Source organism: Rhizobium sp. 01T417, from assembly GCF_056398905.1.
The window spans coordinates 1-54,278 of the sequence record NZ_JBFTQH010000032.1 but is presented as its reverse complement, the minus strand read 5'-3'; the positions used below and the strand labels follow the sequence as shown (position 1 = coordinate 54,278).

Here is a 54,278-nt window from a genome sequence, read left to right as displayed (position 1 = left end):
TCGTTCATCTCGGCCTCTTCTGGGGTAAGGTCGTCTCAGGTGCGGTATCACGACTGTTTTTACCACGGGCGGCAACATCACCGGAGCGCCGGTCTCAACTTTCTCACCGCAATCTTCTGGAACACGCCCAGAGACGGCTTCGAGCGTCATTTCTGCCCCGGTCGTAGAGTCCTCTCCTGTGATTGACGGAACGCGGCGGTTTGCTATCATCTCGCTCGGACGCCCATCCGAACCTGCTGCCGGGTTGAAGGGCAATCGTGGCATTGAAGGCGACCCCGTTCACAAGGTCGAAGAGTAATCGGCAGACTTCGCCAGAACAACGGATCGTCTTATGTTCCATGCAACGATTAGGCTTGCGCCCTCCAATATCGCTGTCCTGAAGAAGGCACTTCGAGAAAAGTACCCGAATATTCGGTCGTCGCACGCTGATGAAGCACTTGCGGCCTCGGTCGGATTCAAATCATATGCGGCCATGCTCACTGTCCTGAAGCAGGTCAGCGACTCCGCGCGGTTGGTGGTTCAGACCGATGCCTCGCTGCTTCAGATTCGTCTTGAACAGTTGGGTTACGCTGGACTCGTCCCTCGCGATTTGCAGCGGCTGGTTTGGGAGGCACCGTATCCTGATCGATGGGAGGCCGATGAGATCGAGCTGACTCTTCGAAAGCGCTTTGCCCCGACAGCTGCCAATTCTCAGTAGGCTTCAGGGGCAGTACGCTGATCGGACTCGTTCCCGCCATTTTGTGTCCGGCTTCCGAACGAGTATGCTAGAGAACCTCCCGGGCTCCTGTGCCGTCTAGCGGACTGCAACTGGGAACCTATCGGCGAAATTTGCGTTGACTGAGGGTCATCGGAATAGTATCCATGACACAGATCGTTGGTGATTGAGCGTGCGATAGCCAACGCCACCAGGTCCTTCGGGATTTGGTCCCTGCGAATGCGGGGAAGGGAGAAATCCCGAGAGCTTCGCTCCGAGACCAGTAATGGTCGAAACGGTCCCGAAAGGGGCCGTTTTCGTTTTCACGGCATGATCGGCTTCTTCCTGCCAGCGCTGTAGACGCGAGCAGGATGCTTGTTTTCAAGGCGCAGGCGAACGAGATGCTTGAACTTTACCTCTCCGAACGTGTCTGGTGCCTTCTCTCGGCAGAGATAAGCTGACCTGACCATCAAATGAAGGTGGAAGGGCAATCCCTTCACCTTGTCCAACGTGAAAATGATGGCGTAGAGGGCTTCCTCGTCTTCATGTGTCACCACCGGCACCTGGGCGTACCGGTCCGCTCCAGTGAGGTTCCATACTTTCGACGAGCAAATGTTCGGCAACAGCGTCGGCAATTGTAGCGACAGAGCGTGGCGCTCGGAACAGACAAATCCCACGCCCCGACTGCACCCCGGGAAAGCGTGTTCAATGACGTCGGACGTCAGTCGATCCCGAGTGAAAACATGATCGGTAAAGGTCGCAATGATCCTTCGCTCCTGACCGGCGGAATCGACCACCGTGAGGTATTGCTCCGCAAGATGCGCGAACGAGTACGTTGTTTCAGTTAGAGTAAAGTCCGGCCAGAGGTTTTTGGTCAGGTAAGGTGCGGGCATAAGGTCTTCGATCTATGGGTCCGTTCGCAGATGGTCTGAAAGGCGCGAACTGTCAATCGAAGTGGCCGTGAAAGGCTCATCCTGATGGTTCAGTTTGCATCAGGTCCGATTAGCAGGGCGGCCGAACGACCAAGAATGACCCCGAGTCGTTTCTCAATGATCGCCGCGTCAAAGCTCGTGCCGCCCACGTCCGTGTGGAGAATAGGGATTGAGAGACGGATCGCATTGGACTCGAGGATAGCGCGAACCTCGAAGATCTGAACGATTTCGGGTTCTGACCATGGGTGCTGGATTGCAGCGATTCATCTCGACGCGTCTGTCAGGCTCGACGCGACGCGATCGAAGCTGATGACATCGACATCACCCCGCAGCAAGTCATTCGCGATTTCGACAATCTTGCCCTCGTGCGTGAACAAGATCGGCTGGAACGCCCGTCCTCCGGACGCTAGAGTTTTCAACCCGGAAGCCTTGCGCTCGTCATCGAACGACTGAAATACATCGTCTGTTATGAAAGGAAGTGGCTCGTTGCGACTGCAGAAGTCCTCAATGAACGCTAGGCGGAAGGCTAGGTAAAGCTGATCTGCGGATCCTTCGCTGAGGGCTTTCGTCGGAAGCCGCTCGCCGTCGGATCGTTCTGCTTTTAGCCTTATCGCATCCTGATCGTCGAATTCCTGCACCAAGCGAACGAAGGATCCATTCGTCAATGTGGAGAAGTACTCGCTTGCCCGTGCGAGCAGCGGATCTGCCTGTGACTCCCTGTAGCGCTCCAAAGAGGTTGATAGCAGTTTCGAGGCGAGCCTCAGAACAGCCCATTGGCGGGCCAGATCCTGTGTCTCTTGTTCCGCAGATGCTTTGTCGAAAGCAGCCTGCTCCGCGCTCATTCCGGTCTCGAGCGCCTCTTTTGTCGATGCCAGCTCAGCAAGTCTTCCCTTGAGCTTGCCGAACATGTCGAACTGCTGGGTATCCTCGGCCGCAAGCGTCTCGATCTCCAAATCAGCGGCGACTCGATCGAAATCGTAAAGTTTTATCCGGATATCGTCTTCGCTGATGCCCCTGGAATGCAGCGACAGCCTCCGCCGACTGTCGTCAAGCTTCTCGACCACGGCACGACGCCTTCCGAGACGCTCGAGAAGTGTCCTGCCGTCTATCTGGACATTCAGACGAGCCAACTGAGCAGCCACATCCTGACTGATCGACTGGCTTTCTTCGGCTATCTGCTGAAGTTCAGCGGACACTCGTTCTCGGCTCGTAGCGAGATGTCGATTACGATCCTCGGCGGATTGTGCGTCGGTCATTCGTTTGTGCAAGGTATCGACGGCGAGTAACGGAGCGAGTTTGGAAAGATCATCACCGATCGATTTGCAGACGCCCGACAGCTTCTCCTCGAATTGATCTATGTTACGTGCCATGCCGTCGACACGGCGCTGTCTGTTCTGTCTTTCGGCGTAACAGCGTGGGATTTCTTTCCAGACTTGGATTGCAGCCTCAGCCATTTCCAAGGTTGGAGCATCATCAAGCCCGAAAGCAACGCATGTTTCAGCAAATTGCGACCGCCACTCATCAACTTCCGTAGCCAAGATAGCGATCTTGCGCTCACCGTCAGCGATGTCGCTCTCCAGCGCCTCCTGCCGGGCGCGGACGATACGCCGCTCATCCCAGGCCTTTGCCAGTTCGGCCAGCTTTGTCTCCACGAGCCTGACGTTCGAGGAAAGCGGACCGGCAAGCTTTGCTTCGAGCCCGATGGCTGCTGCAATGCTCGCAAGTTCAGATGTAACTTGGACATTCCGGCTTTGAACAATGCGAAGCTGATCTTCCAGGTCCCGGACGTTCTCGCGCCTCTTGGCGATGGCATTTATGCCGCGGAGCCATTTGCCCATTTGGTCTATATCGAGAACCGGAATTCCTGCATGATCGAAAAGTCCCGAGAATGCGGCCAATACACCTTCCTGGTGATCCCGTGCAGCCTCGAGTTCGATATCACAGGTGCCAATGTCACCATCAAGTCGAGCCAATCTCAGCGTCAGCGCCGAGTGGCGGGCGGTTCTTTCAGCTTGCGAAAGTGCACCGTCCGACAGTTTGTCCGCCTCGCGAACGAGCACTGGCAACGCGCCGTCCCAGAGATTACCACACTGAAGTCCTTGAATGGCCGCATCGCGAACAGCCCTCGCTTCTTCGATCATCGAACGGGTAATGAGTTGCCGATCATCTTCGAGGTCCGAAATCAGCTGCATGATGTCTTCACGCTCCAAGCGGCGCTCTGTCCGCTTTTCCTGGGCACGTTTCACACGGTCGGAAGCTGCTACAAGATTCGGGCGGTGTTTCTCCAATTCAACTTCGTCCGGAAGCGGGAGCTTCAGAAGCGCATCGAGATCCTGGACTGGAGGAGCCAAGCGAGCCTTCGCTTCGCCGATATCCTGGCGTGCCCTTGCTAGCGCGGTATCAATTTCGTCAATCCGTTCGAGCGATCGGATATCTGGCTGGAGGGCACCAAGACGTTCCTGTAGACGCCCGACATCTTGAAGCGTACCACCGCTTTCGGTTCGTTGGATACGGCTGAATTCCGAGGTCTGGTCTTCCAGGCGCTGCCGTAGGCTCGTCTCGGTGCGTTTCAGCTCGTTTCCATCGCGGATAAGACTATTGAGACGATTGATTTGAGCATCAGCTGGCTGAGTCTGGATGAGCGTCTCGACCGAACCCCGGTGCCCTGCCCTTCGACCAAGGCCAGCAAGCTCAAGATCGAAATCCGCTACCTCTGCCCGGACTCTCGAGAAATCGGCCTTCGCTTGAGAATACGCCACCTTCTCCGTGAGAAGCTCGTGGATCAGGTCTCGCTGGTTCAAAACAGCAGGGTCGAGCTGCAGTGCCTCAAACTCGTCCCGAATGCGCTCGCTCGTCGCAAGGGAAGCAGCTTCTCGCGCGGCGAGTTCATGGAGACGCTGCAGTTGGTTTTCGAGCTGCTGCTCGATCTCCTTCGGAACTGCGGCGATCTCGTCAAATTCCGCCAGTCCGGCCAACTCTACATCGACATCGGTCAGAAGCGGTTCGAGCGTGCGTAGGTTCTGTAGAAGATCAAGACGCGTTTTCGTTCGCAGGCGCGCGTGCCCTAGCTCTTCCAACTGGCGCTCGACCTCACGGATTTCATCGGAGAGGCGCTTCCAGTCGGGCGAACGGAGCTCATGAACTTTCTCGGACTGCCGCGCAGCCTCGTGACGGTCGAGCGCCTGATAGAAGACCCGGTCCTTGGACTTTCGCTGAGAGAAGATCGCGTCAGCCTCACCGTCCAAGCTCTTGCGCAGCTGGGTGAGCCCCGTCAGTCCGGAAGCGGCCGAGAACAGGAGGCGGCCGATCTCGCCATCTCCCGTCGCCATCTCCTCTCCCCCGTGGCGGAGCCTGGCAGAATCCATTCCGAAAGCCTTTTCAAAGACTGATCGGTTCACCCCGCCAATAAAGGGAGAAAGGATATCGTCCGCGAGAGGCACCTCTTGTTCCGAATTGGAGACCAATGTTGCCTTGCGACCCTTACGGCGCCGGAAATCGATCGATGCGCCGTCACGTCGCGTTAGGCTCGCGCCGACTCTGAGGATGGATGGCTCGAACTTGTGCAATCCGGCAACTTCGTTCTGAAAGCCGAACAAGAGATCAGACAGGGCACGGAGCAAGGTGGACTTGCCCGCCTCATTCGGCCCATAAACGATGTGCAATTTTGCATCCGGCCGAAATGGGATGGATCGGTCCGAAAGTGAGCCGTATCGGAGAAGATCAAGCCGATCGAAGCGCATGTTTCAGCCTGCCGTCGCCATTCGTGCCAGAAGCAGCTCACGTGCCTCCTTCACCAGTTCGACATTTGTCAGGCCAAGCGGGCTGTCGTTGGTAGCGAGACCACCGGGCATCTTCGGCAAGATCTCCATCAGGATCTCATCGACATGGATAGCATCGTCCCCATGATCCTCTAACGCCCTGAAAAGCTCAATTCCTGCAAAGGCGGTCGCCGCGACGGGCACCGAGGAGGAGAGCCGCAGCTCAAGTTTCTCGATCCAGATGTCACTGTACGCCCGCTGGCAGGCCGCGAGCACCTCATCCTGCCACTGCGCTCGATCACGCGCCAGGTCGTCGTGGAAGGCACAGGCCCCAGAAATCCGGATGCGTGCCGCGACTGGCCTGCCGTCGAATTCCGCCGACAACCGAATCGCTTCTTCCTCGATCCGCTTCAATACATCGACATCGAGATCGCCTTCGCTAACGTCGATACCGATTGAGATGAATCGGGCGCTGTCCACGATAAGGCGATCAACGGTCGCGATGCCATCATCGACAGTAACGAGTACTGCACCCTTTGCGCCTTGCTCACGGATGCTTCGACCCTGGAGATTGCCTGGGAAGACAACCAGAGGATCGGATGCGACTATTTCAAATTCATGAACATGGCCAAGCGCCCAATAATCGTAAGCACGCGATCGCAGATCGTCGACCGAGCACGGCGCATAGGCCTCATGCCCCTCGCGCCCAGTCATTGAGGTGTGCAGAACTCCTATGTTGTACCAGCCTGCAATTGCCGAAGGATACCCGATTGCTAGATTTTCGTATGCCGCCCGGTCCGTAAAACCCTGTCCATGGAGGGCGACCTTCTTCTCGTCGATGAGGAAGGTGGAAGGCTTGCTCGTTGCAAATTCGTGCACGTTGTCGGGTAGTGTGATCGTCTTGGTGATCACGCTCGCAGCATCGTGGTTTCCACGTATCAGGTAGACTGGAATGCCCGCCCGCTGCAGCCGACCCATTTCACGATTGAAGAACAGACCGACCTTGTTGTCCTTCCAGTCCCCGTCATAGATGTCTCCAGCAATGACGACGAAGTCGACGGCGAGTTCGACCGCACGGCTGACCAGCAGCGTTACCGCCTGTCTGGTCGCCCTCGAAAAGAGCGCGGCGAGCTGCTCATCCTTTACCGACAGCCCCTTGAAAGGACTGCCCAAATGCAGGTCGGCGGCATGAATGAATCTGAACGATGTCATGGCACGTCTTCGTTCTGTTGCTTAAAGGTTCACTTTAACGCCCCCACTTTCAGCGGGTAGCCAGCTCCGGTCTTTGTCCACCGGTTTCGATTAACCGTGTTGCGATGCAGGTGGCTCTGAACTCAGAAGACGCGTAGAGAATGCCTGCGCCTAATAAGAAACGGAGCAACGTGTGCTCGTCGCGTAGTAGATCACTTCCATAGCGTAGCTTGGCGTTAAACCACTCATCCAGTTTGCGCCCTCCCCTGTCGCGCCGATCGAACGGCTCGCCGCCAAATTCCTGCATGAAACGCTCCGCGTGCGGCTTTGCAGCGAAGCAAAAGACATTGTAATTCCGATCCTCGCATTCGACCGGATGTCCGCGCGGGCAGATGAGCAGGTGGTTTCCGTGGCAGAACGCCGCCTGCTCGAGTTTACCGCGGAACAGCTCGGCAAACAGCGCTATCTGGTGTGGATACGTCCGGTCGATTTCTGCCGGAGTGAACTCGCCTTTGCGCCTGGACATGAAGGCGTATGTTCTTCATATGTTCTAAATAGTCAATAGGTTTCTGGCCGGGAACGAGAAGGGCTGAGCGAGTGCGCGTCCATCGCGCCTCGTGCTCGAGGTATCATCATGGCCGTAGAACGCAAATGACAGTTTTGATTTACGGTCAAATTCGGTTTCAGCCGAGAGCTTGAGGATTGCATGTGGCGCGCGGAACGCTGCGAAGCTGGATGGTCGATGCCGGGCTTTTCGCCCCGGTCGCGGCGACGGCGCGCCCTCAATGTGCTTGCAGAGATGGCCGGCATAAGTCCGACGGACGTCAACGAAGAGCCAGGCAACTTTCTCGGCTATAACACGCCAGCCGAGGGAACGATGGATCACGCCGACAGGTCGGCCGCCGAAAAGGCGCTCGAAATCAGACCGCGCAAGTCCGGATGGGCAACCTCATTCGCCGCAATCGATGCGGGTAGCCAACGTAGGATGCGTTGACCCTTTTCGGGAAAATCGTCGAAGGTCGTGGTAACGCGAATGCGATACAAGCGAACACGAAAGATCGAAGAGGTTCCGGATTTTTGGTAACTGAAGGATCCAACCGGATCCCTCGTCACGATGCCACGAACGCCTGCCTCCTCAAAAGCCTCGCGCACGGCACCCTCGGATGCAGTCTCCCCAGATTCCATGTGCCCTTTGGGAATACCCCAGCCTCCGGTACGACGGCTGGAAATGAGCAAGACCTCCGGCTCGCCACCAGGCTCAACCTGGCGAAAGCACAGTGCGCCTGCCTGTTCGACCGTATCTTCAGGGGAGCTGCCAGTTGTCGTCAATATGTTGCGTCCTGACAAAAAGAGCGCCCAGTGACCTAGGTCATGTCGAATCAGTTCGTGCCCTTTATGACCGTTCCATGACGAACTGTCTGCCAGCCACGATCTCAAAAGCCATTGAGGCGCGTCTTCGAAGACATAGTTTTTCTACCGACAATCACGCGAAGAACTGTTTTCTCCTGGGATCACAAGCGCGCTATTAAAGGATAGAGCGAGCATGAGCCCCCAAGGTCCTGGCAGGAGCCAATAATTTGGATATCGAAGAAGAAGCAAGCCTGCTCGAGGTGGAAGCATCGGCGTGGAGCGAACTTGAGAAGGGTGCCCTGAGTCCAGAGTCAGGCTTCAGGCAGGTGAGCCTGTGTTCGGTCGATGCATCGTTGCGCCCGCAAGCACGCATGGTCGTGCTGCGAGAGGCAGACAGACGTGGGCGCCTCTTGGAGTTCCATACCGATATTCGAAGCCGAAAGTGGAGCGAGATAAAATCAAATGCCTGTGTCACGGTTCTTGGATTCTGCAGCCAAACCAGGTTGCAGCTTCGTTTAAAGGGGACGGCGACGCTTCATGGACCTTTCAGTGAGCAGGCAGAGGAGGCTTGGACAAAGCTATCGGAGTGGACCCGTAGAACCTATACCGGTGGACCGCCCGGAGACGCATCGGGCAATGACACCCAAGTGCCCATGGCTGCATCAGGCGACACCACCGGGAAAGCGGTTTTTGGAATACTGACCTTCCAGGTCGAAACATTGGATTGGTTTATGTTGGAGCGGGACAATAACCGAAGGGCCGAGTTTATCTACGATGACATGGGCGTACTCGTGTCCTCTCGCTCGATCAATCCTTGAGTAACCGGTCGAGAATTTGCTTGAAGAAACGGCAATATGCGGCTGTAAACATGTCGACAGATCAAAGATCATAAGCGGTCATGACAGGGTGACGACCTTGCCCCCCACAAGGATCCCCGGTTCAATCATCTTGCATCAGGTGACCAGAGCGGAGTGGGGTGACGAGAAGCCAGTTGGCGGTCTCGCGATTGTCTCTGAAATGCAACGAGCCGACCTGCATCCCTCAATCGGCACCTCCGGTGCTCCATCCGGGAACCGCCCGGACAGGTGATGCTGCGTTGACTTGATTCACACCGTATTCCCGCAGCAGGCGCCCTGATCGCCTTCTCACGGAAATCCAATCTGACGACGTTTTTTACACTCTTTCAGGCGAAATGCTCGACGTGACGTACCAAACCAGCCACAGACACCGCTCAGCCGGACCCGCCACGACCGTTGGTCGAGATGGTCGCATTCAAATACCGCTTGGCCAGACTGTCGCTGCGAAATTCACTTGACCGCATTGCCGCGCCAGATACGTGTCAGCAGGAGCGAAAGGACAGCATGCAGGACCACAGCTGGCCAAAGCAGAATACCGGTCATTCCGTGAGCTAGACCGAGATAGGCGAGATAGAAGGTCACAAGGATACTGTAAGAGAGCATGCCCTCAAGGGGGCTGCTCCGCCAACAGGCGACACCCAGTCCGATCAACGCGATGCCGGCGACACGCGCGGCGGCCGCCGCCACGCCGACCAGGGCCTCCCCAAGCAAGAGTTCACCGACGAGCGCGGGAATGGCGACCAGCGCCAGGCCAGTCACAATTTCACCGATGGCCGCGACAGCCAGCGCCCTGTTCATCACGCCGATCCTCCTCTCGGACAGCTGGGTCACGAGGACGTGGCAACACTAGCACGGTGGCAGCGGATAATAGCCGCAGGCTGGCGGCGGGTAGTAGGGCCGGTAGTAGGGACGGTCGTAGGCAGCCGCGGCCGCACCAGCGGCAGCCGCTCCGTACCATGCTCCCCGATAAGCGGTTCGTCGTGCCACACCGGCAAAGGATCGCGGGGTCCTCGGCATGCCAATAATGTCGATGAAAATCGATGCCGGGCCATCTGCCTTGGCGAGACTGCCCTCCAATATATCCACCTTGAACGTCAGGTTCGCGCCCTCGAGCTTTGGCTCCTTCAAAACGACGACGGCGTCCTCAACGCTCGACGCGTCCTTGTTCAGCACCGAGACGGTGGCGTTTGGCGGATCCTTCTCGAAGCTTCCGCCCTGAGCCCACTCTTCCAGCAAGTGGGTGGTCAGCGCATGTCCGGCGGAGCGCACCGGCCGGTCGGCGAACAGGATCGAGTTGTTGGAAATACTCGTCAGCGTCAGCGTGTCGCCCTTTAAGGTCGCACCATCGGAGTTCATTACGATAAGCGACGGAACCAGTTCCGTCTTCTGCATGCTTGAGGTGCCAATGGACTTCGTCGCGGGCGCGGTGATGGCATCCTCGGCCATCGACGTAGACGACGTCAGAATGCCGAGGTTCGCGGCTACGCCAAGGGTGATGCCAAGCGTGATGATGGTGTGCTTGAGGCTCATTGATTGCTCCTCCCGAGCTCAAAGGTCAGCTTGTCGATCTTGCCGGTGAACTTGAATGGCGTGTCGTAGCGATATTCGACGAGCGCCACGCCTGTGCGCGTATCAAGGCCGACGTCGAAGGTCTCGTCCTCGGGAAACGTCACCGGAATGCCATGTTCAAGGGAGTTGCGGGCTACCTCCTTTCCGTCGACCGAGAGGACGCCAATGCCGCCTGTACCGAGATTGGTGCCGTCCGCCTTGTAGTCAAAGGTGACCCGGTGTTTGCCTACTTCCAGTTCGGGGCCTTCCCATAAGGTCCGCTTGAGGTCGAGCAAGTTGTAGAGGAAGACCACCCTGCCCCGGCCAACGCCGAAATCGCCTTTGCTCAGGAACAGGCCGTAGCCGCCGAAGCGCCCGCCTTCCGTGACGATCATGCCCTCCGCACCGCCCTCGGGAATATCGACATCGGCGGTGATTGTGTAGGATTTGTTCATGATGTCGGGGGCCGCACTCGCTGGCACGCCGCTCAGTTCTCCGGAATAGCTGAATTCTGTTCGACCGGCCGTGAGGTTCGGGCGTGGCGTGTTCCAGCGGGTAAGCGTCGAGTTGTCGAGCGGCAGCACGTTGTACTTCTTTGCCTCGGAGTAGAAGAGGTCCTGCATCTGCTTCAGCTTGTCGGGCGAGGCTGACGCCAGATCGTTGGCTTCTGTCGGATCATCAACGACATTGTAGAGTTCCCAGTTGTAGCCGGTAATCACATCAGGCGGCGTCTTGGTGCTGAGTTCCCATGGCAGCGTGGCCGGCGTCGTCGCCGCCACCCAGTCGTCGTGATAAATGGCGCGGTTGCCGAGCATCTCGAAATAGTGGGTTTCGTGCCGTGTCGGAGTATTCGCGTTGGCCTTGTTCCAGGTGTAGACCATGCTGACACCCTCGATCGGGCTCTGTGGAATGCCATTGATCATGTCCGGCGCCGAAATGCCTGATGCCTCGAGTATGGTCGGCACGATGTCGATCACGTGGTGGAACTGACGGCGCACGCCGCCGGCGTCGGTGATATGGCCGGGCCACGACATGACGACGCCCTGCGAGGTTCCCCCGAAATGCGAGGGCACCTGCTTGACCCACTTGAACGGTGTATCCATCGCCCAGGCCCACCCGGCCGCATAGTGCGGGAAGGTTCGCTCCGAGCCCCAGAAGGGATACCAGAGGAACTGGTCCTTGACCGGCACCGAGACGCCGTTGAAGGTCGTGAACTCGTTCGGAGTGCCGTTGACCATGCCCTCCGCGCTCGCCCCATTGTCGCCGCCGATATAGATGATCAACGTGTTGTCGAGTTCGCCGAGGTCATCGACCGCCTGGACGACGCGCCCAATCTCGTGGTCGGCATAGGCAAGATAGGCGCCGTAGATATCCGCTTGACGGATGAACAGCTTCTTTTCATCGAAACTTAGCGAATCCCATTGCGGCAGGCCGTCCGGCCAAGGGGTCAGCCTGGCATCCTGAGGCATGATGCCGAGCCGCTTCTGGTTGGCGAAGATCGTCTCCCGCACCTTGTTCCAGCCGTCGTCGAACAAATGCATGTCACTGATCTTCTTGATCCATTCTGGCGTCGGATGATGCGGCGCGTGGGTTGCGCCCGGCACGTAGTAGACGAGCCATGGCTTACCGGGGGCAATCTCCTTCAATTGCTTGATATATCCGATCGCTTCATCGGCCATTGCCGTCTCGAGGTTCCAGCCCGGATTGCCTTCGAAAGGGTAGATGGCTGTGGTGTTGCGATACAGGTTCGGTTGCCACTGGCTAGCATCGCCACCGACGAAGCCGTAGAAGTAGTCGAAGCCCATGCCGTTCGGCCACTGGTTGAAGGGTCCCGCCTGGCTCGACTGATAGGACGGCGTATTGTGGTTCTTGCCGAACCACGACGTGGCATAACCGTTTTCCTTCAGGATGGTACCGATGGTGCCCTTCTCGATCGGGATAATGGAATCGTAGCCGGGATACCCCGTCGCGATTTCACCCACGACCCCGAAGCCGACCGAATGATGGTTGCGTCCGGTGATCAGCGCAGCCCTCGTCGGCGAGCAGAGCGACGTGGAGTGGAAATTCGTGAAGCGCAGCCCTTCCTTCGCGATGCGATCCATCGCGGGCGTGGGGATCACCCCACCAAAGGTGCTCGGTGCACCGAACCCCTGATCGTCCGTCATGATGAGCAGCACGTTGGGCGCCCCTTTTGGTGGCACGATGCGCGGGGCCCACCATGGTGTCGATTCCGACGCCTTCTGCTTTATTGCGCCGCCAAAATTCGGATCGGGCGAGGGAAGTTGTTTTCCGGTAATGGTGGTGGTGGCTCCGGGCGAACCTGGTGTACCCGTTACCTGTTGCGCCCAAGCCCATCCTGGGACACAACCAAGGGCTAGGAAGCCCGCACCCGCAAGCATGCTCCGGCCAATTTTCATGACGCCCCCCTGCCCGCAAACATAGCAAGGCACGATTATAAATTAGCGATTGCTAATTTGCATCAATTAATTGGTGCGCCGAAGGCCGCGAACCCATTGGGATCCATAGCTCCGAGGACTTGATACCGGTTATCTTGGGCTAATGAGTTGACAGAATAGGGAGCCCTTGATTTCGCTGGAACGGTCAACGAATTTTTCTTGAACTGACGGCGAATTGTTTGGGGACGCCGCCGAAAGAAGCGCTAATCCGCCGACGAACAAGAACGACAAATGTTGACACTTTGGCCAAGGGGAGAATAGCCCAGCGCCGCGATACAAATGGCGTGAGACATGGCCGGGAGAAGGCCATGAGGAATACATCGCCTTTGACGGTACCCGCGAGTTCGGCCACGATCCTTGAGCACCGATCGAGGCCCATCAGCGCGGCCAAACGGCGGCTATACTAGATTTGTGGAAACAGTATAGACCGCCAGCTGGGCGATGCAGCTTGCCCAAACGAGTTGGCTATACTAGATTTGTGGAACTGGTATAGGAGCCGATCTCATGAAGCAAATTGACCTCATGTTTCGCACGATGGTAGCGGAACTCCAACAGCGGACGTTCGATGCTCAATGGTCGGCCGACTTTCCTCCGACGGGTCGCTTCGTCCCGGTAACAGTCGATAATCGCAAATACTGGTATTTCGATGAACCAGACGGCGCGGGCGGTCAAAAGCGGCGTTATGTCGGACCTGCTGACGATACCGAAATCTCCGCTCGGGTGGCAACGTTCAGGGCTGAAAAAGACGATTACCAGAACCGGCGAAAAATGGTCTCAGCCCTGACGCGCGAAGCCGGTATGATCGCGCCGGATCGTTTCACGGGCGCGGTCGTCGAGGCGCTGGCTGCAGCCGGTCTTTTCCGGCTTCGTGGCGTCTTGGTGGGAACGGTCGCCTTTCAATGCTATTCGGCATACCTTGGCGTGCGCCTACCAATGGCCGCGATCCTGACGGGTGATGCCGACATTGCCCAAGATTACGCGATCTCGGGAGAAGTGGCAGATTCCATGCCGCCAGTTGTGGAACTGCTGCAAGGGATCGATCCGTCATTCCGGGTGCTCCCGCACATATCCGGATCGCCCCGCTCTAATGCTTTCCGGAATGATAGCGGCTACCGCGTCGAGTTCCTGACGACAAACCGGGGATCGGAGGAATACGCTGATCAACCGGCGAACATGCCCGCGCTCGGCGGAGCTGCGGCGGAACCGCTCCGATACATGGATTTCCTGATCCGTGATCCGGTCCGAACGATCCTGCTGCATGGTGCCGGTGTCTCAGTCGTTGTGCCCGATCCGTCGCGGTTCGCGGTCCATAAGCTGATTGTCGCTGGTCGTCGCCTCAATGATGCCGGTGGGCGGGCAAAGAAGGACAAAGACTTGCGCCAAGCCGGAATGCTTTTCGAGGCACTGCAAGAAACTGCCTATGGTCGGGAACTGGCTGCCGCTTTGCGTGAGGCGTGGGATCGAGGGCCGTCATGGAGGAGTGCGATCACGGCGGGCGTTGATGCAGTTCACAACCAATATGAACCGGCCGTCCATCGCACGTTTGGCATTCTGCCGCTAGAGGAAGTGGAAAAGGCCCGTCTATCCAATGAGCATAACGTCTGACGGGTTGCTCATCGCGCATTGATTTGCGACGGAAAATTCAACTCGAAGTTAATGCGCTTTATACGTTTATTCGCCATCAGCAATGCACTCAACTGCATCGCGAGTCGCGAAGAAACGATGTTTTGATTTCGGCACCGCCGAGATGGTCGAAGCACCCATCGATGCCTTGTACTCAAATCGTGCGATGCGAGCTCATCAAACTCAAGCAGCTAGGCAAGCCCCGCGACAGCCAGGGGCGAACCGCTTCGACTCGGCTATGGGCAGTCCGGCACTGGACGCGACACGCAAGAATGCTGCCCATCCCTGCCAGCAAACCGAAAAACACCGCTGGTGAGCTAACGTGCCCCAACTATGATCGTGAGTGACGTGCACGCCTTCGAGCAGGGCGAGCCATCTGCCGATCGAAGAGAAAGGGCTCCGATGTCGGACTCGGGATTGCGACCATTTCCATCACGCCCTACCTACTGGCGATGATCGTCTTTCTCGACTTCGAAGCCTCCTCCCTCAGCAAGCACAGCTACCCCGTCGAGATCGCCTGGGTCTTCGAGGATGGGCGCTCGCGGTCATTCCTGATCAAGCCGAAGTCCGGATGGACGGACTGGTCCGCAGATGCAGAAAAGATTCACGGTATTTCGCGCGACCGCCTGCAGGAAGAAGGAAGCGACATCGAACTCATCGTGGGGGAATTGATGGCAGAGCTTTCGGGACACGAGCTTTATGCAAGTTCGCCCTCCTGGGACGGGAAGTGGCTCAGTGCACTGCTTCGGGGCGGAGGAAAGCCACGCCATGCATTGCGGCTTCGCAAATCAGACGATCTCTTCATCGAGGCGGCGTCTGCCATCCTTGGTGCCGATAGCGCAAATGTCGATATTCCGGGTTTCGTCGCCGATGTCATCGCCCAGTCGGAACCTGTCAATCCGGCTCATCGCGCCCTTCCCGACGCACGCCTCGAGCTGAAACGGCTCGGGCTTGTCCAGGGTGCCGCCAGGAAAATTGCAGCCTCCTGCCACGATTGACCCGTCTGTTCGGAGCAAGCTTTGCCCCAGAAAGCAGACATCGTCGGCGAACAAGTTGCAGGTCGCAGATGCACCAGAAAATCTTGATCTCAACAGAGATCATACCGAGCGGAAGTTCTCCTGTCTCTGTCTTCCTGCTATCGTGGAGATGGGGGATGACCCTATGAGCGAGAATCGCAAGCTGGCTGCAATTCTGGCCGCTGATGTAGTCGGATATAGCCGGCTCGCCAGCGAGGACGAAGATCGCACCCTTGCAAGGTTGCGGGCACTGCGCAGCGACCTGATCGATCCAACCATCGCCGTGCACAATGGCCGCGTTATCAAGCGCACCGGAGATGGAGCGCTGGTCGAATTCCGCAGCGTTGTCGATGCCGTGCGCTGCGCCATCGAGGTACAGAATGGCATGGCCGAGCGCAATGCCGGCGTTCAGCAGGATCGGCGCATCGAGTTCCGGATCGGCATCCATCTGGGGGACGTAGTAGAGGAAAGCGACGGCGACCTGATGGGTGATGGCGTCAACATTGCCTCCCGTCTGGAAGGTATCGCGACCCCCAGCGCCATTTGCCTGTCCGAGGATGCCTATCGCCAGGTCAAGGCGAGGCTCGATCTCTCCGTCAGCGATCTTGGTGTGATGCAGCTCAAGAACATCGCCGAGCCGATCCGGGTCTATTCGCTTCAGGTCAGTGCCGCTGCGGAGGCAAAGCCAGCAGTAAGCGCAGGCGCCGTGGCTCATGCTCCGGCCGAATCGCCGCCTGAGCTTTCGATTGCCGTGCTGCCCTTCGTCAACATGAGCGGCGATGCCGAGCAGGAGTACTTCGCCGACGGCATCTCCGAAGATATCATTACTGCGCTATCGAAGCTGTCGCAGCTGTTTGTCATTGCTCGCAACTCATCATTTACTTTCAAGGGCCGGAGCGTGAACGTGCAGGAGGTGGGGCGCAATCTCAACGTGCGTTACGTGCTGGAGGGAAGCGTTCGCAAATCAGGCAACAAGGTAAGGATCACCGCGCAGCTCATCGATGCGACCACTGGCGGGCATCAGTGGGCTGAGCGTTTCGATCGCGACCTGAGCGATATCTTCGCGGTGCAGGATGACGTCACGCAGCAGATCGTCGGTGCTTTGGAACTCAAGCTGACGGCGGGAGACCAGCAGCGCCTCGCGGCCGAGCAGACACAAAATCTGGAGGCCTATGACTGCTTCCTGCGGGGTCGTGAACACATGTGGCGGCTCACGAGAGAGCAGAATGTTGAGGGCCAGCAATTGTTGCAGCGCGCCATCGATCTGGACCCCAACTTTGCCCCGGCCCACGCGTTCCTCGCCGTGGCGCAGGCACTGGCCTACGTCAACCAGTGGAGCCAATCGCCCTCGAAGTCACTGCAACAGGCGATCGTTTCTGCGACGCAGGCGGTCGCCCTCGACGAGCGATATCCCTACGCGCATTGGGCGCTGGGCGTCACCAACTTGTACCTGCGACGACTTGACGTGGCCATCCGCGAGGCTGAACGCGTGATCGCGCTTGCTCCCAATCTTGCCGAGGGCCACGAGAGCCTCGGCAACGCTCTGCATTATGCGGGCCGGTCCGACGAGGCCCTGGTCTGTTTCGAGCGGGCAGTTGCGCTGAACCCATATTATCCCGACATCTTCCTGCACTTCCACGCGCAGGCGATGTTTCAGTTGGGCAGGTACGAGGAAGCCGTTGCCTTCCTGAAGCGTCGGCTTGTGCGCAATCCCGGCACCGACATCTCACGCGTGTTGCTAGCGGCGAGCTATGGTCACTTGGGCCGCTTCGCGGAGGCGCGCGAGGAGTGGGACGGAGTGTTCCGCATCAATCCTGATTATTCACTGGAGCACCGGCGCAAGGTGCTGCCCTACAAGAACCCTGCCGATTTCGAGCGCGTTGTGGACGGCCTGCGCAAAGCCGGTCTCACCGAGTAATTGACGCGGTAAGTCTACAGCCTGATCCGCGGCGGCGCTAATGCTTCCAGCGCTGTGGCGCAAATTGCGCCGACACCCGGAATTGCCATCAGTCGAGAAGCGAGGGCATCTTGCGCGGCGCGTATGCGAAGCTCCTTCTCAAGCACGGCGATCTCGGAGATCAAGACCCCTTATTCCAACAAACCCCTGTAGAGAATTCCGGCTGCCATGGGCTCAGACCGCAGATCCGCTCACCAAGGAGAAATTCAATGCCACTCCGATGAGCATCTGACGGCAACGCCTTACCCATGGTGGTTAGGCGCCTGGTAGAACAGACTTCGGTCCATAGCGTTATCGACGGGAACCGAGGTGTCCTGGCGAGTCCACTGCACCGGGGCTGCCAATGAGAGAAGACGCCAGCAGCTTCAAACGCGCCGATGAGCGCTGAGACAGCAGCAGAGGTTCGCGCTAAGCCGCGCCGATTCACGTAGGTAAAGCTACCAACATACAAGTGGAAAAGCGGGATGTAAGAATACTGTGCCACATCCACCGGCAAGGAGATTTCAAATGCGAATTTAGAGAACATTTCCAAGCGGTTTTTGATGGGCTACTTCAGACACGGGCCGCCTTTGCAGGCTACAGCCGAATGGCGGGTGTGGTGCGGATTCCGGCCAAGTAACTAGGTGCATTTCCGTATGACGCTGTTCGTTAAGCACCCTTGCACTGCTACGCTCTGCGCCGATCTAAAAAAGATATGCGACGAGGAGCATTTCAAATCGTATGCCGTCCTCAAATTTCCCGACGCTGGCACTGCCAATTTTTCTGACATGCTTATTGGCACAGATTGGTCAAAGGACGCCATTCTTCAAATATGCAAGGAAAGCGCTTTTCAAACGAAACTTCTAGATCTTGTCAGGTTTTCGACGTTACCGATGGAGATAGAGCTAGAAACCAGAATAGAACATTGCAACGATTCAGTATTCATCATGTCAAATTTGGGAAACAGACTTTCCGCTTTCTGCACATACGACCCGGAAGACAGTAAATATCTATTCCTATTTACCTCATACCGGCATCAATACCACAACAGTAATTCTGTACTGATGAAGTGCCTTGCTGCAATTAACAGTTACTTCAGGCAATCTGTTGCCTCAAGACAAAGATCGCCGCTATCTCAGCGCGAGATCGAGTGCCTGCGCTGGGCGGCGGCAGGTAAGACCAGTGAAGAAACTGCGATCATCCTGTCCCTGTCCGGATCAACAATTAATGCGTACCTAAAATCGGCTATGCGCAAGTTGAACGCATACAACAGGGTTCAGGCGGTTGTGCAAGCTTACAAACAGAAAGTCTTGTGACGCTGCTGCCCATTGCAACGCTACCACCCAACTTCAGCAATGCGCGAAGACTGAAGGCAGGCGCCTAAATTTAGGTAAGCGCTTCAACGCTGGGCGCGCCGAGATCGGTCCCCTCAGATAGACGCGGCACTATGGAGCAGTTGCCACAAGATTCCGATGAGGGCTGATGCTATCTCCTGAGGGTGCGTCAAGAGTGTTGCGTATGGTGGAAGTTGTTGAAGGATTGAAGGCGATATTGGCCGAGATCAATGCCAAGATGGAAGAGCTGCGGCGCGAGATCGTCGTTCTCGATGATCAGAAGGCGGCGTTCGAGACGGTGATCAAGGTCTTCGAACCCGGCTTCGAACTGGCTGCGCCGCCTTCGAACACCCGCTGCGCTTCCTCACGCGAAACGGCAAGTCGCCGCGTTACGGAGCTTCTCAAGAGCAGAAACAACCGCCACGTCGTGCTCGACATCCTGCGCCGTTCCGAGCGCCCGACGACGACAGCGGAGATCGCCGAGAAGTTCAGGGATCAAGTTACAGGCTGCGCCAACACGCCGAATTGATGCCTGAGCACGTGCGATCCAAGGCTCTGATCACCCCGCGGTCCTTCACCCCGCCGCAACGCCCACGCGGAAGACCGCCGAAAAATAACCAATTCTCCACGTCGTCCGGGGCGGCATAATTGGGGAATTTTACTTCGGCACCTCCTTCTGGGGAATTTTCACCCGGCATTGACAGCGGCTCAGATGGAGTGCCGCCATACCCTTGGCCGCCGTGATTTCCTCCCAGATCGCCATGATGATCTTCTTGAACGACAGCTTTCGATTGGCGAACACGGTTCCGGAGGTCACGGAGAACTCGGCACGGCATTCCGGTTCCGAGCATCGAAAGCGGCGACGCCGGACGCTGTACGGCTCCAGGCAGCCGCAGCGCGGGCAATACGGATTGCCGCCGTTGTAGGCCCATCGGAAGTCGATGAACAGGCCGTAGGCGTCGTCTTCGCTGAGAGACCAGACCTTCTCGGGATTGAGATCGCGACCGTCCGGGCGCAACGGCGGATGCTGTCCAAAGCCATCCTTGGGATCAGGCCAGGCGCAACGGTCGTATTTCGAACCTCCGGTCTCCAGACCGCGCCGAGGCGTCAACGATAAGATGCCTGGATTGTCCATGACCCATGGAGCCGCTAGCTTTCGGTCGACTACGCGTACTACCAGTTGGCACACGGCACCGTTGCAGATATAGCGCTTGTGTGAGCATCCCGACCGAACATTCCCCTATCACCGTCGACGAAGTCGTCTACGACCTAGCACACCTAAGCGCGTTTTCGGCAGCGATCCCAGGCAAGGGGACGAGCATGGAACCGACCTAGGCGTGCGAGTTGTTTTTTCGAACCACGTCTACACTGAGAGGACAAAACACGGAGAACTGCAGCATACCGCCGATCACCACGGAACTAAGCGGACATTCGACGCAGATCGTTATGAAATCTCCAAGACCCTCGTCCGCTCGATCAAGGAGAGCATTTCGGGCAATAGCCTAACGCACGTCTCGAAAAGCTACGGTGGCATTGATAATCTAGTCTTCGTGGAAACCGCATATGGTCGCAAATGGTCTTCTGTTTACTGCCTCGTACCCCTTGATGACGGTTGCTCTGTGCGGATGGAAGTGCTCTCGTGCCATCCTAAGGTGATCGATGAGAAGTCGATCTCTCGCAGGAATCTGAGCTATTTTGCGCGGATGTGCCTCTACCAAAAAGTACGAACACCAAAAGTATAAGGCCCAGCTCTCGCCGGCCTTGATGAATTGTCCATTACCGTGGTGTACGAGACCTAAGCCGTAGGGCGTTGGTTGACATGACAGCGACCTTTAAGTCAGCCTGCCTGGACAGATTGATAAGTGTGGGGCCAACTAAGTCAAGGGCTTGGCCCTTAACGCACCTGTTTTTCGGTTGTGCATGGAGAAACCAAGCATATCGATAGGCTTCTGAATTCGGCGTTATAACCCGCCCGTCCGGCAATGCACCGAGCCGTTTACGCTCTCGGATCAGGAGATGAAGGCGTTTGTGGCATTTGCCCTAGACGGCTCTAGCAGCTCAGCAACGTGCGCATCGGTATGTTTACCTACCTGGCGCCTCTACCAATTGCAGATAGAAACGCGGTATCTTCCTGAGATTTCATTTTTAGTGCAGTTGTGATGGTATCCGTAAATGGTTCAGCGAAATCCGGTCTATCTCATCGATGATGATGAATCGATCAGGGATGCGATTCTGCTGAATTTGCACGTCGACGGGTTGGTCGCCATGGGTTTTCCCGACTGCAACGCTTTTCTGTCCAGTCTGCCGAATTTGAAGCCGGGCTGTATCTTGCTTGATCTACATATGCCGACGAAGGGTGGGTTGGAACTGCAAACGGAGTTGACTAAGGCGTGTATTTACTGGCCCATCATTGTCGTCACCGGAACCAGAGATCTCGAAAGTTGCCGAGCGGCATTTCGCGCCGGCGCGGTCGATTTCCTCTGCAAGCCCATTGGTGGCGACGAGCTACGGGAAGCGCTCAAGCCAGCGTTCGCACAACTAGAAACACTCCTGGAACGCGACGAAGCAAGCCTTCTAGTGCATCAGCTCACGCTGCGAGAGCGGGAGGTATTCGACTTGTTGTGTCGCGGGTTCGGCACCAAAGAGATTGCAAAGGTGCTTGCTATTTCCACCCGGACCGTCGATGCACATCGCGCCAACATTTCCACCAAACTGGGCACACGGTCCGTTGCTGAGTTCGTTCATATTCAGATGTTAGCATCCGTATAGCTAGCTGACTTTAATGCGGAGGGAAGACACCGAGCCGCTGCCGAAATCCGCTTTACCTGAATGACGACGATGAATCGATGGGGACGCGATGCTACCGAGTATGCAGGTCACGGATTGACCTTTGAAGCCGGGCTGTATCCTGCTCGACCTTCTTATGCCAATGAAGGACGGTCTCCTCCCGCGCCCGAAAGATGAGGCCTGGCGCCGATATCGGCACCTTGCTATGGCACGATCCACGATCCGGGGAACAAACGGGATATGACATTCAAGACAATCTCCACCAACATCTGTTGTCGAACAATTCCGAAGCACTTGTGAAATAATACCAGTACGCCTTGGTGTACATATAAAGAAATTTCAATGTTCCCAACGGAACTGGAGAGATTTCGTTTCCGGATTCATAAAGTTGAGCTGTCAATATGACATCATATGGACAATATCCTAGAGCGACATTGCGCCTCTGTTCCCTTATTCTTTCAGCTCCGTTCAATTGTCCAAGAATATTGTCATGGTCATATAGAATTGTTTTCACCTTAAAACCGTCGCTGAACACGTCAGCAGCAAGATTATATTCTTGAAATATCTCCTGAATCGTAATGTATCTTATGAAGTCATTGAGTTCCGACTCTTTTAAGCCCTGCATTTCTGGAACATTTACGTATATCGCTGTTTTTTCTATATTTGTATTCTTTAGATCATAAGTCTTGCGCTCGTTGATTACCGATTTGTAATCGATTGAGGCGAACTCTGAATTGAAGAAAAGCGGCGTCCCGAAGAACCGAGTCAATGACGCGGTTTGATATCTCCAAAACAAGTCGTGAGTTTTGTTGGGAAAAATCCGTTCGAGAGACAAGCTGAGTTTCTGTACAAATGGGTTTTGCTGAGCGTGCGGATTGGCACCAGCTGCTTGCCTGCCTACGTAGACGTAACGGTCGCTCTGGTCGAAGACGTTTTTGGCCCCCACATCAAAGATGACCGAACGCCCGCTCACCCGAGCAAGAAACGTGTACGCGGCGCGGATATGTCGCGCAACAGCCGCTGGCACGGCATCGTCTATGGAAACCCTAAACTCCGACGCCCTATCATCATGTCGATTAAATTTGCTGGTGTAGATGTAATTGATCAATACCCCATATTCGTACAAGGCCTTGTCGAAAAAGCCGTTGTACTCCTGCTGCTTTTCAACAGCAAACGCGGCGGCCAACCAAGTCACCGCGATGGCCGCCACCGCCAACCCCATAAGATAGACCGGGCGTCTTGAAATCGCTTTGCCTCCCTCTTTAACGCTATAATATGCAGCAGAAGCGGGAATGCTCAGACATAACGAAGCGCCCCGCGATCTCGGGGCGCAAGTTTGCTCCCATTCGCCTTAATTCGGTCGAGCCAACCTCGCTGGGTCGCTACTATGGCAACTCCCGCAACGATCGCCGTTCACCCCCGTCCACACATGATCATTGGCTCTGAAGCGATTGCCTGGATCGATTTGGGGCCTCCCGAGCTTGGTCGGTCGATTCATCGCAAGTATTCCTCGTACCGTCGCGGCTCCAATTGGTTTCGTTCACCACAGCTTCAGCCTGTCGGATGACGCGCTGTGCGCCCGTGGTTCAGGCTCCTTTTGTGTCTGTTAGCCTCCCTCACGTCCCAGAGCCGACCAATGCTGCATCTCTCCGCCTGAAAGCCAGTTCTTCACAATCGAGGATTTCGCTGAGCCATTTCATTCCATCATGATCTGCCGCATCGAGGATAAATTCTTAAGTCAGCAATTGTTAGAGGTTGAATCTAGGTAAATATACCGATGCGTGCATTCGTCGTCAGCGCCACCTTCGCTCCCGACGACCTGTAACTTTATTCTAACTTCAGAGATTGCAAGCTTGTTTGCTTCCCAGCGATTGAGAACCGCAGTTAATTTGGCATTGCCCGCCATCCTGATTTGGGTCGTTCTGCAGTTTCTAGTTACAGTCGTATTGATCTATACCACTATAGATACAGTTGAGCGCAACATTTCTTCCTACGCCCAAAGCCTTGAGCGTCTGGCAGTTAGTCGGAACAGCCAGAACTTTGGCTTCATGCAATCACTTACGATGGTAGCGGACGCTCCACGTAGCCGTTCTATCGCGTCTTTTACGAATTTCGCGGAGAGCCTCCACGCCCGGTACCCGCAAATATCTGGCATAGCGTGGTACGAAATGGACCCGGACGAGAGCGTGCGACCGCAACCGATCGTGCAAGTGCCCACCGAAGGGGAGAGCCCGATACTGAAATCTGCAAAGCTGTTTGAGGCCTTAGCAGGCCACCATGGTCAGGTTCAAGTTGTCGTAGACAGTAAATTACAGAACAAATACTACATCGTTGAGCACGTCCGTAACTACAACAATCATTTCGCTATTATAATCACGATCGATTCTAGAGAAATGCTCAAGCCATCTTTAGTCGATAATTGCCCTAAAGTTACATGGACCTCGGACGAATTGACTTTATTCTCCAATGCATCCACGAAAAAGAACACTTCAATTATCATTTCAACCATAGAACGCAGAATTGAGGTTTATATCGGCGATATATATCAAAAACCAAACGACAATTTCTTGAAAACGAGCATCAATGTCGAAAAACCAATCGCCCTGGACGCGATCCTCGACAACAGCATGCTGTACGTCTTCTCCACATTCTCCATACTTATAGCGGGCCTGTCTTCATTTGCTCTCCACCAAGGACAGGTCACGCGGCGCCTGCGAGAGGCCGAGCGCCTCGCGAAAGCGAACATTAACCGCCTCGAGCTGGAAAAGCGGCACGAACATGCGTCGCGAGTCTACGCGATCGGGGAAATGGCGGCGGCAATTGCTCACGAGCTGATTCAGCCACTGACAGCCATTCTCATCAACAGCCAAACTGGTGTGAAGTTGATGGATGCCATGTCGACACCCCAGGCGAACGTGACGAGTATTCTTTCCTCGAACGTGAAAGACGCGCAGAGAGCGAGCGAAATCATCAGGAATGTTCGAAGCTTCGTAAGCCCGAAGCCAACAGACACAGCCTGCACCGACATAATTGCGGCGATACGTGAGGTTGTCACCCTCATGGAAGCTCTGTTCGCAGAGTGTGGTTTCGACATCGCACTCGATTTCGACGAGGGACCGCTGCTTTGCAAAATCGGCAGAGTTGAATTTGAACAGGTCGTTTACAATCTCGTTCGCAATGCGTTGGAGGTGGGCGAGCATCTTGACGCCAAAGACCGGATTGTCGCGATCAGCGCTCGGCGCACTGGCGATCGTATTTCTATACGAGTACGGGATCGGGGACCTGGTATCGAGGAGAATATGCTGCAGACCCTCTTTGTCCCATTTTCGACGACTAAAGTTTCGGGTATGGGTTTGGGCCTTTCTCTTTCTCGCCGTATCGTAGAACGCGCTGGAGGGGAGCTTTCTGGCCGGAACCATCAAAGTCGGGGAGCGATCTTCGAGATAGTGTTGCCAAAGGCGACGGGCGGGATAGCGTCGTCAAACCGGGGGCAGCCGCTTACAGCCGACGAGGCTCGATGTCACCGCGAGACAACGCAGTCCTAAAGGCGTTGATGTGGCCGTCGCTAGAAGGCGACCAACGCGCCCACTGTCGTCCTACTGAAATCGAGTGTCGAATGGCGCACCATTTACGTTCAAAACTGCGAACCTCAGTCGCACTGTTTTGAATTCGCCGGACAGCGCTTTCGAGCAATGATTTTTGTCCACATGACCTGCAAGAATTTTAGATTTGTAGCAACCGACTTGCATCCCCGGCCGCGCTAAAGCGTCCATAGGACCTTGCGGTTTCCGGCAGGTCGGCATTACGAAACTGTATAGTCACAGCCAACCTTAGGTAAAACGACCTGTCCATGGTGCAATGCAGCGAGATTAAGGTCTCGCCCATTCGGAGACACACCATGAAAAAACTTCTCACAGCACTTCTGATCTCCCTCCCCCTGACAGCGCAGCTTGTTTCGGCGTCGTCCCTGCAGGTAGGGCAGGTCAAAAGCAACCTCGGCGACCTCACGAGCTTCGAAGCTATTGCTATCGACACGCTTTCCCTAGTCGACCGTGGCGACATGATTGCGGCTCAGCGCCGTATCACGGACTTCGAGACCGCCTGGGATAATGCTGAACCAACTCTTTATCCCAAGGACAAGAAGGCCTGGAGCTCTATCGACGACGCCGCCGATTCCGCAATTTCCTCGTTGCGGGCACCAAAGCCTAGTCGTGCGAAAGCCAAGAATGCCGTCGATGGACTGATAAAGTCGCTCAAGAGCCCGGTAGCGATGTAACGCCGCCCTGTTCGTTCTCTGCAGGCTGCCCGGTTTCGCCAAGTGCAGCCTGCCCCCTCCCATTCTCACAATTTGAACGGCGCGCCCCACGCTGTTGTCGTCGTGCCACCACCATAGGAAGATATAGGTATGCAAGAAACGCTACAAGCCAACAAGATAGCAGCGATCACGCTGTCATTTTGGATCGCCAAGGTGATCGCCACCACTTTGGGCGAAACCGCCGGCGATTTTCTCGCGCAAACTCTGGGACTTGGCTACGTCATTGGGTTTGTAGTCACTGTCGTGTTGCTGGTATTCGTTCTCGTCGCCCAGATTCGATCTAACGCCTATCGACCGACATTGTTTTGGGCGGCGATTGTCGCCACTACAACGGCGGGAACCGAGATATCGGACATGATGGATAGGACGTTCGGGTTCGGCTATATCCTTGGCTCCTCTCTTCTTTTCGGCGGCTTGGTAGCTACCCTACTCACCTGGTACGCCAAGAGGCGAAGCATCAGCGTCGAACCCCTCACTGGAAAAGACAGCGAGCTATTCTTCTGGATCGCCGTTGTGTTCTCAAACAGTCTGGGTACCGCGTTCGGCGATGCGCTGATCGATCCAATTGGGCTGTCGTTCATCCAGGGAGCCTTGGTTTGCTCGGCTGTCATCGGGGTCGTGTTGCTATTTCACTTCGTCACAAAGGTGAACGCCGTCTTCCTGTTCTGGGCCGCCTTTATCTTCACCCGGCCGTTCGGCGCTACGTTCGGCAACTTCCTGGTAAAGGAACATGCCCGCGGCGGCCTTGAACTCGGCACCTTGGAGACGTCGCTTGTCGGGACAGCATTGTTGGTTGCTGTGGCTTATTTTGGAAACCGACTACGCCCAGAGCCCAAACCCCTCACTTCCGAGGCTTGATCGATACGGTCTAGCGATCGCAGAGTAGTGCTGCAGCCACCGAGCAATGTTCGGTGGCTGTTCTCATTGGCATCGCTTCGGCTCCTAATCTTCACCCTGAGACTGAGTTGGCGAGCTAGCCGCTCCGGACGCCGACATTCTCAAGGGCGCCACAGTTGGGGTGCCCCGCCAGGAATTGGCCACCAGCAGGACGACCAACACCAGAAGTAGGCCAAAGGAGCACAGTGGACCACAATGAGATGCCCATGTGTTGGATAAAATGGCGTGCGACAACCTTGATATTGCGTCCGCTCGCGCTCTCTGTCGAACTGATCTGGTTCCCTCATGTTCGTTCTTCCCATTCCATCATGGACCGCTTACGCACGGATATAGCGCTTCACTCGCACAGACCAGCAGTGTCGCTCTCGCCTCGTAAGTGGGCATGAATTCAATCCGTCAGTCTGTGCCCAAGCAAGCGAACGGACCGAATAACGAACCGTGCAATTTCGATCCCTGCCCGATACGGCAGAACGGTCGGCGGCCTGCGCCAGCCCAACTTGTAGGTCGAGATTTTCTTTTGGATTAGGGATCCGGGCTCAGCATCTTGGCTGGCAGGTGGTGGATCAACGAAGAACGCCCTCAGCCCAGCCAAATATTCCCGATCGAACGCCAGATCATACGGGAGATGCATTGGCAAGAGACTCTGTGTTATCCACTCGGCGGCTCGGCGATTTATCAGATATGCTCCCGATCCTTTCTCCCGCGTAAGGGAAATCGCCAGATAATGCCGCTCCGTGAGCCTACGGACACGATGCTTCTTTCCAATATTGACTGTTGATAACCTGACAATGTCCCATTGATCCCCCCTAGTCAGGACCTCGTTCATGACAGCCACAAAATCCCGGTCGAAATTGAGGTCGTCTTCGAGGATCAAGGCGTGTTTGTCGGCCGATGCCAGCAGTCGCCGCGCACACTCGACGTGGCTGAGAAAACAGCCAATTTCGTAGGGATTTGGTCTGCGCCCGTGTCGGAGAAGATATCCGAGCTTGTCGAAGTCATCGATTGGAAGCTGAAGCTTGGCCCCGTCTATCGCCGATACCCTCTCGAAATCGAGTCCGATGTGGCTGAGAAGAAATGCCATGCGCTTCCCTCGATCTGTTGACCGATCGAGGTTGATCAGAAAGGTTCGGGGCTGGGCCGGAGCATGCCGGGCTTGCAATGTTTTCTGGGCGGGAGCGAAATTCATCGAGGGCTCGGGGGACGTGGCGATCCCAAAGACCTTCCGCTCCTAGAATCTCCGCACTCTGTCCACGATTATACGCTTTCGTAAGATTGTGCTTTTCTACGAAGGGCCCATCGAGCTAGCCGAACCACTGAAAGTTAGGGTCGAGGAGCGCTCTAGCTAGGGGACTCTGTTGAAGTCGCTGGCCCTCAGGTTGTAGTTGGCCTTCAGCATCAGCACGAAATCGCCATCGATGTTGCTGTCGACATTGCCGTGGGTCACCCCGAGCTCGTCGCCGTTCAGCGCCTCGTGCGTCACCAGGCGCTAGCAGAGCGATCACCACGTATCGTTGCCAGCACCGGCTCAGACCTCACCCGCGCCGGCACCGTCTTCGATGGAGTCGAATCTCGCGTTCCCATGAATGATGTCCTTGCCGGCATTGCAAAACAGCCTCTCGTCGCCAACCCCGCCATGCAGCTCGTCGTGGCCGGCCCCCGCCAGTTACGCTGTAGTCTCGGTCACCACGTCGTTGCCGTCTTCTCCCCCTCACGGTATCGGAGCCAGCATCTCCGACAACGATATCGCCGCGCCGCCAAGGATCGTGCGGCACCAGCCGCACGAAGCTCCTCGAATTCTTACCGATTTGTAAAGTATCCCGAAAGCTTGCTGAAAGGTTCGTCGCGATACGCACATACTGCATCGTGGAGGAGACACGATCGACGTGAGCGGAAGCGATGTATTTCACCCATCAGGAGGAGACTATAATGCGTATAGCACGCGGACTTATCCACACCCTTGCGATCTCAGTACTCGTCGCCGGAACCTCGCTTGGGGTGCGCGCCGCCAGTGCGGCCGACAAGATCACCCTTATGGTCGGCGGTTACGAAAAGCAGATATACCTGCCCGCCAAGCTCGCGGAGTCGCTTGGATATTTCAAGGACGAAGGGCTCGACGTTGAACTCCTCAACGAGCCAGCCGGCGTCGACGCGGAAAACCAGCTGCTTGCAGGAGCAGTTCAAGGCGTCGTGGGCTTCTACGACCACTGCATCGACCTCCAGGGCAAAGGCAAGTTTGTGGAATCCATCGTCCAGTTCAGCCAAGCGCCCGGAGAAGTCGAACTCGTTTCCACGAAGCATGCCGAAATCAAGTCAGTCGCCGACTTCAGGGGGAAGAGCCTCGGCGTGACCGGACTGGGATCCTCGACCAACTTCCTGACGCAGTATCTTGCCGTCAAGAATGGATTGGACCTCTCGGAAATTACATCCGTCCCGGTCGGCGCGGGTGCCACCTTCATTGCCGCCATGCAGCAGGACAAAATCCAGGCCGGCATGACAACTGAACCGACGATCACGCGTCTCCTGAAGACCGGTGAAGCCAGCATTCTGGTTGACATGCGCACAATGGAGAATACCCGTGCGGCCCTTGGCGGCACCTATCCCGCAGCATCTCTCTACATGGAAACCTCTTGGGTCGAAGAACACAAAGACGAGGCACAGAAGCTTGCCAACGCCTTCGTGAAGACTCTGAGATTCATCAACACCCATAACGGGGCTGAGATCACCGAGAAAATGCCGAAGGACTTTTATGTCAATGACAAGGACGGGTACATCAAGGCTCTCGACGGGGGAAAGGCCATGTTCACGGCTGACGGCGTGATGCCGAAGGATGGTCCGGAGACCGTTCTCGCCGTACTCAAGGGCTTTTCGAAGTCGTTGAAGGACAAGCAGATTGATCTGTCAAAGACCTACACCACGGAGTTCGTACAAAACGTGAAGTAAAGAAAGCCGCCGCTTGCACGCCAGTGGGAGCGGCGGCTGCCCGCAAGCTTGCCGGAAAAGACTCAAGAACCGTAGCGCAGTTCAAAAACACGAACCGAGACGACTTTGCCTTGCAGTTGGCCTGTCGCTAGGAAGGGGGCTCGAGCTAACTACAAGAAACTCAGTTTTCTGTGCTCACAGGCAGTCGAACGGTGACCACCAATCCCCCCTTCGCTTCGTCGAGCGAAACGGTACCACCAGCGCCTGTCGCAACCTCAAGCACGATGGCTAGCCCAAAACCGCTGCCCTCCCCTCGAGTGCCAATAATCCGATAGAAGCGCTCAAAGACATGCTCTCGCTCCATTGGATGAATTCCCGGCCCGTTGTCTTCGACACGAAGTACAGCTGTCCCTCCCTCGCGCGTTACAGACACGGTCACCTGACCTGGCGCTGGTGTACATCGGATGGCGTTGTCCACGAGGTTTACCAACATCTCCCGCAGCATGGCGCCGTCGCCTTCAACTTTGACGGAGCCGTTCTCCTCGATGGCAAAGGTCGGTGCCGCTTGCCGTGTTGTTCCAGCCCCGGAGGTTCCCCTTGTTTCAGGTTTAGCGCACTCTTCGTTTTAGGTATCTTGAATAGACTATCGTTTCCAGTATCTTTTTACTGGGAGGACCGCCGATGAGAGTACCAGTATCCGTCGCCCTCGTTGACGACCATGCAATTCTTCTCGAAGGCATGGTGAGTTTGTATTCCGAAATGGATGACATAGAAATCATCGGCCAGGGAGAAAGCGCTGACGATGCGCTGGCAATCGTATCCGAGCTGCGACCCAACGTGATCGTCGTGGACCTCAATATGCCGGGGGATGCGCTTGYGGCGATAAGCTCGATCGTTCGCGATCACCCGGAAACCCGCATCGTCGTTTTCACCGCGACCGAGAGTATCGACCTTGCGGTCAAGGCGCTCGGCCTTGGAGCAAGTGGATATGTGCTGAAGGGTAGTCCCGCCGGGGAACTCTACAAGGCAATCAAGTCGGTCAATGCGGGTGGTACCTTTATCGCCCCAGCCTTCGCTCCCAAGGTCATCAGCTCGATGAAGGCTGCCAAGGGCAGGCAAAAAGACCAAATGCGTGAGGATCTGTCGCCCAGAGAGACCGACATCCTCCAACTCCTCCTGCTCGGGAAGACAAACAAGGAAATCGCTTCGAGCCTCAATCTGACTGAGATTACGATCAAACACCACATGACAATTCTCATGCAGAAGATGAATGCCCGCAGTCGACTCGAAGTCTTTCTGGCCGCGCAACGAATGGGAACTCTCAACTAAACTAATTAGGCGGCGGCCTGACCGTCATCCTGTAACAGCTCTGGATCAATGTCCTCGGCCTTCCGGGGGACATCCGTCGGCTGCTGTAGGGGAAGAACCGCAAGGACGGTCGTGCCATCGTTACGATGCGATGTACGGATCCGACCTCCAAACGCTCGAATCCGGCGCCGCTGGGTAAGCTTCCCAAGCTGAATGCGCTTCTCCTCTCGCTCCGCACTCGCTTTGGCAGCTAATCCCCGATCGCTGACTTCGACGACGAGTTTGCCGCGTCGCAGGCCATAACGGACAGTCAGGCAATTGCTCGGCGCATGCCGATGGGCGTTGGCTAGGCCCTCTTGTATCAAGCGATATACGCAGATGCCGAGATGCGGTCGGATCTCTTCATCCTCAAGCGTTCCTTCAACGCGTACGGCGCTTCCCGTCAAGTCAGTGAAGCGCTCGACGGCCAGCCGTATGATTTGCTCAAGCGTCAGGTCCTCCAATTCCGGAAGGACCAAGCCTGACGAAATGCTTCTGATCTCCTTCATTGCCTGATTGGCATACAGAAGCAGTTTTTCACAGCGATCCCGAGCCATCACGACACTATCAGCGGCTTGATCCAATGCATGTGTCAACCGCAGGATCAGCAGCGTTTGGATCTGGATCGGGCCGTCATGCAGATCGCTTCCGATCTGACCGAGAATCTTTTCGTTCAATCGACCGGCTTCAAGCCTCGCATGGTCTGCTACTACCTTTAGTCGACGGTTCTGAGCGGAAAGTTTCAACGCCCTGGTGAGGCTGTTCCTGATGGCGACATTCTGCTGATCGATCGTAAGGCTACCTTCCCTGACAATGATGAAAAGCAGTCCGAGCATTGGCACCGCAATAAGCAACACCACGGTCATCGTTGATCGCCAGGCAGAATGGATTTCGTCCTTCAGATGATTGGGGCGTTCGTAGAACTCGCCAACGAGGATGACTTTTCCCGTTTCATCCCTCAGAAGCGGAGCGTAAATTTCTATGTACTCGTCGTTAGTAACCTTGGCGAAATATCCGCTCGAAACCGCACGGGAAACGCTGACCTCTCCCTCGAGCGCCCTTCGCAGGTCGCTGACACTCAATTCGTCGCCGACCGTCTCTCCCGAGGCGGAATGGAAAAGCTGTCCCTCGGCAGTCCATAGCTTTATTTCCTTGACGTGCTCGCTTATGGGGCCGCTTCGAATGAAGTTCCTAAGTTCGTCGCGGAGTTCCGGGGTTAATCGGCCATTGTGAACGTCGTCCACAGACAGGAGCGGAGTGACGAAGGTTTGGAGATAACTCGCGTCAACGGTTCCTGCCCCCTTCAAGATCGCATTCTCGACGGTCCTGGTTGTCCAAAACGCCAATGCGACCATCAACGTGAGCACTACGAGAGACGCTATGATGATGAAGCGGACTTCCAGCCGCGACTGCTGGAACCAAGCGGCAATCGACCGAAATGGCGACCCCAGGAGCTCTACAAGCCTGCTTTCACCCCTTAGTTGCGCCGGGACCTCACTCTCAGTACTCGCCATCTCGTCCTCCGCAGTGACCATGCCCATCGTTCAATATTCGCATTAAGGAACATTTGCTTCCCGCGACCGGGTCGCGGGCGGGCCAAGGACCTGATGCCAGGACAGCTTAGCTGCTCTTAGGTCGGAATTCATTCGGACTAAGGTGCCGACGACCCCTCATTTTGGTGCCTCACTTCGTCGGACCTTCTCACGTGGCGATCACCTCCGACGACTAGCATCATGAAGCAATCCCGGATCACGGGCTGATTTCTTGGAGGGACCTATGGCTACCAGCTTCACCGTCAACAAAGCCGACCTTGAATTCATACTCAAGCAGATCAGGATCGCAGAAGCGACCTCCCTTGGGTACACGCCTGAGGTCGCACCCGTCAGCATCCTTCAGGCAATCATGGAAGCGTATGGCCTATCGGCCAGCGACGCCGCGATCGCTCCCTACGGTCTTCGTACCGTCGATGGCACCTTCAACAGCCTCGTCCCGGGCCAAGACAAGTTCGGCGCCGCGGACACACTCTTTCCGCGGTTGACCGACCCAGTCTATCGAAATGAAGGCGACGAAACGCCCTTCAACGGGATCTCCAATACGGATTACGCTTCGACCGGAAATGTCGTGGATTCCGACCCGCGCATCATTTCCAACCTGGTCGTCGACATGTCGATCAACAATCCGGGGGCGATCGCCGCTTATCTTAGCAATCCACTTTCGCTAGAGCAGTTCGAAACGGACCACCCTGGCATGACGCCGGTTGCACCGGCGGATATTGCCACTCCAGCATTGTTGGACGCATGGGTTACTGCGCATCCGGGTCTTACTCCGCTCGCGCTCTCTGATGCCGACCTCCAGGTCGTCCCCAACCAGTCGCCGGACATCGGACTGTCGCCCGGCTTCAATTCCTGGATGACTTTCTTCGGTCAATTCTTCGACCACGGCCTCGATCTCGTTACTAAGGGCGGTAACGGCACGGTGTATGTTCCCCTTCAGCCCGACGATCCCCTGATTGCCGGCGCTGATGGTCAGTTCGGAACCGCCGATGACCTGCCTGCGCAGTTGCGGTTCATGGCACTAACGCGCGCAACGCCCAAAACCGTCGACGGCGTGACGGGCCAGGAGAATACGACGACTTCGTTCGTCGACCAGAACCAGACCTATACCTCGCATGCGTCCCACCAGGTCTTCCTGCGCGAGTATATCAAATTGGACATTGACGGAGCCGGCGGTAATGGGCCGGTCGCAGTCTCGACCGGCAAACTGCTGGACGGCACCGCTGCGAGCGGCTCGGTCGCTGGCGCGATCGGCAACTGGCGGAGGTCAAGGCGCAGGCGCTCGAAATGCTTGGAATCCGTTTGACCGATTTCGACGTGCACAATGTGCCACTGCTTGCCACTGATCAGTACGGCAAATTCTTGGCAGGCCCGAATGGGTACGCTCAGTTGGTCATGAAGGCGGATGCCGCTCACGGCAATCTGCCCTGGCTGAAGGAAGGGACAGCCGCAGGGATCACTACAGAGGGCGCGGAACTCACTGGTCACGCCTTCCTGAACGATATTGCACACCACGCGACGCCCGGGTTCATCGACACCAACCATGATGGAATACAGAATAACGGAGAGGTCAGCCAGGTTGCCGATTCAGACCCGGGTGTCGGCGATGATCATCTCGCCAATACCTACGACGACGAAATGCTCGATGCACATTTCGTCACTGGCGATGGTCGCGGCAATGAGAACATCGCCCTCACAACCGTTCACTCCATCTTCCATTCCGAGCACAATCGTCTCGTCGAGGTGAATAAGGCGACCATCCTTGCGAGCGGCGATGTCGCGTTCCTGAACGAGTGGCTGCTCGTGGATCAGCCGGGAACTTTGACGGCGGCTCAAGTCGCAGCTCTCGATCCCGCAAGCCTTACATGGGATGGCGAGAGGCTGTTCCAAGCCGCGCGCTTTGGGACGGAAATGCAATACCAGCACTTGGTGTTTGAAGAATTCGCGCGGCGGATTCAGCCTATGGTCGATCCTTTCATTTTCAACAGCAACCCCGACGTCGATCCCTCGATCGTTGCCGAGTTCGCCCATACTGTCTATCGCTTCGGGCATTCGATGCTAACCGGCACGGTCGATCGGCTCGACAATAATCTGGAGTTGCTCAACGGTGACTTGAGCCAGAAGACGCTGCTTGCCGTCTTCCTCAATCCACAGGCCTATGTAGGCAGCGGCGCGTCACTGGATGAAATCAACGCAAACATTATCCGCGGCCTGTCACGCGACGTTGGCAATGCGATCGACGAATTCATCGTCACTGACGTGCGCAGCAACCTGCTCGGCTTGCCGCTTGATCTCGCTGTCCTGAACCTGTCGCGCGGCCGCGAGACAGGCATCCCTTCACTCAATCAGGCGCGAGCACAGCTCTACAACGACACTGGCCTTGCTGACCTCAAGCCCTATGCGAGTTGGGCCGATTTCGCGTTGAATATCAAGAACGCCGCCTCAGTGGTCAACTTCATTGCGGCATACGGCACTCATTCAACAATTACTTCTGCAACGACCTTGGCAGGGAAACGAGCGGCAGCCGAAGCCTTGGTCTTTGGAACCGGTAACGTAGACAACCGACTTGATTTTCTAAATGGCACCGGCGCCTACGCTACCGACCTCGGTGGACTTAATCTGGTCGATCTTTGGATCGGTGGACTGGCGGAGAAGAGCCCCGAATTCGGTGGCATGCTTGGCACGACCTTCAACTATGTCTTCGAATTCCAGATGGAGTCGCTGCAGTTCGGCGACCGGATGTACTATCTAACGCGCACACAGGGGCTCAACTTCCTCAACCAACTTGAGCCCAACACGTTCTCTGATCTTGTGATGCGCAACACCGAGCTTGGTGACAAATATTCGACGCACCTGAACGGCGCGCTGTTCACAACGCCCGATCACATCATCGAACTCGATCGTGGCATCGCCCAGGAAGACTACGATCAGCGGGCCGACAATCCCGCCACGTCTGAAATCGAAGGGGCCGGCCGTGATCCCCATTGGGATGGCTCCAACCCTGTCGTCGAGGCGATCCTCGGTCCGAAGGTCGTGCGCGACTACACCGGCAGCACTATCGCTGACGGAACTCACGATGTGGGTGGCTACCTCCGAGTCCTGGGCGGCGAACACTATGTGCTTGGCGGCACCGAGGGCAACGACACCATCATCGGCGATAGCGGCATCGACACCCTCTGGGGCGATGGCGGCAACGACTATCTGAACGGCATGACGGAATCGGACGATGTCTTCGGCGGCGAAGGCGACGACATCATCGAGGATCCCTTCGGTGACGACGTGCTGCGCGGCAATCAGGGTAATGACGTCATCACCAGCGCGCGCGGCGCGGACCTCATGTTTGGCGACTCCGGCACCGACTACATCGTCCTTGGGCAAGACGCCAGCGAGGTCTTCGCCGGCACTGAAAACGACTTCGTTCTCGGCGGCGCCGGAAAGGACTTCCTGCTTGGCAACGAAGGCGACGACTGGATCGAGGGAGGATCTGGTTTCGACACCATCGCCGGCGACAATTCGGAACTATTCTTCAACAGCCCGATCAAAGGCCACGATGTTTTGTTCGGGCACGGCGACGAGACCGACTACGATGCGGAATCGGGGGACGACATCATGGGTTCAGGCCCGAGCGTCTATCGCTATGAGGGCATGTTCGGCTTCGACTGGGGCATTGCTAAAAACGACATCGCAGGTGTGAAATTCGACCTGCAGATTCCCATTTTCACAACGATACCCGAGGATGTTCTTCGCGACCGTTTCGACCAAGTGGAAGCGCTTTCCGGCTGGAAATATGGCGACATCCTCGATGGCGATGACCGCGGGCATAGTGGCGGCTCCTCGAGTCCAGACTCCACCCCTGTCGAACTGTTCGTCGACCACACGCTCGACAGCGCGGGCATCGACCGGATTAACGGCCTCCGTCACCTGCTCGGCCTCGACGGGGTTGCGAATGCCAGCTTCAAGAACGGCAACGTACTGATTGGCGGCGACGGGAACGACTTCATCCGCGGTCGCGGCGGCTTCGACATCATCGACGGCGACGCCTGGCTGAACGTCCGCATCAAAATCGTCATCCCGAGTGGCTCAAACGCCGGCACTTATTCGGCGGAATCGATGACCACCGATACGACGGTGATGGGTCCAAACGCCGGCAAGGTCTTCAACGTCTATACCGCTGCGGACCAGGCAGCCGATCCCGCGCACATCGCCGGAGCACCGAACTTTGCAAGCATCGCATTCGGTGGCGCTTCGCTGACGTCGCTGCTGCTCGACCGAACCATCAATCCAAGCCACATGAGCATCGTCCGTGAAATCCTCTACGACGATACCAATGTCACGGGGCCGGACAAGAATATCGATACGGCCGTATTCCAGGGCGGCGATCTGGAGTACCAGATCGAAGGCACCCGCATCATTTATGACGCCACAACAGGCGAAGCTCTACGACGTGTAAACGACACCGGTCCGGAATCTGCCCCGCTGAATATTCGGGACACCAACGGTGATGGCTTCATCACAGTGCGCGACCTTGACGACGGTACGGTTGCCGCCCCAGGCCGTGTCGGAGGCCTCACGGTCAGCCGCGGCGCATTGACGGACGACACAGACAAGCTGGTCAACATCGAGCGCCTTCAATTCGCCGACAAGACGTTGACCGTTGGTACCTCGGCAGCCAACAGCTTAGCAACGGGTACCGTGACAATTTCGGACCCGACCCCGTTCGACCATGATGGCGACCCTTCAACACCGGGCGTCGTCAGCCCGATCGTCGGCCAGGTTCTGACGGCCACGCTATCCAACTTTGCAGATCTCGACGGCATCCCTCTGGACGCCAATGGCATGCCGGTCGGCCTGACGTTCGAATGGCAGACGACTGAGGCTGGGAATGACGGCGGCTGGTCAACGATCAGTACGGGATTGACCTACACCGTGCGACCCGTCGACCCAGCGCACGTGTTGCGCGCCGTCGCGGTGTTCAAGGACAGCAAGGGCGTCACCGAACGGATTGCTTCGATGCAGACCGACAACGTCACTGCGCCGTTCTCGGTCAACGAAAACACCGCGTCGAATACCGTAATCGCGCCCATCCCGTTCAGCCTTGACTACGATCCGCTCGGCTTTGGCGGCACCGGGGTGACAGATGGAGATGTCGTTCAGCTCACACACGTCATCTCGCCCGGAAACGATGCTGGCGGCCGCTTCACGATCGTCAACACCGGAACGGCAGCCAACCCCGTTTACCAGCTCGCGGTCGCCAACGGCGGTCCCGTGATGCTTAACTACGAGGCTCCGGTTCATACGCCGGCAAACCAGTCGCACCAGTTTGTTGACAACCAGTATCAGATCGTCATCGACACCTATACCGATACGGTTGCCAACGGCGGCGTGTTGATGGCCCAGCGCCAGTTCACCATTCTCCTCAACGATGTGACCGGCGAGGTTTTGGACGTCGCGCCTGTCCTGGACCTCCAGGGCGTCGTCTCAACTACCAGCGGCAACTATCGGGAGGAATTTGGAACCAGCAGTTACACAGGTTCAGATACCGCCAACGCGACCGTGCCTTGGACAACCAGCTGGACGGAAGGCGGCGACAACGGAAGCGCGACTTCAGGCGAGATTGATATCGCTGGGGGCCAGCTCACCTTCGACGGCAACCTTGATGGAGGTGAGACCCTAACACGTGCGGTTGATCTGACTGGCCGGACCACCGCTACCCTCACCTTCAACTATACCGATGATAACACTGGCAATGGCGAGAACATCATTGTCGAGGCCTGGAATGGCAGCGCTTGGCAGCAGATTGGCCAGACACTGGGCGGCACGACCAATGATGGTGCAGGCACTTTCACAGCATCGTTGACGCCGGCCCGAATCGGAGCTCATTCCCAAATACGCTTCCGCGTGGAGGGTGACTGGGAGACAACGGGCGGGTCAGGAAACAACGGCGACAACTTCTTCATCGACAACGTCAACATCGCCTTTACGACCACCACATCTACCCCGACGGCACCGAACGACTACACCGCAACCTTCACCGAGAATGGTGCAGCGGTCGCCATTGCCGCCAACCCGGCTATTGCTGACACCGACAACGCTACGTTGATGGGTGCCACGATCAAACTAAAGAACGCACAAGCGGGCGATACGCTGTCGATACAGGGGACGTTGCCGACCGGCATGTCCGTCGTGTTCGGGCCCGCCGTGGCTGGTGTCATCACGGCGTACCTTACGGCCAACGGTCCGATATCAAAGGCCAATCTACAAATGGCCATCGGCCAGGTCCGGTTCGCCAACACTGGCGACAACCCGAACCCAACTGCCGCCGCGACGCCGCGCATCATCGAAGTGACGGTCAATGACGGCGAGCTTGAAAGCGTTGTCGCTACCGCTACCGTGAACGTGACCGCGGTCGACGATCCTTTCGCTGCCTCGCCGGATCGCATCGTAACAAATATCGCGAATGCCAACTTCATAGTTCCGGAATGGGTGCTCCTGGCCAACGACGGCGATCCCGACACGCCTGTGACACCCGATATCACCGCGGTCACCGAAAACTCATCCGGCTTCACCGCAACGCTCGTGCCGACCGGCGTCCAAATCAACGACCAGGATGGGAATAACAACTCGTTCGCCTACACCGCCAATGCCGGGGCCACAGCGAATGTCGCAGTTGTTCGTGACGCCCAGGGAACGATAAGCGGCGGCGTCGGCAGTGACATTTTGCTTGGCAATGGTTCTGACAGCACCTTCGACGGTGATCTCGGCAATGACTTCATCTTCGCCGGTGCAGGCAACGACAACATCGTCTGGAACGCGAATGCGAATGGCGCAACCGATGGCCGTGACTACATCGATGGTGGCAACAGCAACATCAATCTGGCTGCGACGGGATCAGTCGTCGTCACGGGCGCAGGTGGCACAACTGCCAACCGTCTCAGCTTCAATGAAAATACGGATGGTACTGAGACGATCTCCCGCGCGGTCAACCTGGCCGGGTCTGCGTCGGCAACCCTATCGTTCATCTGGCGTGTGGACGATGTTGACGCCGGTGAAAACGTCTTGGTTCAGGCCTTCAACGGAACGACCTGGGATACCATTGGCACACTCGACGGCAACGCAACCGAGGATACCGACTTCAACTTCTCTGTCGCTCTCACCGCTTCACAGATTGGCGCGCACTCAGCAATACGCTTTGTCTCGCCCAACCTCGGTGCCGGCGAGAACATCTACATCGACAATGTCAACATACTGACGCCGACAGGCAGTTTCCGTGACGAGTTTGGCGCGCAAGCCTACAACAATTCGAATGGCTCGCGAGCATGGACGACGACCTGGTCGGAAACGAACGACCTGGCAGAGTCCGACACCGTTACCATCAACGGCAACAACTCTGTCGAAGACTTCAAGGTCTATGCCAGAGCCAACGCTATCGCCGCCGGCTTCACCGACCTCAAGACCGACACCGAGATCGTTATCACCCGCAATGGAGTTGTGATCGCCGAGCTCGATAATGTCGAGGAAATCATCATCAACACCGCAGGTGGCGTCGATACGGTTACGGCAATCGGCAACTTCAATCCGACGAGCCTTGCGTTCAACACCATCACCATTAACTCTGAGGGTGACGAAACGATTGATATCTCGGGTCTCGAATCCGAGCACCGCATCCACGTTCGCTCCAATGGCGGCAACATCAACGTTATCGGCGGCGCGCGTCCTCAGGATACCTTTGAAACCACCGGCACGGTTACCCATGACGGTGAACCATCTGATGATGACGACACACCGGACACCTCAACGCCGACAGACGACGATGACGACACGTCATCGGGCGGCGACAACAACAACGGCGGTTCCTCTTCTGGCGGGGACGACGACGATGATGACGGCACGACGCCGTTGCCGGTAGCGGCACGGACATTGATCGGGACGGCGGCTGCGGATGTCCTGGTGGGTGCCGGTGGTGCCGATACGATCCTTGGTGGTGGTGCCGGAGATATCGTCTCTGGCGATGCCGGCAATGACACGCTCAAGGGTGAGGATGGTGACGACTTGGTGACGGCCGGCGACGGCGACGACGGCGTCACCGGCGGTGCCGGCGATGACGAGCTGCATGGCGGGTCGGGCGACGACATGCTGTTTGGCAATTCCGGTCGCGACATGATCCATGGCGAGGGCGGCAACGACTTCATCGAGGGAGGCGCCGGTGAGGATCAGATCTGGGCCGGTGCCGGCAACGACACGGTGATCGCTTCGGCCGGCGACGGCGACGACCAGTACTGGGGCGGCGATGGCAACGACACGCTGGACTATGCGGTGGCGACGGCGAACCTGACGGTAGACCTCGGCAACGGCTTCATGCAGCGCGGCCAGGTGTCTGGGGGCATGACCGGGACGGATGTGGCCTACGGCTTCGAGAACGTCGTCACCGGCTCCGGCCACGACACGATCACGGCCACGGCCGCGGTCAACATCATGGACGGCGGGCTTGGCAACGACACCTTCCGCTTCCTGTCGGCAGGGGCTGCCAACGGCGACTCGATCCACGGCTTCCAGCCAGGCGACAAGATCGATTTTGCGGCGATCGATGCCAATACCGGGGCGGCGGGCGCGCAGCACTTCTCGCTGGCATCGGGTGGTTCGCTGACGGCGGCCGGCCAGGTTGTGGTCACGCATGAGGTGCTTGATGGCAACGAGTTCACTGTCATCCACGGCAATGTCGACAGCAACACCGATGCCGACTTCGTGCTGATGCTGAAGGGCAACTACAACCTGACGGCCAGCGACTTCAACGGCGTCTCCTGACGGGACGAGCGCGCCTCCCCGACCGGGTCATCCCCGGTCGGGGGCTTTGTTGTTCAATGCGCAGGATCCGATGCCTGGGTGATGGCCAGTATCCGCGCCGCTGATGTGGGGGCATGCGATGACGAAGAAGAAGAGCGAGCCGCAGTACAAGGTCACGGGATTGCGCGGCATCCTTGTCTATCTGTTCGGACTGTCCGGGATCATCAACATCCTGGCGCTGACCGGCGCCTTCTACATGCTGCAGATCTACGATCGGGCGCTGACCAGCGGCTCGATCTCGACGCTTGTGGCGTTGTCGATCCTGGCGATCAGCCTGTATCTCTTCCAGGGGATGTTCGACATCATCCGCTCGCAGATCCTGATCCGGCTCGGCGCCCGGCTGGATGCCGAACTTGCGCCGATCGCCCACAAGGTGGTGATCGAGATGCCACGCTACGGCTACTCGACGTCGGAGGCGATGGAGCGCGGCCGCGACGTCGACACGCTGCGCGGCTTCCTGTCGAGCCAAGGACCGGTGGCGCTGTTCGACCTTCCGTGGATGCCGATCTACCTGGTGTTCGTGTGGCTGCTACACCCGATGCTGGGGGTGCTGACGGTCGGCGGCGCGGTGGTGCTGACGATGCTGACCATCGTTGCCGAGCTTTTGACCCGGCGGCATTCGCAATCGATGATCAAGGCCTCGGTGGCGCGCAACTCGGTGGCGGACTCGAACGCCCGCAACAGCGACATCATGCATGCGATGGGGATCACCGGACGGGCCGTCGAGCGCTTCGAGAAGGCCAATCGCCGCCACCTTGACTGTCAGACGAAGACGTCTGACATCGGCGGCACGCTGTCGGGGCTGTCGAAGGTGCTGCGCATGATGCTGCAGTCGGCGATCCTCGGCATGGGCGCCTATCTGGCGATCCGCGGCGACCTGTCGTCGGGCTCGATCATCGCCTCGTCGATCGTCACGGCCCGGGCGCTGGCCCCCGTCGACCTGGCGATCGCCCAGTGGAAGGGCGTCGTTGGTGCGCGCCGCAGCCATCATCGGCTGAACGAGACGCTGGCGGTGCTGAACGACAAGAGCGGGTATGTCGAGCTGCCGGCCCCGCACGAGAGCCTGACGGTCGACAACATCACGACGGTGGCGCCGACGAGTGGCGCGGTTCTGCTCAGCGAGGTGAACTTCACGCTGAAGGCCGGCCAGGCGCTAGGTCTGATCGGCCCATCGGGTGGTGGCAAGACGACGCTGGCGCGCTCGATCCTCGGCATCTGGCCGGTGCTGCGCGGCTCGGTCCGGGTCGACGGGGCCGACCTCAGCCAGTGGAACGAAGCCTTCTTCGGCGAGCATGTCGGGTACCTGCCGCAGGACGTGGCGCTTATGGAGGGGACGATTGCCGAGAACATCTCGCGCTTTGCCGAGACGCCGGATGCGCGCAAGATCATCCGTGCGGCCAAGGCCGCCGACATCCACGAGATGGTCGTGCACCTGCGCGACGGCTACCAGACGGAACTTGGGCCTCACGGCACGGCGCTGTCGGCCGGCCAGCGCCAGCGCATCGGCCTGGCGCGGGCGCTTTACGGCGATCCCTTCCTGGTGGTGCTCGACGAGCCGAACTCCAATCTCGACGCCGAAGGCGAGGAAGCGCTGACCAACGCGATCGCCAAGGTGCGCGAGCGCGGCGGCATCGTCATCATCGTCGCCCATCGCCCGAGCGCGCTTTCCGCCGTCGACATGGTCGGGCTGGTGCAGAACGGCCGGCTTGCCGCCTTCGGACCGAAGGATGAGATCATCCAGCCCGCCGCCAAGCGTCCGCTGGTTGTCGGCAAGACGCCGCCGGCCGCCGGTCGCGACCGGATTGCCAACGCTGCCGCCGAATAGCGGCCGGCAATGACAAGTGGGGGAATGAGCAGGGATAGGAGAGCGTCATGGACGAAAGACTGATCCTCGGACTGCCCGACGATGGCCAGGCGGCCGTTGCTCCGGCCAACCGGTACCGGCTTGCCGCCGAGAAGGGCGTCGACCGTCGGATCTACTCGCTGCCTTTGCTGTTCGGGGTGCTCGGCGCCGTGCTTGGCAGTGGCCGGCAGGCTGAGCCGACTGCGCAGGAACAGAAGGCGGCCGGCCCGCAGCCGGCGGAAGCGCCTCCGGTTGCCGCCGAGACCAACCTTGCGGCGATCGAGGATGTCGCGGCCTTCCTGCGCGACATGACCGACGAGCTGATGGCGAGCACGGCGGGCGTTGCGCGCAAGCGCCATGTCGCCTCGGTGCGGCTGAGCTTCGAGGATATGCCGCTGCCGCGCAATCCGAACCTTGCCGACACGGTGATGCGGGCCTTCAATGCCAACGACAACGAGGGCCGCGTCGGCATCAATGGCGAGAGCTTCCGCTTTCCCGAGACCGGCCGCGCCCGCAGCGGTGGCGGCCATGGCGGTGGCCGCGGCTCAGATCGTGGCGGCGGCGAGGCTCCGACGGAGAGCCGTGGCGGCACGCCGGGCGGTCATGGCGGCCTGGACGGCCCGGAGGGCGGCGATGACGATGACGACGAGACCCGTGCCAACCGGCTGCCAGTGTCGCTCGGCCGCAACGTTCTGACCAACGGCATGGTCAACCTGTCGACGCTGATCTTCCTCGACGATCTCTTAGCAAAGACGTCCGATCCGGATGGCGATCAACTGAGCGTGCGCAATCTGCAAGCCTCGAGCGGCGAGATCACCGCCTATGGCGACGGCGTCTGGCTCTATACTCCGGCGCGCGGGGTGAGCGGCCCTGTGACCTTCACCTACCATGTGAGCGACGGCAAGGGCAGCATCGTCACGCAGTCGACGATGTCGCTCCTGAAGGCGCCGCCGCACGAGATTAGCGGCACCGACGACGACGACCGGCTGCTCGGCACGCCCGAGGACGACATCATCTCGTTGAAGGATGGCGACGACTTCGTCTATGCCCGCGAGGGGCGCGACGTGGTGTTTGCAGGTTCCGGCAACGACACCGTCTTCGGCGGCGACGGCCAGGACCTGATCTATGGCGAGGCCGGCAACGACCGGCTGTTCGGTGGTGCCGGCAACGACGTGCTGTTCGGCGGCGATGGCGACGACGATCTCTTCGGCGACGAGGACAATGACAGCCTGATGGGCGAGGCCGGCAACGACCGTCTGTTCGGCGGCGCCGGCAACGATCACCTGATGGGGGATGCCGGCAACGATCAGCTCTCCGGCGAGGCCGGCGACGACGTTCTGGAAGGCGACGACGGCAATGACGTGCTGACGGGCGGGCTCGGCAAGGACGTGGCGCTTGGCGGCGCCGGCGACGACAGCTTCAGGGTCGGGCTCCTCAGCGAGGACCTGCGCCAGGAAGCGGCAGCCTCCACGGGCACGTCGACCTCCACTCCCACCTCCGACGGCGACGACACCTATGTCGGCGGCGAGGGCTGCGACACCTACAACGCCAGCGAGGCGACGGCGGCCGTCAATGTCGACCTTGCAGCCGGTACCGCCACCGGCACCGACATCGGCAGCGACAGCCTGTCCGAGATCGAGAACGTCACCGGCACCGCCAATGACGACACGATCTGCGGCGACGCTTACGACAACCATCTGGAGGGCGGCGCCGGTGACGACCAGATGAGCGGCGGGGCCGGCGACGATACGGTGCTTGGCGGGGACGGCGATGATGATTTGAGTGGCTGCTCAGGAGATGATGAAGTGCGCGGTGGCGCTGGCGATGATTCCCTGAGCGGCGGCGACGGAGACGACGTAGTATCGGGCGGGGATGATGACGATGTTATAATCGTCCACACCAGACCGAGCGGCGTCATCAATCCTCGCGATGACGATGATGACATCTACGATCACGACGACGATGGCGATGACGACTACGAGGGCGGTGATGGAGACGACACGCTCGACCTGTCGGCGCTGGTCCAGGCGGTGATCGCCGACATCGAGGCCGGGTATGCCGAGGGCGAGGAGATCGGCCGCGACACGATCCGCGGCTTCGAGACGATCCGCGGCGGGTCGGGTGACGACCGCTTCTCCGGCGGCAGCGCCACCGACATTCTTTATGGCGGGGGTGGCGACGATCAGGTGGCCGGACGCAGCGGCGACGACCACCTGATCGGAGGCGACGGCGACGACCGGCTCGACGGTGGCAGCGGCCACGACGTCTTCATCGTGCTCGCGCGCACTGACAACAACGGCAGTGACGACAGCAACGACCGGATGGACGGCGGCAGCGGCAGTGACTGCTACGACGCGTCCTCCACCGTGCTCGGCGTCGTCATCGATCTCGAGGCCGGTGTGGCCTCGGGCGCCGAGATTGGCGATGACGGTCTCCTCGATGTCGAGAATGCCAGCGGCGGCTCCGGCGACGACACGCTCGTCGCTTCGGCCATGGTCAACGTGCTGGTCGGTGGCGAGGGCAGCGACATCTTCGTCTTCCAGTCGGTCGTCAGCCTTGAGAATGGCGGCAGCGGCTGCGACGAGATCGTCGACTTCGGCGTTGGTGACCGGCTCGATCTCTCCGCGCTTGGCCAGTACGGTACCCTCACCTTCGCCGGCCTGCAGATGGATGGCGACGCGCTGCAGATCGGCTCGATCACCTTCTACTACGAGGCCTTCGGCGACGACACCCGCACCATCGTGCGCACGGTCGTCGACCTCGAGCATGACGACGACCTGCAGATCCTGTTGCGCGGCCATCACGAGCTGACCGCGCAGGACTTCATCCTGGCCGCCATCGATCCCAGCCAGGTGACGATCGATAGCCATCCGATGGGACAGGCGTGACGCCTATCCGCGGGGGCCGCCTTCGGCCCCTCCCCCGGGGAGGCCTTCTTAACCTCTCCCGACAATGCCAGAAAGACCATGCCGGAAAGAGCATGACGACAAGTGACAGCGGATCTCGACGACACGGACAATGCCACAAGATTTCAGGGGAACACGGCAATGATCACCACCACCAACGACAAGAACAGTGACAAGATGAAGGGCGACAAGGACAAGGCTCGCCACAACGCCCGGCAGTTCGGCATCTCTTCGCGCATCGTCGTCTCCTCGATCCTGGCCGGTACGCTGGTCTTCGGCGTCGGCGGCTGGGCGGCCCAGGCGAAGCTGTCGGGTGCCGTCATCACCCATGGCCAGGTGACCGTCTCCGAGCAGGTCAAGACCATCCAGCACCGTGACGGCGGCATCATCGCCGAGATCCGCGTCGACAACGGCACCGCCGTCAGGAAGGGCGATGTCCTCATCGTCCTCGACGACACCCAGACCCGCGTCGAGCTGTCGATCGTCAAGGCGCAGCTGCAGCAGCTGACCGCCGCCCATGCCAGGCTGGTGGCCGAGCGCGATGCGGCCGACGGCGTCGGCTTCGAGGCGCTCCACCTCTCCTCTTCGGTGGTGGCGGGCGAGACCAAGCTGTTTGAGGAAAACCGCCGCATGGTCGCCAACCAGAAGGAGCAGCTGCGGCTGCAGATCGTCCAGCTCGACGAGCAGGTGCGCGGCTTCGAGGCGCAGAGCCGCTCCAACGACAGCGAGGCCGAGATCGTCGAGCAGGAGCTTGCCAAGACCGAGAAGCTGCTTGCCAACAAGCTGGTGCCGATCTCGCAGAAGCGCGACCTGTTGCGCCAGCGGGCCCGCATCGAAGGCAGCCGCGGCGAGCTCATCGCCCGCGTCGCCGAAGCCGAGGGCGAGATCAGCGAGCTCAACATGAAGCTGATCTCCATCGACCAGACCACCCGCAAGGAGGCGCAGACCGAGATCGTCAGCCTGGTGGCCAAGATCGCCGAGCTCAACGAGCGCGAGATCGCCGCCCGCGACCGCCTCACCCGCATGGAAGTGCGCGCTCCCGTCGACGGCTTCGTCTATGACCTGCAGGTCCACACCATCGGCGGCATCATCACCTCAGGCGCCACCGTCATGTCCGTCGTGCCGAAGAGCGGCGACCTCACCGTCGAAGTCCGCATCCCCCCCGTCGACATCGACCGTGTCGCCCCCGGACAGCCAGCCCGCATGCGCTTCACCGCCTTCAACCAGCGCACCACGCCCGAACTCCACGGCAAGGTCGAGGTCGTCGCCGCCGCAACCACGCAGGACCGCGCAACCGGACAGCCCTACTACCTCGCATCGCTCTCCCTTGCCGACAAGAATCTCCTCAAGGACAACAAACTCATCCCCGGAATGCCCGTCGAGGTCTTCGTCCAGACCGAAGAACGAACCGCAATGTCGTACATCCTCAAACCATTCACCGACCAAATGATGAAGGCGTTCAGGGAGGAGTGATTAGCGATCGCGGGCACCCGGACCTTTAGCCCGCGTGCGGGACCTACGCCGGACGCACCCCTAAACGGCCCAGGTCCGTTTCCACGCCCGCGGTTCTACCGCCTGCCTGCTCAGTCTTTTCGGGCATCCGGGCGGAGAGGTAGGCGGCAAGGTAATCCGATAAAAGAAAAAAGATCATAGTTGCTGCAATCTTCATTCGCACCAAACATCAATAATTGCTTTCGCGCCGCATGCTTTACTTCTTTCGTACGATCTTCAAAAAGACGCAGCGTTGGGCTAGAGTTTCTTTCAAAACTCGAGGGCGCGATGGGTATTTCAGTGGCTTTTGTCGACGACCATCCGTTACTACTTGAAGGATTGGTCAGTCTTTATTCCAAGCGCAGTGGTATTGATGTTGTCGGTAAGGGTGAGAACGCTGTCGACGCGTTGAAGCTCGTTGAAGAGTTCAACCCCAACGTTGTCGTTGTAGACCTGAGCCTCCCCGGCAACGCAATTTCAGCGATTAAGATTATACTCCAGCGGTACCCGAAGACACGCGTCATTGCATTCACCGCCAGCACGAGTGTGGAGTTGGCAATACACGTTCTCAGTTTGGGAGTTTCCGGCTACGTGCTCAAAGGCAGCACGTCGTCTGACTTGCTTGAAGCAATTCAAACGGCGCATGCCGGCGGCACCTTTATTACTCCTGGATTCGCAACCACAGTCATAATGTCGATGAAAGCAGATGCCCTACGGAGAAAAAAAGAAACACAGCGACAGCTGAGCATCCGTGAGGAGCAAATTGTCGGTTACCTGATGCGCGGCAGCTCTAATCGCGAGATAGCCAACTGTCTAAAGATCAGCGAGAAGACCGTGAAATACTACATGACGGCTCTCATGCAGAAGCTCCAGGCGAAAAATCGACTTGAGGTTGTTTTGGCAGCTCAACAGCGAAACTTAGGTCATGAAGCCGACTTGCCCGCAGCTCATTGGCATGGGACAGGACTTTAAAGTTTGCGAGGCGATAGGCCAATGTTCAACGGTCAGACCGTGCGAGCATCTCATGTAGGCGAGCTTCGGCGACTAGCAAGCCCATGAAGAGTATGATTGCCAACAGCCAGCCAAGCAACGCATCAGACGCGTAGTGTGCACCCACTGCGACACGCAGCCCCGCCATTGTCAAAGAGGTCGCAACCAGCGGCGGTCCGACCCAAATTCGCATTCGGGCGGGGAACAGGAAGAGAAGACAGAGCAGCCACCCGGCCCCCGAGGCCTCGCCAGAGACGAACGAACAGTTCTTTGCACATTCGCCAACGAACGTCCCGGCGGCAGTAAAATCGAAGGGGCCGCCGAAGAGATTCGTCTGCACCGGCCGCGGCCTGCCCGAATAGGATTTCAGAAGCCCGTTTACAATTAGTCCCGGTCCTACGCATAGGCTTATCAGTGCCACCAGCAGCCTACCCATTGGAAGATGCCTGCGTAAGTCCCTAGAAAAAACGCCAGCTGCGCCCAAAGCGACAATGAGCGCTGCTGCCGCGTAGGGAAGCATGTACAGCATCTGCCTTACCTGTTCGACGGCCTGCAGTCGACGAAGTGGGAAGTACCCGCAGACAAAATCCGGAAGAGCTGCCTCACAGAGTGGGCCGGTGAAGAAGAATGAGGACACCTCGACGTCAAAGGAAGGATGGAGATAGAACGCGCCTAGCAACGCGAACCATGTGACGATCAGGGCGAGTACCGCCGTGACCGAAGGGGCTGGCGTATAGGTCGACTGGCTCATGTGCGCCATAATCAAATCTCAATGAATGAAGCCTGAGATGGTCGCGTATCCATCATCAGCCTGACAAACACCTGAACCGGCAATCAGGCCGACGATGTGTTGTTGCGACAGTTAACGGGTTGCTTCTGTCGGCTCGCTCGAGCTTTGGGACAGCGTCATATAGATCACGATCGCAACGATCAGCCCGAGGAAGAGCGCGCTGGTATAGATCGTCCCGAAGCCCAACCCGCCGTATTCAAGTGGCTGTGACAGAAGGTCACCCAGAGAGGCACCCAACGGGCGGGTGAATATGTAGGCAAGCCAGAACGCCACGATCGAGTTAAGGCCCGCAACAGCATACGCCACCGCAATAACGCAGATGACCACCATGAAGAGAAAGGCTGTCGTCAGGTAGCCGAAGTCAAACGTTTCCGCGATCAGGTCCCCCGCCGCAGTGCCTAGCGCAAAGGTGAAGAGGATAGCCAGCCAATAGAATGCCTCGCGTCGCGTCGTATAGATCGTGTGGATTGACAAGGTTCGTTCGAACGCAAACCAGACGGCGAACGTCATAGCGAGGGCGATCGAAAATCCGATTGTGGTGGCCTCGAGTGGAACCCCGAAACTATCAACCAGATTGTCGGTGATCAGCGTACCGACCACACTGATCAGCACAACGGCAGCCCAATAACTCGCAGGCACATAGCGCTTCTGCGTGAATTGGATCGCCACGACCGCGACAAGGATCGCCGTCATAATTATCGACGTCACCGTCAGGCCTAGACCGAGGTTCACCGCGAGATAGTCCGCTGCCGTCTCGCCCATCGTTACGGCCATGAGCTTGATCAACCAGAAATCAACGGTGACCTCCGGGACCCGGTTTATGGGGGCAGTCTGTGCCAATGCTTTCATCTGCCCGCTCCTTTACTTACCCATGATCTTCATTGCTTCGGCAAGGAACTTGTCCGAGCGGGTGTCATCGTCGGCATTGCAGCGTTCAACGGCTTTCGTTTCGAGGTCGTCGACCTTTTGAACGTCTGCGTCACTGAGCTTCGCTCCGGCCTTGGCAGCGCGCATATCCTTCAGCATTTCTTCACAGGGAACGGCCGAATGCGCAGGAATGGAGAGAGCGAGGAAGCAAAGCGCAGCGACCCCGTTGAGAACAGCGGCGGCGACAATCGTTTTCATGGTGAGTGTCCTTTGACGATTTTTCCACTGCCCAGAGCGACAGCAGGCGGACACTATGCGGCGCTATATACGGACGCCTTGCCATAACCATACCGTTTCGTAAGGTCGCTGGATCGGTCACGTTACGGATCTGTATAGTTTCCGAAAGATTGTCGAAAGGCCAATGGTTTCAGATAGCGGTCAGGAAACTGTGGCACGCGGATCTCATGCGGATTTTACTTATCGAAGACGATCGCAAGACGGCTGACTTCGTCGCCAAGGGCTTCGGAGAAGTGGGGCATGTTTGCGATGTCATGAAAGACGGGCGAGACGGCCTGTTCCAAGCGCAACGGGAGGAATACGACGTCGTCGTCGTAGATCGCATGCTTCCGGGATTGGACGGTTTGTCGATCGTCCGGTCACTGCGCGCTGCCAAGGTCAGCACTCCTGCCCTCTTTCTCACGTCGGTCGGCGGCGTGGACGATCGGGTCGAAGGGCTGGAAGCGGGTGGCGACGACTATCTGGTGAAGCCGTTCGCCTTTTCGGAGTTGCTCGCCAGGGTCAATGCGCTCTCGCGACGTCCTCCCGTGCAAGAGCAGAAGACGGTCCTAAAGGTGGCCGATCTTGAACTCGACCTGATCCGACGGCAGGCAAGGCGCGCTGGACAGGCTATCGAGCTTCAACCAAGGGAATTCACACTGCTCGAAGTCCTGATGCGAGGAGAAGGTCGCGTGCTCACCAAGACCATGCTTCTCGAAAAGGTCTGGGATTTCCACTTCGATCCCAAGACCAGTGTCGTTGAAACGCACATCAGCCGCCTTCGCGCCAAAATTGACAAGCCGTTTCAAGCGCAGTTGCTGCACACGGTCCGCCATACCGGATATAGCCTGCATGCGCCTAACTAGCCTCCGACGAAGCACGCCGTTTCGCCTGGCGCTATCATTCGCGCTGCTGTTCATCCTGACAGTCGTAGCAACTGGTGGCATCATGTATCACCTGCTTCGCAACGGACTTGACGCCCAGCTCGACACCGCGCTGAACGACACGTTCCAGGTCGTTTCGTCCACCTATGCGCCTGATGACATTGAGGACCTGGTCACGACCCTCGACAGCTACGCAAATCTCAAACCGGCCGACGACGGGGTTTACTCCTTGATTGACGGGTCCGGGAAGAAACTGGCCGGCAATTTCAAGACGCCGATCCTTCCGGCAGGCGTCTTTACTGTGAAATCGGCCGACATCGGCTTGAAGAGCAACACAGTCTATCGCCTGCAGGCGGCCAAGCTGGGAGAGAATACGCTCGTTGTCGGCAGGAGCTTCGCCCAAATGGACGCCATGCTGAGGACCGTGCTCGTCAGCCTCATCTGGGCTGCGATCCTCGCTGTCCTTGCGGCGATTGGCGGGGGCATTTTCCTTGCGAACCGTGCCCAAAGACGCCTGGATGGCGTAACCCGGACGATGCTGGATGTGTCAAACGGGCGGTTGGAAAGCCGGATACCATTGCGAAATGCCGATGACGATCTCGACCATGTCTTCAAGCAGATCAATGACGCACTCAGCCGGCTTTCAGGACTGGTCGAAGGCATGCGCCAGGTTAGCGCGGATATCGCACATGAACTGAAGACCCCGCTCAATCGCCTGCGGCTAACCCTTGAGGAGGCACGTCGAGTACACGAAGAACAAGACGACGTTGCCAGGCTTCTTGATGAGGCCCATGACGAAAGCGATCAGATAAATGCAACGTTTGAAGCGTTGTTGCGCATTTCGCAGATTGAAGCAGGAGCGCGGAGGCTCCGGTTCAACTCGATCGATCTCGGCGAAATTCTCGATCTCATCGAGGATGTCTATGCAGAAGTCGCAGAGGACAATCACCAAAGGCTGATCGTCGAGCCATACCAGCAGACATATGTCAATGGAGACCGCGAACTGCTGATTCAAATGGTCGTAAATCTCGTTGAGAATGCAATTACGCATTGTCCGCCTGACACCGTTATCAGCGTTTCCCTGCGGCGCGAGGGCCAGGCCGCGATTGTCACGGTCGCCGACACTGGTCCAGGCATACCCGCCGCCGAGCGCGACAAGGTATTCCGACGGCTCTACCGTCTCGATAAGAGCCGGACGGCACCGGGCAGTGGTCTGGGTCTCAGCCTTGTGAAGGCGATTGCCGATCTTCATGCGGCCCGCATCGAGATCGAGGACAACGATCCCGGCGTCAAAATTTCGGTCCGGCTCCCGGCGCTCTAGCGGCACCCTTCAGGTCTCTGTCAGCCTCGACTGGCATTTGGCGGCGAGTTCTCAAAACCTGCGGAAAATAAATGCCGAAACGTACTTCGTTGATTTTTGCCTGCGTGTTTGCACTGGGAACGGCGATCGGCGGCTATCCGCTTTATCTTCAACTTGCCGGCAATTTTCACACGGTGATCGAAGGTCAGTTATATCGCTCGGCTCAACCGACTCCTCAGCAATTGGAAAGATATGTCGCCAAACACGGCATCAAATCGATCATCAACTTGCGGTCAAGTGGCGACAAGGGAACATGGTATTCGGCGGAACTGGCGACCGCGGGTAAACTTGGCGTCGTTCACGTCGACTTCCCGATGTCTGCTTCCAAGGTTCTCCCACCCGAGCGGGCCGATCAGCTTGTTGCACTGATGGCAAGCCTTCCGAAGCCCATCCTCATTCATTGCCAAGCGGGCTCCGATCGGACCGGACTTGCGTCCGCCCTGTATTCCAATCGGATTGCCGGACGTGACGAAGAGGCAGCCGAGCGGCAACTCTCGTATTATTTTGGCCATATCGGCATTCCCCGCCTATCCGCTGCTTACGCCATGGATGAGAGCTGGGAAAACCTGGAAGTTCATTTCGGTATACAAGGTTAGGCAAGATTCGACTGTGCCCGAATTGCCAATCAGTCCCCGCCATGTCGACGTGCCATTGTGCCGTCTGCTACACAGGCAGTCGTGATTCTGGGGCACTCGCCACGGATATCGTGAGATTGAGAGGTGATCATGAGCAATTACTGGCCGTACGCCGCTATGATTGGCTTTTGGTTAGCTATTTTCCTCGGCTGGGAAGCCTGGGTGCTTTGGTTTGAGTTGAGAGCACAAACAGGTCCGTTCGGTAGCTATGCTTCCCGGGAGGGCACTCTCGCGTGCAAGTCACTTATCGCACTTGAGGGGTGCGACTGCTCAGGATATGCGGCGACTGCAGTGGCGGGCAGCGGATCGGTGAAATGCCGCCGCTCCTCTCTCCTTTTTGGGCAAGGTGTTCGCCGACCAGAAAACGTATGAAGCCAGCGGCGTCGGCGGGTCGCTTGAAGTAAACTCGCTCGTCGACCAGAGGGCCGTAGGCCTTAAAAAATCGGCCGGAGTTGAAGCACATCGCCAAGGTCGCATGTCGCACCCTCGAACCGTTTATCGACGTTTCGACCACAACCTCGTCGGCCAACTCTCCCTTGACGATGGCGTACAGAAAACTGACTTGCCCGCCGAACGCGGCACGCGCCATCCGTTCCAATTGCAGGAGGTGGGCAGACATCGACACGTTCGCAGGCAGATTTCGGGATATCCAGATTTCGACCGACGAGAGGTCGGCATCATCCCGACGAACCTTCATGTCACCAAACCTCTTGATCATGCAGCACCCTTCAGTCTGCTTTCGATGAGCAGGCCGCTTTCGTCGAGGATGGGGTGGGCGACGGAGACGATGTGGGCGTTGATGCGCTTTAGGTCGCGCAGCATGTCGAGGTGCAGCGAGCTTGTCTGCAGGCTGTCGGCGCGACCGTCGCGCAGGCGCTCCAG

40 protein-coding genes and 4 pseudogenes are annotated in these 54,278 nt (G+C 57.9%); 23 read left to right on the top strand and 21 right to left on the bottom strand.

Annotated elements, in window-relative coordinates; genetic code table 11:
• The first annotated feature begins 331 nt into the window (after positions 1–331).
• Positions 332–697: a hypothetical protein gene (locus AC1DPR_RS24420; RefSeq protein ID WP_112824593.1), complete on the top strand. Its 366-nt coding sequence runs from the start codon at positions 332–334 to the stop codon at positions 695–697.
• Between the two features lie 320 nt (positions 698–1,017).
• On the opposite strand, the gene AC1DPR_RS24415 is transcribed toward AC1DPR_RS24420, so the two are convergent.
• From AC1DPR_RS24415 to AC1DPR_RS24390, 6 genes and pseudogenes are all read right to left on the bottom strand, one after another.
• Positions 1,018–1,587: a hypothetical protein gene (locus tag AC1DPR_RS24415; RefSeq protein WP_477817309.1), complete on the bottom strand. Its 570-nt coding sequence runs from the start codon at positions 1,585–1,587 to the stop codon at positions 1,018–1,020.
• A 203-nt stretch (positions 1,588–1,790) separates the two neighbouring features.
• Positions 1,791–1,865: pseudogene (locus AC1DPR_RS24410) on the bottom strand (GntR family transcriptional regulator); the annotation flags it as partial.
• A gap of 24 nt (positions 1,866–1,889) precedes the next feature.
• The gene (locus AC1DPR_RS24405) at positions 1,890–5,366 is read right to left on the bottom strand and encodes an ATP-binding protein (RefSeq protein ID WP_477817308.1); all 3,477 of its coding nucleotides are present in this window, start codon (positions 5,364–5,366) and stop codon (positions 1,890–1,892) included.
• Between the two features lie 3 nt (positions 5,367–5,369).
• A complete protein-coding gene (locus AC1DPR_RS24400) occupies positions 5,370–6,596 on the bottom strand; it encodes a metallophosphoesterase family protein (protein ID WP_477817307.1) in 1,227 nt (408 codons plus the stop codon).
• Between the two features lie 49 nt (positions 6,597–6,645).
• On the bottom strand, positions 6,646–7,101 hold the full coding sequence (locus tag AC1DPR_RS24395) for a hypothetical protein (protein ID WP_477817306.1): 456 nt from the start codon (positions 7,099–7,101) through the stop codon (positions 6,646–6,648).
• Positions 7,102–7,457: 356 nt separating this feature from the next.
• Positions 7,458–7,904, bottom strand: a complete 447-nt coding sequence (locus tag AC1DPR_RS24390; protein WP_477817305.1) for an NUDIX hydrolase — start codon at positions 7,902–7,904, stop codon at positions 7,458–7,460.
• 248 nt (positions 7,905–8,152) lie between these two features.
• Here AC1DPR_RS24390 and AC1DPR_RS24385 point away from each other — a divergent pair, with 248 nt between their 5' ends.
• Entirely contained in the window at positions 8,153–8,743 is a 591-nt protein-coding gene (locus AC1DPR_RS24385) for a pyridoxamine 5'-phosphate oxidase family protein (RefSeq protein ID WP_477817304.1), read from the top strand.
• Positions 8,744–9,232: 489 nt separating this feature from the next.
• On the opposite strand, the gene AC1DPR_RS24380 is transcribed toward AC1DPR_RS24385, so the two are convergent.
• From AC1DPR_RS24380 to AC1DPR_RS24370, 3 genes are read right to left on the bottom strand one after another with little or no spacing between them, the layout of a single operon-like run.
• Positions 9,233–9,580 carry a hypothetical protein gene (locus AC1DPR_RS24380; protein WP_477817303.1) on the bottom strand — a complete coding sequence of 116 codons (348 nt, stop codon included), beginning with the start codon at positions 9,578–9,580 and terminating at the stop codon, positions 9,233–9,235.
• A 48-nt stretch (positions 9,581–9,628) separates the two neighbouring features.
• Positions 9,629–10,312 (bottom strand): hypothetical protein, encoded by a 684-nt coding sequence (locus tag AC1DPR_RS24375; RefSeq protein WP_477817302.1) that lies wholly within the window; start codon positions 10,310–10,312, stop codon positions 9,629–9,631.
• Positions 10,309–12,747, bottom strand: coding sequence for an arylsulfatase (locus tag AC1DPR_RS24370; protein WP_477817301.1), 2,439 nt, complete (start codon positions 12,745–12,747; stop codon positions 10,309–10,311). The genes AC1DPR_RS24375 and AC1DPR_RS24370 overlap by 4 nt, the downstream gene beginning before the upstream one ends.
• Before the next feature lie 543 nt (positions 12,748–13,290).
• Between AC1DPR_RS24370 and AC1DPR_RS24365 the strand changes: the two genes are divergently transcribed.
• From AC1DPR_RS24365 to AC1DPR_RS24340, 6 genes and pseudogenes are all read left to right on the top strand, one after another.
• Complete coding sequence (locus AC1DPR_RS24365) at positions 13,291–14,391, top strand: nucleotidyltransferase family protein (protein WP_477817300.1); 1,101 nt, start codon at positions 13,291–13,293, stop codon at positions 14,389–14,391.
• 470 nt (positions 14,392–14,861) lie between these two features.
• On the top strand, positions 14,862–15,407 hold the full coding sequence (locus tag AC1DPR_RS24360) for a 3'-5' exonuclease (RefSeq protein ID WP_477817299.1): 546 nt from the start codon (positions 14,862–14,864) through the stop codon (positions 15,405–15,407).
• Between the two features lie 163 nt (positions 15,408–15,570).
• Positions 15,571–17,343 carry an adenylate/guanylate cyclase domain-containing protein gene (locus AC1DPR_RS24355; RefSeq protein WP_477817298.1) on the top strand — a complete coding sequence of 591 codons (1,773 nt, stop codon included), beginning with the start codon at positions 15,571–15,573 and terminating at the stop codon, positions 17,341–17,343.
• Positions 17,344–18,017: 674 nt separating this feature from the next.
• The gene (locus AC1DPR_RS24350) at positions 18,018–18,677 is read left to right on the top strand and encodes a helix-turn-helix domain-containing protein (protein ID WP_477817297.1); all 660 of its coding nucleotides are present in this window, start codon (positions 18,018–18,020) and stop codon (positions 18,675–18,677) included.
• Positions 18,678–18,879: 202 nt separating this feature from the next.
• Positions 18,880–19,224 (top strand): hypothetical protein, encoded by a 345-nt coding sequence (locus AC1DPR_RS24345; RefSeq protein ID WP_477817296.1) that lies wholly within the window; start codon positions 18,880–18,882, stop codon positions 19,222–19,224.
• Positions 19,179–19,343, top strand: a pseudogene (locus tag AC1DPR_RS24340) (AAA family ATPase); the annotation flags it as partial. The gene AC1DPR_RS24345 and the pseudogene AC1DPR_RS24340, both read left to right, overlap by 46 nt.
• Before the next feature lie 10 nt (positions 19,344–19,353).
• Here the strand turns inward: AC1DPR_RS24340 and AC1DPR_RS24335 are convergent.
• On the bottom strand, positions 19,354–19,806 hold the full coding sequence (locus AC1DPR_RS24335; RefSeq protein WP_477817295.1) for a transposase: 453 nt from the start codon (positions 19,804–19,806) through the stop codon (positions 19,354–19,356).
• 1,061 nt (positions 19,807–20,867) lie between these two features.
• Here AC1DPR_RS24335 and AC1DPR_RS24330 point away from each other — a divergent pair.
• Positions 20,868–21,464 carry a response regulator transcription factor gene (locus AC1DPR_RS24330; protein ID WP_477817294.1) on the top strand — a complete coding sequence of 199 codons (597 nt, stop codon included), beginning with the start codon at positions 20,868–20,870 and terminating at the stop codon, positions 21,462–21,464.
• A gap of 265 nt (positions 21,465–21,729) precedes the next feature.
• On the opposite strand, the gene AC1DPR_RS24325 is transcribed toward AC1DPR_RS24330, so the two are convergent.
• Complete coding sequence (locus AC1DPR_RS24325; RefSeq protein WP_477817293.1) at positions 21,730–22,692, bottom strand: hypothetical protein; 963 nt, start codon at positions 22,690–22,692, stop codon at positions 21,730–21,732.
• Between the two features lie 643 nt (positions 22,693–23,335).
• Here AC1DPR_RS24325 and AC1DPR_RS24320 point away from each other — a divergent pair.
• The 3 genes from AC1DPR_RS24320 (at position 23,336) to AC1DPR_RS24310 (ending at position 26,655) form a co-directional block, all read left to right on the top strand.
• Entirely contained in the window at positions 23,336–25,027 is a 1,692-nt protein-coding gene (locus tag AC1DPR_RS24320) for a sensor histidine kinase (RefSeq protein WP_477817292.1), read from the top strand.
• Between the two features lie 353 nt (positions 25,028–25,380).
• Positions 25,381–25,758: a hypothetical protein gene (locus tag AC1DPR_RS24315; protein WP_477817291.1), complete on the top strand. Its 378-nt coding sequence runs from the start codon at positions 25,381–25,383 to the stop codon at positions 25,756–25,758.
• A 129-nt stretch (positions 25,759–25,887) separates the two neighbouring features.
• Positions 25,888–26,655, top strand: a complete 768-nt coding sequence (locus tag AC1DPR_RS24310) for a COG4705 family protein (protein ID WP_477817290.1) — start codon at positions 25,888–25,890, stop codon at positions 26,653–26,655.
• A 427-nt stretch (positions 26,656–27,082) separates the two neighbouring features.
• Here the strand turns inward: AC1DPR_RS24310 and AC1DPR_RS24305 are convergent, their stop codons facing one another.
• From AC1DPR_RS24305 to AC1DPR_RS24295, 3 genes are all read right to left on the bottom strand, one after another.
• On the bottom strand, positions 27,083–27,880 hold the full coding sequence (locus AC1DPR_RS24305) for a glycosyltransferase family 25 protein (protein WP_477817289.1): 798 nt from the start codon (positions 27,878–27,880) through the stop codon (positions 27,083–27,085).
• 156 nt (positions 27,881–28,036) lie between these two features.
• On the bottom strand, positions 28,037–28,174 hold the full coding sequence (locus tag AC1DPR_RS24300; RefSeq protein ID WP_477817288.1) for a hypothetical protein: 138 nt from the start codon (positions 28,172–28,174) through the stop codon (positions 28,037–28,039).
• A gap of 45 nt (positions 28,175–28,219) precedes the next feature.
• Positions 28,220–28,357 carry a hypothetical protein gene (locus tag AC1DPR_RS24295; RefSeq protein ID WP_477817310.1) on the bottom strand — a complete coding sequence of 46 codons (138 nt, stop codon included), beginning with the start codon at positions 28,355–28,357 and terminating at the stop codon, positions 28,220–28,222.
• Between the two features lie 263 nt (positions 28,358–28,620).
• Between AC1DPR_RS24295 and AC1DPR_RS24290 the strand changes: the two genes are divergently transcribed.
• Positions 28,621–29,634: an ABC transporter substrate-binding protein gene (locus tag AC1DPR_RS24290; RefSeq protein WP_477817287.1), complete on the top strand. Its 1,014-nt coding sequence runs from the start codon at positions 28,621–28,623 to the stop codon at positions 29,632–29,634.
• 160 nt (positions 29,635–29,794) lie between these two features.
• Here the strand turns inward: AC1DPR_RS24290 and AC1DPR_RS24285 are convergent.
• Positions 29,795–30,160: pseudogene (locus AC1DPR_RS24285) on the bottom strand (sensor histidine kinase); the annotation flags it as partial.
• A gap of 134 nt (positions 30,161–30,294) precedes the next feature.
• Between AC1DPR_RS24285 and AC1DPR_RS24280 the strand changes: the two are divergent.
• On the top strand, positions 30,295–30,942 hold the full coding sequence (locus AC1DPR_RS24280; RefSeq protein WP_477817286.1) for a response regulator: 648 nt from the start codon (positions 30,295–30,297) through the stop codon (positions 30,940–30,942).
• A gap of 5 nt (positions 30,943–30,947) precedes the next feature.
• On the opposite strand, the gene AC1DPR_RS24275 is transcribed toward AC1DPR_RS24280, so the two are convergent.
• On the bottom strand, positions 30,948–32,474 hold the full coding sequence (locus AC1DPR_RS24275; RefSeq protein WP_477817285.1) for a sensor histidine kinase: 1,527 nt from the start codon (positions 32,472–32,474) through the stop codon (positions 30,948–30,950).
• A gap of 262 nt (positions 32,475–32,736) precedes the next feature.
• Between AC1DPR_RS24275 and AC1DPR_RS24270 the strand changes: the two genes are divergently transcribed.
• From AC1DPR_RS24270 to AC1DPR_RS24245, 6 genes are all read left to right on the top strand, one after another.
• On the top strand, positions 32,737–33,819 hold the full coding sequence (locus AC1DPR_RS24270) for a hypothetical protein (protein ID WP_477817284.1): 1,083 nt from the start codon (positions 32,737–32,739) through the stop codon (positions 33,817–33,819).
• Positions 33,801–41,315, top strand: coding sequence for a peroxidase family protein (locus tag AC1DPR_RS24265; protein ID WP_477817283.1), 7,515 nt, complete (start codon positions 33,801–33,803; stop codon positions 41,313–41,315). Before AC1DPR_RS24270 ends, AC1DPR_RS24265 begins: the two co-directional genes overlap by 19 nt.
• Positions 41,316–41,433: 118 nt before the next feature.
• A complete protein-coding gene (locus AC1DPR_RS24260) occupies positions 41,434–43,179 on the top strand; it encodes a type I secretion system permease/ATPase (protein WP_477817282.1) in 1,746 nt (581 codons plus the stop codon).
• Between the two features lie 47 nt (positions 43,180–43,226).
• Positions 43,227–46,085, top strand: a complete 2,859-nt coding sequence (locus tag AC1DPR_RS24255) for a cadherin-like domain-containing protein (RefSeq protein ID WP_477817281.1) — start codon at positions 43,227–43,229, stop codon at positions 46,083–46,085.
• Between the two features lie 159 nt (positions 46,086–46,244).
• Positions 46,245–47,576, top strand: coding sequence for an HlyD family type I secretion periplasmic adaptor subunit (locus AC1DPR_RS24250; RefSeq protein WP_477817280.1), 1,332 nt, complete (start codon positions 46,245–46,247; stop codon positions 47,574–47,576).
• A 306-nt stretch (positions 47,577–47,882) separates the two neighbouring features.
• On the top strand, positions 47,883–48,566 hold the full coding sequence (locus tag AC1DPR_RS24245) for a response regulator (RefSeq protein ID WP_477817279.1): 684 nt from the start codon (positions 47,883–47,885) through the stop codon (positions 48,564–48,566).
• A 25-nt stretch (positions 48,567–48,591) separates the two neighbouring features.
• Here the strand turns inward: AC1DPR_RS24245 and AC1DPR_RS24240 are convergent, their stop codons facing one another.
• From AC1DPR_RS24240 to AC1DPR_RS24230, 3 genes are all read right to left on the bottom strand, one after another.
• Positions 48,592–49,335 carry a phosphatase PAP2 family protein gene (locus tag AC1DPR_RS24240; RefSeq protein ID WP_477817278.1) on the bottom strand — a complete coding sequence of 248 codons (744 nt, stop codon included), beginning with the start codon at positions 49,333–49,335 and terminating at the stop codon, positions 48,592–48,594.
• Between the two features lie 111 nt (positions 49,336–49,446).
• Complete coding sequence (locus AC1DPR_RS24235) at positions 49,447–50,223, bottom strand: COG4705 family protein (RefSeq protein WP_477817277.1); 777 nt, start codon at positions 50,221–50,223, stop codon at positions 49,447–49,449.
• Between the two features lie 12 nt (positions 50,224–50,235).
• Positions 50,236–50,499 (bottom strand): hypothetical protein, encoded by a 264-nt coding sequence (locus AC1DPR_RS24230; RefSeq protein ID WP_477817276.1) that lies wholly within the window; start codon positions 50,497–50,499, stop codon positions 50,236–50,238.
• A gap of 206 nt (positions 50,500–50,705) precedes the next feature.
• Between AC1DPR_RS24230 and AC1DPR_RS24225 the strand changes: the two genes are divergently transcribed.
• The 3 genes from AC1DPR_RS24225 to AC1DPR_RS24215 all read left to right on the top strand — a co-directional run bounded on the left by AC1DPR_RS24225 (position 50,706) and on the right by AC1DPR_RS24215 (position 53,357).
• Positions 50,706–51,383 carry a winged helix-turn-helix domain-containing protein gene (locus tag AC1DPR_RS24225; RefSeq protein ID WP_025659625.1) on the top strand — a complete coding sequence of 226 codons (678 nt, stop codon included), beginning with the start codon at positions 50,706–50,708 and terminating at the stop codon, positions 51,381–51,383.
• Positions 51,370–52,722: a HAMP domain-containing sensor histidine kinase gene (locus AC1DPR_RS24220; RefSeq protein ID WP_477817275.1), complete on the top strand. Its 1,353-nt coding sequence runs from the start codon at positions 51,370–51,372 to the stop codon at positions 52,720–52,722. The genes AC1DPR_RS24225 and AC1DPR_RS24220 overlap by 14 nt, the downstream gene beginning before the upstream one ends.
• Positions 52,723–52,793: 71 nt before the next feature.
• Positions 52,794–53,357, top strand: a complete 564-nt coding sequence (locus AC1DPR_RS24215; RefSeq protein ID WP_477817274.1) for a dual specificity protein phosphatase family protein — start codon at positions 52,794–52,796, stop codon at positions 53,355–53,357.
• 283 nt (positions 53,358–53,640) lie between these two features.
• Here the strand turns inward: AC1DPR_RS24215 and AC1DPR_RS24210 are convergent, their stop codons facing one another.
• Positions 53,641–54,114, bottom strand: a complete 474-nt coding sequence (locus AC1DPR_RS24210) for a hypothetical protein (protein ID WP_477817273.1) — start codon at positions 54,112–54,114, stop codon at positions 53,641–53,643.
• Positions 54,111–54,278: pseudogene (locus AC1DPR_RS24205) on the bottom strand (Na/Pi cotransporter family protein); the annotation flags it as partial. The gene AC1DPR_RS24210 and the pseudogene AC1DPR_RS24205, both read right to left, overlap by 4 nt.

Excerpts from the sequence above, each read along its gene's own strand:
- AC1DPR_RS24420 (WP_112824593.1), top strand. The coding sequence starts at position 332 with ATGTTCCATGCAACGATTAGGCTTGCGCCCTCCAATATCGCTGTCCTG.
- AC1DPR_RS24415 (WP_477817309.1), bottom strand. The coding sequence starts at position 1,587 with ATGCCCGCACCTTACCTGACCAAAAACCTCTGGCCGGACTTTACTCTA.
- AC1DPR_RS24405 (WP_477817308.1), bottom strand. The coding sequence starts at position 5,366 with ATGCGCTTCGATCGGCTTGATCTTCTCCGATACGGCTCACTTTCGGAC.
- AC1DPR_RS24400 (WP_477817307.1), bottom strand. The coding sequence starts at position 6,596 with ATGACATCGTTCAGATTCATTCATGCCGCCGACCTGCATTTGGGCAGT.
- AC1DPR_RS24395 (WP_477817306.1), bottom strand. The coding sequence starts at position 7,101 with ATGTCCAGGCGCAAAGGCGAGTTCACTCCGGCAGAAATCGACCGGACG.
- AC1DPR_RS24380 (WP_477817303.1), bottom strand. The coding sequence starts at position 9,580 with ATGAACAGGGCGCTGGCTGTCGCGGCCATCGGTGAAATTGTGACTGGC.
- AC1DPR_RS24375 (WP_477817302.1), bottom strand. The coding sequence starts at position 10,312 with ATGAGCCTCAAGCACACCATCATCACGCTTGGCATCACCCTTGGCGTA.
- AC1DPR_RS24370 (WP_477817301.1), bottom strand. The coding sequence starts at position 12,747 with ATGAAAATTGGCCGGAGCATGCTTGCGGGTGCGGGCTTCCTAGCCCTT.
- AC1DPR_RS24365 (WP_477817300.1), top strand. The coding sequence starts at position 13,291 with ATGAAGCAAATTGACCTCATGTTTCGCACGATGGTAGCGGAACTCCAA.
- AC1DPR_RS24360 (WP_477817299.1), top strand. The coding sequence starts at position 14,862 with ATGATCGTCTTTCTCGACTTCGAAGCCTCCTCCCTCAGCAAGCACAGC.
- AC1DPR_RS24355 (WP_477817298.1), top strand. The coding sequence starts at position 15,571 with ATGAGCGAGAATCGCAAGCTGGCTGCAATTCTGGCCGCTGATGTAGTC.
- AC1DPR_RS24350 (WP_477817297.1), top strand. The coding sequence starts at position 18,018 with ATGACGCTGTTCGTTAAGCACCCTTGCACTGCTACGCTCTGCGCCGAT.
- AC1DPR_RS24345 (WP_477817296.1), top strand. The coding sequence starts at position 18,880 with ATGGTGGAAGTTGTTGAAGGATTGAAGGCGATATTGGCCGAGATCAAT.
- AC1DPR_RS24330 (WP_477817294.1), top strand. The coding sequence starts at position 20,868 with ATGGTTCAGCGAAATCCGGTCTATCTCATCGATGATGATGAATCGATC.
- AC1DPR_RS24315 (WP_477817291.1), top strand. The coding sequence starts at position 25,381 with ATGAAAAAACTTCTCACAGCACTTCTGATCTCCCTCCCCCTGACAGCG.
- AC1DPR_RS24310 (WP_477817290.1), top strand. The coding sequence starts at position 25,888 with ATGCAAGAAACGCTACAAGCCAACAAGATAGCAGCGATCACGCTGTCA.
- AC1DPR_RS24305 (WP_477817289.1), bottom strand. The coding sequence starts at position 27,880 with ATGAATTTCGCTCCCGCCCAGAAAACATTGCAAGCCCGGCATGCTCCG.
- AC1DPR_RS24290 (WP_477817287.1), top strand. The coding sequence starts at position 28,621 with ATGCGTATAGCACGCGGACTTATCCACACCCTTGCGATCTCAGTACTC.
- AC1DPR_RS24275 (WP_477817285.1), bottom strand. The coding sequence starts at position 32,474 with ATGGCGAGTACTGAGAGTGAGGTCCCGGCGCAACTAAGGGGTGAAAGC.
- AC1DPR_RS24270 (WP_477817284.1), top strand. The coding sequence starts at position 32,737 with ATGGCTACCAGCTTCACCGTCAACAAAGCCGACCTTGAATTCATACTC.
- AC1DPR_RS24265 (WP_477817283.1), top strand. The coding sequence starts at position 33,801 with ATGCTTGGAATCCGTTTGACCGATTTCGACGTGCACAATGTGCCACTG.
- AC1DPR_RS24260 (WP_477817282.1), top strand. The coding sequence starts at position 41,434 with ATGACGAAGAAGAAGAGCGAGCCGCAGTACAAGGTCACGGGATTGCGC.
- AC1DPR_RS24255 (WP_477817281.1), top strand. The coding sequence starts at position 43,227 with ATGGACGAAAGACTGATCCTCGGACTGCCCGACGATGGCCAGGCGGCC.
- AC1DPR_RS24250 (WP_477817280.1), top strand. The coding sequence starts at position 46,245 with ATGATCACCACCACCAACGACAAGAACAGTGACAAGATGAAGGGCGAC.
- AC1DPR_RS24245 (WP_477817279.1), top strand. The coding sequence starts at position 47,883 with ATGGGTATTTCAGTGGCTTTTGTCGACGACCATCCGTTACTACTTGAA.
- AC1DPR_RS24240 (WP_477817278.1), bottom strand. The coding sequence starts at position 49,335 with ATGAGCCAGTCGACCTATACGCCAGCCCCTTCGGTCACGGCGGTACTC.
- AC1DPR_RS24235 (WP_477817277.1), bottom strand. The coding sequence starts at position 50,223 with ATGAAAGCATTGGCACAGACTGCCCCCATAAACCGGGTCCCGGAGGTC.
- AC1DPR_RS24230 (WP_477817276.1), bottom strand. The coding sequence starts at position 50,499 with ATGAAAACGATTGTCGCCGCCGCTGTTCTCAACGGGGTCGCTGCGCTT.
- AC1DPR_RS24225 (WP_025659625.1), top strand. The coding sequence starts at position 50,706 with ATGCGGATTTTACTTATCGAAGACGATCGCAAGACGGCTGACTTCGTC.
- AC1DPR_RS24220 (WP_477817275.1), top strand. The coding sequence starts at position 51,370 with ATGCGCCTAACTAGCCTCCGACGAAGCACGCCGTTTCGCCTGGCGCTA.
- AC1DPR_RS24215 (WP_477817274.1), top strand. The coding sequence starts at position 52,794 with ATGCCGAAACGTACTTCGTTGATTTTTGCCTGCGTGTTTGCACTGGGA.
- AC1DPR_RS24210 (WP_477817273.1), bottom strand. The coding sequence starts at position 54,114 with ATGATCAAGAGGTTTGGTGACATGAAGGTTCGTCGGGATGATGCCGAC.